Raw genomic sequence first — 57,671 nt, 5'->3', positions numbered from 1 at the left:
TTCGCCGCCCGTTGGTTTCCCTTGCATACCCGGCGGCAGCGCGTAGCGCTGTGCCGAAGCTCTTTCGTGCTGAACCAGTGTCCTCAGCGTTTTCGGGCGGCGGACCGTGCGCGAGCCAAGCCCGATTGGTCCTTTGAGGGCACTCTTTAGGTGAGTGCCATCGAGGACGAGAGAACTACCCAAATTGCGTGTGACCGCGGGCTTGAAAAGCTGCTTTCTTTGCTTACTTTCTTTGCAGCAGCAAAGAAAGTGAGTGCCGCCCCGCACAGGGGCAACGCTAATAGACCGACACGAATACGGGATCCGGCGACTACAGCAAAGAAAGTAGGTGCCGCCCCGCAAAGGGGCAACGCTAACAAACCGACACGTAATCGGGATCCGGCGCCAACACCCCGGCCATGGCAAGCAGCCCGCCGTCCAAAGCAGGAAACAGACTCCGCTGAAAATTATTCCAGCGCAGTTCGAGAATGGAATCTAAAGGATCGATGCTAGTGCCAAGCACATCAAAGATGACTTCACCAGAATCGATCCCGTTATCGACGTAATGAAACGAAGCGCCTGTCCGGTCGATCACCGGCGCCGGTTCAACGCGCATCGCGTTCCAATCGACTACGCGCTCGCCACGCGCCCCATGCAAGGCATCGAGCGTCGCATAAGCCCCCCGCCGTTCAAACGGCGAACCAAGCCGCGTAATCCCAGGATGAATATTCGCAATACGCCGGCAAAATTCCGCACCGGGCCGAACGAGTTCATCGAGAATCACGAGCACCCCGTCGAGCACGACGAAGTCCGCATCGAGCGCACGCAGCTTCTCCAGCAAACGCTTCTCGAACGCGCTCTTCTGCGCCGCCCGCTCGCTCACCGCATCCAAAGCCAACCGCCGATAAGAAGAAGGAATCGCATGAAGAAGACTCGTCACCGGCACGCCCCGCACCGCGAGCTCCGGCGGATGAATCCACTGCCCTCCCGGCGCATAACGAAAACCATATCCAGCCAGTTTTTCGCGATCCCGCGGCGAGCCTTCGTCATCGTCGTAGATCACGCCTTCGAGCGAATAGAGATCGCCCAACGGCGATCCATTGAGTTGCTCGACGAGATACTCCAGCGGCGACTTCATATACCGCGTGCCGCCCTTGTATTCGATATGCTGTCCCGCGCGATCCGCCGCCGCGTTGCGCAAGGACATGATGTAGACCAGTTTTAGCTTCGTCATTGATTGCCGCTCGTTTCAAACATCGCCAGTAATAGTTTTCAAAGCGCCACGGCCATGCGGCTGCCGCTCGTCTCCGCCGCTTGCTTCACGGCGTGTTCCTGTCCGGCATCGGCAAGCGATGCCGCGATCTCATCCGAGCGCACGGCCAACACCGAAAGCAAGGTATCGGAAAGACCGTGGCTGTCTTCGCAGCAGCCTTGCAAATAGATGCGCGGCCTGAAGTTCGAAGGCGTGACAAGCCGATAATCGCGGCCCACATTGCGCTGCGCGAGCGCGTCGCCCAGATGCGGCGCAAGGCCGTCGAGCAGCGCGAGATGCGTGTCGCGCCGATAACCCGTCGCGAGCACGAGCGCATCGAAGCGCTCGGCGCGCGCGTGACCTGTCAGCACGTCGCGCATCGTCAACTCGATCTCGCCATTCGCGCGACGCGCCGCATTTTCGATGAGCGTATTCGCCAGCAAACGATGTCGCGCTTCATCGGAAACCTTCTGCAAATAGAGCATTTCGTAGATCTGCTCGATCAACGGACGATCGACGACCGCGTAATTCGTATCGCGGAAACGCTCGATCAGCGAGCGCCGCCCATCTTCCGATTGCGCAAAGACGATATCGGTGAACTCCGGACTGAAGATCTCGTTGACGAAGGGCGTATCGTCGGCCGGTTTGAGCGCGCTCGCGCGAATCACGAGCGTCGCATCGACATGCGGAAAACGCCGCGTGAGATCGGCGAAAACTTCGGCCGCGCTCTGCCCCGCACCGATGATCGCGATGCGCTTCTTGCCGTTGCGACCATCGCCCGCGACGCGCTCGATCGAACTCAGATACGCCGACGAATGAATCACGTTATGCGGTCCGAGCGATGCGAACGGCTCAGGCACACGCGCCGCGCCGCCGACGCCGACCGACAAAGCCTTCGTCACGCGACGCCATTCGCGCCCATCCGCTTCCTGCGATACGACGCGCAGCGCGCTCACATCGCCATTCGCTTCGAGCACGGGTTCGATCGCCGTCACGCTCTGCCCGTAATGCACGCGATCATCAAAGGCTTGCGCGACCCAGCTCAGATAGTCGTGAAACTCGACGCGCGTCGGATAGAAGTTCTTCAGGTTCACGAATTCGTTCAGACGCCCGCGCTCGAACAGATAGTTGATGAACGTAAAGCGGCTCGTCGGATCGCGCTGCGTGACGAGATCCTTCAGGAAGGAAATCTGCATACGGCAATCGTCGAGCAGCATGTCGCGATGCCAGCCGAATTCCGCTTGCCGTTCGATATAGCAATGCGTCATGTTCGACGCGCCGCGCTCTTCGGCAAGACGCACGGCAAGCGACAGGTTCGACGGCCCAAAGCCCACGCCGATCAGATCGAATACGGTTTCTTTTTTCATTTCCCTGTGTCTCTCAGATGTCATTGATCGATGCAAGCGAGACGCGGCGTGCGAGCGTCGCGCCGAGGCCTGCGAAATGCGGCGTGGCGAAAACGTCATGAATAACGATGTCGAAGCCCGCTTTGCGCGCCGCATCGACGAAACGCACGACCGCGAACGACGTCGCGCCCGCCGCGAAGAGATCGTCGTGCAGCGCGGGCGTCTGGCCGTCGAAGAGTTCGCTCCATAGGCTCGCGAGCGCTCGCGCTTCATCGGTCTCTTCATCCGATGCCATCGATGCCGCGAGTCCTTCAGTCCCTTCGAACGCGGCGTCGCATGAGTCGAATACCTCATGCGGCGCGTGCGCAAACAGCTCTACAGTCGCGAGAAAACGAGTAACGAGCGTTTCGACGAACGCCCCAGCCACGCGCTCGTTCGCATAAGAGAACGCGCAACTCACGCGGCCATCCGGATACTCCGTCACGTCCAGTTCGAGGTCGAACACGACGCGATGACGCACATCGTCGAAACCTTCGATCGCGAGGCCGGCCCAGTCGCGCGTCGCCATCGCGGCGGGGCGCAGATAGTTGAACATCACCTGGAATAGCGGATTGCCCGCGCCGGAACGCTGCGCGTTCAACGCGGACACGACATCGGCAAACGGCACGTCGGCGTGTGCGTAGGCGGCGAGCGCCGCATCGCGCACGGTCGCGAGTAAAGTCGCGGGCGTATCGTCATGCGTCATGCGGGTGCGCACGACGACTGCGTTGATGAAGAGTCCGAGTGCATCGCGCGCGCTGTCGCCCGTCGATTCGCGTGTCGATGCGAGCACGCCGACCGGCTGATCGCGCACGCCGGTCACGCGATGCAACGCCGCGTTGAGTGCGGCGTGCAGCAGCATCGGCAGCGTGGCATGGCATTCCACGGCGAGCGCGCGGGCGCGTTCGATGAGCGCATCATCGAGATCGAATCCGATGCGGCTCGCGAGCCATTGCGGATTCTCGATACGGCCCGCTGACGGCGCGGGCAATGCAATCGCCGTCAGATCCTTCAGCGCATCGCGCCAGTACGCGAGCCGCGCGCCCGTCGCCGATGAAGGCAACACCAGCGCATTCGATGCGCGCTTTGCAACCGATGCGCCCTTGCGCAAAGCGACATACGTTGCGCGGATATCGTCGAGCCAGAGATCGATCGAAGTGCCATCGGAGACGATGTGATGCACGACGAGCGAGAGCACATGATCGTCATCGGCGAGACGCACGAGACGCGCGCGCCAGAGTTGCTTCGCACTGGCGAGATCGAACGGCGTGAGCGCGTCTTCATCGGTGATGCGCTTCGCTTCGTCGATGCTGCCGGCAACATCGATCACAGGCAACTCGAAGCGCCACATCGGCACGATGCGCTGACCCGGCAACGCGCCATCGCGTTCGACCAGTCGTGTGCGCAACGCCGGATGACGCGCGGCAGCTTGCGCAAGCGCTTCGCGCAACGCATCGGAATCGAGCGATCCGTGCAGCCGCAACGCGACCGGAATGTTGTATGCGGCGCTTTTCGGCTGCGCGCGCCATAAGAACCAGAGGCCGAGTTGCGCCGCGGAAAGCGGCCACACGCCGTGTTCGTCGGCCTCGAATACGCTTTGGCCTGCATCGGATGCGCCCTCGCACAGCCCCGCCTGCAACACGCGTTTTGCGTACTGCGACAACACCGGCGTTTCGAACAATGCGCGCACGGGCACATCGCGCCCGAGCATTTCGGCGATGCGCGTCACCACACGCACGGCCGCGAGCGAATGCCCGCCCAGTTCGAAGAAGTGATCGCCGCGGCCCACGCGTTCGACATCGAGCACGTCGCGCCAGATCTTGGCGAGCGCGGCTTCCGTGCCCGCAGCGGGCGCTTCGTGGATGCGCTCCTTCTTCGGCGGTTCGGGAAGCACCGCACGATCGACCTTGCTGTTTGCGTTGCGCGGCAACGCATCGAGCACGACAATATGCGCCGGCACCATGTAATCGGGCAGCGTGCGGCGCAGATGCGCATCGAGTTCGGCGGCATCGGCGGCGCGGCCCAGCGCGGCGCGTTCGCGTGCATCGGCTTTCAATTCGACATAGGCAACGAGCGCGGCGTGCGCGCCCTTGCCACGCACGACCGCGCACGCTTCGCGCACATCGTCGTGTGCGGCGAGTTGCGCTTCGATCTCGCCGAGTTCGATACGCAAGCCGCGCAGCTTCACCTGATGATCGACGCGGCCGATGAAATCGAACACGCCATCGGCGCGACGCCGCACGAGATCGCCGGTGCGATACAGACGCGCGCCCGGCTCGCCATACGGATCGGGCACGAAGCGCTCGGCAGTCAATGCAGGACGATCGAGATAGCCGCGCGCGACGCCCACGCCGTCGCCGCCGAGATACAGTTCGCCGATCACGCCGACGGGCAGCCGATTCAAGCGCTCATCGAGCACATGCGCGGTGCGCGCGCCGACAAGCGTGCCGATCGGAAGATAGGCGCAATCCGCGAGCTTCGCGGGATCGTCGCCGGGATTGAACATCCACAGCATCGGCGTGATGACGGTCTCCGTCGGACCATATCCGTTGACGATGCGCGCATTCGGAAACGCGCGGCGCATCAACGCGAAGGCTTCACGCGATGTCGCTTCGCCGCCCACCGTGATCGACTTCAACGTCGGTGGCGCGCCGTGCACGAGCGCCCATTCCGCAAGCTGCGTCGCGCAACCGGGCGGCACGTAGGTCATCGTCACGCCCTCTTTGCGCATGAGCTTGCAGATCAGCGCGGGTGGCCATAGCGTATCGGTGGTGATCGCGACCCCCGCGCCGCTGATGTACTGCGAGAACCAGCCTTCGTGCGCGCCGTCGAAATTAACCGACTGGAACAGCATGAACGTGTCGCGCTCGGTCGCGCCATAACGTTGCGCGATGGCGACGCAATGGCGCGCGAACGATCCGTGATCGACGATCACGCCCTTGGGCTTGCCCGTCGAACCCGATGTGTAGATCGCATACGCCGCTTGCTCCGCGACGACATCGGGCAGTGCGATGCGCGATGTTGCATCGTCGGCGTAGAGGGTTTCATCGTCGAGAAGCAGGACGCGTGCGCTCGCTGGAAGGGGCAACGCATCGATGCTCGCGCGCTCGGTGATGATGTGCTCGATGCGCGCATCGTCGAGAATCTGCGCGAGACGTTCACGCGGATGACTTGGATCGAGCGGCACGAATGCGCCGCCCGACTTGAGCGCCGCGATCAGGCCGACGAGCAGATCGACCGAACGGCTCAACGCGACGCCCACGCGCATTTCAGCGCGCACGCCCGCATCGATGAGACGCTGCGCGATGCGCGTCGCGCGTGCATCCACTTCGCTGCGCGTGAAGGCGCGCTCCATATCCGCGACGCCGCGCGCATCCGGTCGCGCACGCGCATGGCGTGCGATACGTTCATGCACCGAGACGAATTCGGGCGCATGTTCAGGCGCATGGCGATTCCATGCGTCGAGCTGCATGCGTTCGTCTTGCGGCAACCATTGCAGATCGCCGACGAGCGTTGGCGGTGCGTCGAGTGCATTGCTCAACAACTCGACGAAGCGGCGCGCGAGGCGTTCAATGGCATCGGCTTCGAAGAGATCGAGCGCGTAGACGAAAGCGGCCGCAAGCGATCCGTCCGCGCGTTCCTCGAAGTTCGCGGTCAGATCGAACTTCGCGAACGGCGCGCCCGAAGGCAATTCGGTCACGCGCACATCGGCGAACGAAGGCAACATGCGGCGCGCGCCATATGCCGCCATGACCTGAAACAACGGATGATGACTCGCACTGCGCACGACGCCGAGCGCTTCCACGACCTGCTCGAACGGCACATCCTGATGCGACTGCGCATCGACGAGCGCGGCTTGCGTTGTATCGACGAGCATCGAGAACGACTGCGTTGCATCGACGCGCGAAGCGAGCGTCAGCGTGTTGACGAAGAAGCCGACCAGTCCTGCCGTTTCAGCACGCTCGCGGTTCGCCGCGGGCACGCCGATTTGTATATGCGCCTCGCCCGATGCGCGCGCGAAGAGCGCGCTCAACGCGGCGAGCAAAACGGCGAAAGGCGTCGCGCGATATTCGCTTGCGATGACGCGCAATCGCGCCGCAAGCGCTGCATCGAGCGTGAAAAGATGGCGCGCACCGCGCGCGCTGCGCTCGCCGGGACGCGCTGCCGCGCCGGGCAGCATCAATATGTCGCGCGATGGATCGAGCCGTGCGCGCCAGAAGTCCAGTTGACGTTCGCGCTCGCCCGCATCGAGCCAGCGACGCTGCCAAAGCGCGAAATCCGCGTATTGAATCGGCAACGGCCCGACTGACACCGCTTCGCCGCACGCATACGCGCGATAGAACGAAGCAAGCTCGGCAAGCGCGATATCGGCGGACCACCCGTCCGACACGATGTGATGCGTCGTCAGAGAAAGCCAGTGCGTGTTCGCATCGAGTCTGATCAGATGCGCGCGCACGAGCGGGGCGTGAGCGAGATCGAAGGGACGCGATTCATCCGTGAGCGCGAGCGCCGTGGCGCGTGCCTCACGCTCGGCGACCGGAAGATGCTCGAGATTCACCGAATTCCACGGACAGCGCATGGGCGCGTGCACGGTTTGCAGCACGCCGTCCGCGCCCTCGCTGAACGTCGTACGCAGCGCTTCGTGACGCGCGATCAACGCATCGCATGAAAGGCGCAGCGCATTCGCATCGAGTGCGCCATCGAGCTGAAGGCGCTCGGTGATGTGATACGCCGCGGGCTCGTCGATCATGCGCGCATGCAGCCACAGACGCGTCTGCGCGAACGATGCCGGCACGCTCGCTTCGCACGCATCGCCTCGCGTGCGCGGCGGAATCGGCAGCGTACGAAAGTCGATGCCTGCATCGGCGAGTCGCGCGACGAACACCTTGCGCTGCGCATCGGGCAACTGCGCGAAGCGCGTCGCGAGCGAAAGCAGATCGGGTTTGGCCTGCGTCATGCGTGTCCTCTTTGACTTGCGGTTTTCATTGCGTCTCCAGTTCATCGAGCAAGGCATCGATGACGCTCGCGGCGTCATGCGCGCCGCCCTTTTCATCGCGTGAAGCCAGCGCGGCGTCGATCGCGGCGGCGCAGCGCGCAAGCGTGCGTTCATCGAACAGCGTGCGCAGCGGCAACGTGAGCGACCAGTGCAGATTGGCCTGAGCGTTCGCTTGCGTCGCGAGCAGCGAGTGGCCGCCGAGCGTGAAGAAATCGTGGTCGCGGCCGATGGCCTCCACTCGCAGCACGCGCTGCCAGATTGCGGCGAGTTCGGGTTCCGTCTGCGTTCGCGCCGCCGTCACGATGCGTTGCGTTCGCGCCGGGGCCGGCAGCGCGTTGCGGTCGCATTTGCCATTCGGCGTGACCGGCAACGCGTCGAGTGCCATCACACGCGCGGGCACCATGTACGCAGGTAGTTGCGAACGCAACGAATTCAGCACGGCGCTTTCATCGAAGGTCTCGGATGCCGCGCATGAGACGTAGCCGATCAACTGCTCGTCGCGCACGATCACGACCGCATCGCGCACATCCGGCTCGGCGCGCAGCAGCGCTTCGATCTCGCCCGGCTCGATTCGTTGTCCGCGCAGCTTCACTTGCGTGTCGATGCGGCCGAGATAGTCGAGCGCGCCATCGTCGCGGCGGCGCGCAAGATCGCCCGTGCGATACAGTCGCGCGCCCGCGACGAACGGGTCGGGCACGAAGCGCTCCGCTGTCAGCGACGGCCGTCCGAGATAGCCGCGCGCGAGTCCCGCACCGCCGACATAGAGTTCGCCGATGCCGCCCGCGGCCACCGGATGAAGCGCTGCATCGAGCACATGCAGTTGCAGGTTCGCGATCGGATGACCGATAGGTACAGAAGCGGATTCGATATCGCCCGCGCTGCACGTCCAGTGCGATACGTCGATGGCGGCTTCGGTCGGACCATAGAGGTTGTAGAGCCGCGCGTTCGGCAAGAGCCTCGCGACGCGCGCGACGAGCTCGGGCGCAAGCGCTTCACCGCTCGCGACGATTCGCTCGATGCTCGCGCAGCGCTTCGCATCGCCGAACTCGTCGATATGCGCGACGAACGCCGCGAGCATCGACGGCACGAAATGCAGCGTGCTCACGCGATGCGCCTCAATGGCTGCGACGAGCCGCGCCGGATCGCGATGATCGCCGGGCGCGGCGATAGCGAGCTTCGCGCCCGTCGCGAGCGGCCATACGAACTCCCATACGGAAACGTCGAAACCGAACGGCGTCTTGTGAAGCACGACGTCGTCGCGCGTCAGGCGATAGGCGTCCTGCATCCACGCAATACGGTTCGCCAGCGCGCCATGCGTGTTGCCCGCGCCTTTGGGCTTGCCGGTCGAGCCGGACGTGTAGATGAGATACGCGAGATGCGCGTCGGTGACGTCGATGGACGCAGTGAGCGTCGCGTCGCCTTGCATGAGCGCATCGACATCGAACACGCGCGCCGTCGAAGCAACCGACTCCACGCGCGCACGCAAGTGCGTTTGCGTCAACACGACAGCGGGTTTCGCATCGTCGAGCAGATAGGCGATGCGATCCGCCGGGTAATCCGGATCGATCGGCAGATACGCCGCGCCCGCCTTCAACACGCCGAACAGTGCAACGACCATGTCGAACGAACGCTCGACGCACAGCGCGACCACCGTGTCGTGCGCGACGCCCGCTGCAAGCAACGCAGCGGCAACGCGATTCGCGCGCTCGTTCAACTGCGCATACGTGATGCGATTCACAATGCCGTCGACCGCGATCATCTCAAGCGCGATGGCATCGGGCGCGGCGTTCGCCATGCGTTCGAATTGCCGATGCAGTGGCAGGCTTTCGATATCGCTCCATGCGCGCGCTGTCGCATTGAAACGCGCGACGTCATCCGCGAGCGCGATCGTGCCGAGCGGCACATCGGGGTTCGTCGCAAATGCGTCGAGACATGTGGATAGCGCGCGATGCAGTGCCGCCACACGCGATTCATCCAGACGCGCCGCGTCGTATCCATAGTCGATGACGATAGCTTCGCCCGCCTCCACGACGAGCGTCAACGCGAAGTCGGTCGCTTCGATGTTGCGCAACGCGCGCATTTTTAGCGCGCGTTCGTCGCGGCCGGCCCATGCTTCATCGACGGGATAGTTCTCGAATACGACGAGCGTGTCGAACAACGCACCGCCGCCTTGACCTGCCCAGCGTTGAATATCCGCGAGCGGCGTGTGAGCGTGTTCGTGGGCTGCGGCGTTATCCGCTTGCAATTCGCGCAGCCATGCGGACGCGGCGCGTTGCGGCAGCGGCTCGGCGATCACCGGCAACGTGTTGATGAAGAGTCCCAGTACGCCGTCGATATCGGCGAGGGAGTCCGGGCGGCCTGCGACCGTCGCGCCGTACGCCACGCTCGCCTTATGCGTCATGCGCTGCAACACGAGCGCCCACGCGCCTTGCACGAGCGTGTTGAGCGTCACGCGCAGACGGCGCGCGGCGTCGGTGAGACGCGCGGTCATCGCAGGGTCGAGCGACGCGCGCCACGAGCGATGATCGTCGAGTGTCGGCGCCTTGCTCGCTTCGCGCTGCGCGATGCGCGTCGGTTCGCCGAGGCGTGCGAGACGGTCGGTCCAGAACGCTTGGTCGGCTTGCGCATCGCGTGTCGCGAGCCATTCGATGAAGTCGCGATAACGCGCCTTCGCGTGCGCGACGAACGGCTGCGCGCGCGGCGGCTCGATGTAGTCGCGCAGGACATCCGCAAACATGCGGGCCGTGCTCCAGCCATCGAGCAGCAGATGATGACGCGTCCACACGATGCGCCATTCATCGTCGGTGACGCGAATCAGCGTGACGCGCATCAGGGGCGGCGCGGCAAGATCGAAGCCGCGCGCGCGATCGTCGGCGAGCCACGTTTCGAAGGCGGCCGATGCATCGCTACGTTCGCGCCAGTCGATCACATCGAAAGGCAAGCGCGCCTGGCGATGCACGATCTGCATCGGTGCGGCTTCATCGGCGGTAAAGCCTGTGCGCAGGATGTCGTGACGCGGCACGGAAGCCTCGAAGGCCGCGCGCAGGCGGTCTACATCGGGAGCGATCAACGTTGCGGCAAACTGATTCACATACGTCGACTGCCCAGGCGCGAACAGCGAGTGGAACAGGATGCCCTGCTGCATCGGCGAGAGGGGATAGATATCGGCGATGCTGCGCAGATCCACAGGCAGGCGTTCGAGCGCCGCTTGCGTCAAACCGCCGTCGCGGGCGAGCGGGAAATCGCCCGGCGTCGCGCCTGCGCCTTTCATCGCGATGCGCCCGGCGCATGCAGCGACGATATCGGCGAGCGTGCCCTCGAATCGCTGCGCAAGCGCCTCGATCGTCGCGCGTTCGAATTGCGTCGCGCCGTAGACCCAATGCAGCCTGAGCGTGCGCTCCGCTCCATCGGCGACATAAGCGTGAATCGCGAGCGCGTTGCCGAGCGGACCGGAAGGATCGCGCTCGCAACCCGCGCCGCCGAAGCGCGGCGTGAACGCTGCGTCGCGCGAATCGAGCGAATCGAACTGACCGAGGTAGTTGAAGGTCACGCGCGGCCGCGGCAATGCTTCGAGCGAAGCGCGCGTCGCATCGTCGCCAAAATGGCGCAGCACGCCGAAGCCGAGACCTTTGTTCGGCACTGCGCGCAGCGTGTCTTTCGCGGCTGCGAGCGTTTCGATCGGCGATGCCTGCACCGGAATCGAAACCGGATAGTGACTCGTCAGCCATCCGAGCGTGCGGCTTGCGTCGATATCGTCGAAGAGCGGTTCGCGGCCATGTCCTTCCAGCTCCATGCGGCACGTCGCGCCGGTCGCATGAGCAAGCGCCGCGATCAGCAGTTCGATCGTCTGCGTGCGATAGGCGAGGTTGGCATCGGCGAGCACGGCACGCGTGAGATCGACTTCGAGCGTCTGTTCGATGACCGCGGCGTCTGCGTTCGTTGCCTTCGCTTGCGGATGATCGAGACGCAGGTCATCGCCCGCAGCGAGTGTGGTGATCCAGTATTTCGCCTCGTCTGCGAAGGGAGAGTGTGTGTCACGCGCGGCTGCCGCAAGGCGCGCGGCCCATTGCGACGCCGTCGCGCCGGTACGCGCAAGACTCGCGGTGCCGCGCGACTGCGCCGCTTGATATGCGCTCGACAGATCGTCGAGCAGGATGCGCCACGACACGCCATCGACGATCAGATGATGAATTGCCAGATAGAGCTTCGTGCGTCCGTCCGCAAGCGATGCAACGAGCGCGCATGCGAGCGGCCCGTGCGAAATGTCGAGCGTGCGCTGAATCGCATCGAACTGCGCAAGCGCATCCGTTTCATCGTTCGCGGCGACGGCTGCGAGCGGCAGCGTATCGAATGCCTTCGATGCCTGCACGATGCGCCATGCGTTAGTCGTGCCATCGCGCTCGAAGCGTTGCCTGAAGATAGCGTGATGCGTAAGCAGCGCATCCAACGCGCGCGCAAAGGCGTCGAGATCGAACGATGCATTCGCGTCGAATTCCACCGATTGATTCCAATGCCCGCGCTGCGGAATGTCGAGTGCGAAGAAGCGCAATTGCGCGGGCGTCAACGCTGCGCTTCCATCCGCCTGTTTCGTCGCGACGACAGGCGCTTTCGCTTCGTTCGTGTCGACAGGCTTCGCGACTAGCGCGAGTTGCGCGACTGTCGCGTTATCGAAAACCTGTTTCGGCGTGACGCGAAGGCCTCGCTTGCGCAGACGCGCGATTACTTGCAGCACGAGAATCGAATCGCCGCCAAGCTCGAAGAAGTTGTCATCGCGCCCGACGTGCTTCGCCTTCAACACGTCCTGCCATACCGAGGCGATGGCTTCCTCGGTGTCGCCGCGCGGCGTATCGCTCGTTACGACGGATTCGACCGGCTTCGATGCGATGCTGCGCAATGCTGCACGATCGATCTTGCCGTTGGCGGTCATCGGCAACGCGCGGAGCATGACGATCGTCGCGGGCACCATGTAGTCGGGCAGGCGCGCGCCGAGCGCATCGCGCAACGTCGAATCGTCTTGCGCGGAACCGGTCACGAACGAGACAAGCTGAAGACGCCCATCGCGATCGACGGGCAATGTTTCGGCCTGAGCCACGCCTTCGATCGCGCGCAATGCCGCGCTCACTTCGCCCGGCTCGACACGATAGCCGCGAATTTTCACCTGATCGTCGAGACGGCCGAGGAAGGCGATACGTCCATCCGCGAGCAGACGAACGCGATCGCCGGTCCGATAAAGGCGTTCGCCGCGCACGAACGGATGCGGCATGAAGCGCTCCGCTGTCGCCGCGGCGCGTCCGAGATAACCGCGCGCAACGCCCGGCCCGCCGATATGCAACTCGCCGATGCCGCCCGGCGGCACGCACGCGCCGGATGTATCGAGAACATAAGCCTCGGCATTGGGCATTGGGCGTCCGAGCGGCACGCTCTGCGCATTGCGTTCATCGTCGGCGAATGCAGACGCTTCGCACGCAATGGCGCCGACAGTCGCTTCCGTCGGACCATAGTGATTGATGACGCGGCACGAAGGCTTCAACGCCTTCACGCGATCGACCAGCGCCCACGGCAACGACTCGCCGCCCGTCACGAGCGCATGCGACGGCAACACATCGGCAGGATGCTGCGCTTCGAGCAGCGCGTGCAGATGACTCGGCACGATCTTCAGCACGCCCACTTCGCGCACGCGCATTTCTGCGGCAAAGCGATCCGGATCGAACGCGCATCGAGCAGGCAACAGATGCAGCGTGCGTCCCGAACACAATGCGCCGAAGAGCGTCGTATGACCGAGATCGGCGGCGACCGTCGAGACCATCGCCATCGATGCGCCAGGCGCGAACGCGAGTTCATCGAGCATGCCTTGCACGTAGTCGGCGAGCGCGCGATGCGGCACCGCTACGCCCTTCGGCGTGCCCGTCGAGCCCGACGTGAAGATGACATAAGCGGTCTGCGCAGGCGCAAGCTGCACGCGCTGCACGGCGGCATTCGCGAGCGATGCATCGTGCGCGAGCGTATCGACATCGAGCAGTTGAGCATTGCCGAGCGCGCGCGGCGCGTTGTCGTCGTTCATCGCGACGAGCGCGAAACGCGCGCCGCATGCGTCGATCGCGGCATCGATGCGCGCGTGCGGCATCGACGGATCGAGCGGCACCGCATAAGCACCCGACTTCATCGCGCCGATCAACGCAACGACGAAGCGCACCGAACGTTCGATGCACACCGCGACCGCCTGCTCCGCCTTCGCGCCTTTATGACGCAACGCGAGCGCGATGCGGTTCGATGCGTCGTCGAGTTCGGCGTAACTGATCTGCGTATGCGCGTCCGCAAGCGCGATGCGATGAGGCGTCGCGCTCGCGTGATGCGCGATCAACGCGAGGATATCGTCGGCTTCGAAGTTCAGTGCGCGGCCTCGTTGCACGTCGCGCTGGGGCATGCAATCGAGCGATGCGATCGGGCGCGACGGATCGCGCACCGCATCCGCGACGAGCGTCGCGAAGCTCGCAAGCCATGCGCGCGCGGTGGCTTCATCGATGCAATCGCACGCGTAAGCCGCGACGAGTTCGATGCCGCGAACATCGTCGGTGAGGTCGAGCGCGAAATCGAAACGCGCCGCGAGATCGGGGCCGGGCGTTGCAATCGCCGATGCGTTCGGCAACGCCGATGTCAACGCTGCATCGAACTGCTGCGCGAGCTTCACGCGCAGCCACTCGTCGCCACGCGCGACGGGCGGCTTCACTGCATCGAGCACGCGATCGAACGGCACGTCCTGATGCGCGAACGCATCGAGCGCATGAATGCGCGTCGCTTCCATCAGATCGGAAAACGTTTGAGCCGCATCGACGCGCGCACGCAACGCCAGCGTGTTCAGGCACAGGCCGATGAGCGCCGCCGTCTCGGGACGCTGCCGATGCGCGACCGGCGTCGCAACAACGAAATCGTTTGCGCCCGTAAGCCGATGAAGCCACGCGTCGAACGCGCTCAGCAACACGACGAACGGCGACGCGTGCTTCGTGCGTGCAAGCTGACGCAATGCGTTCGACGTATCGGCGGACAAGCGCAACGTTACGCGTTGCCCGCGATGATCGCGTTCGGCTGGACGCGCGCGATCCAAAGGAAGCGCGAGCGGTTCAGGCGCGGCATCGAGCGCCTTGCGCCAGAAGCGAAGCTGACGCGCGCCCTCTTCACCCGCGACGAGTTCGCGCTGCCACTGCGCGTAATCCGCGTATTGAATCGGCAACGCGGCAAGCGAAGGCGTTTGGCCTTGCGCGTACGCGCTATAAACATGCGCGAGTTCATCGAAGACGATGCGCGAGCTATAGCCATCCGTGATCGCGTGGTGCGCCGCCAGCATCAGCCGGTGCGATTCATCGCCGGACGATGCGAGCGTCGCGCGCAACAGCGGACCATTCGACAAGTCGAACGCTTCGCTCGCGTGACGTTCTTCATCAGCATTCGAACTGTGATTCACACGCTGAATCGTCACCGGCAAGGACTTGTGAATGCGCTGCATGACGACGCCGTCTTCGTTCTCGACGAGCGTCGTGCGCCATGCCTCGTGGCGTTCGATCAAATGATCCAGCGCGCGTTGCAATGCGTTTGCATCCAGCCTGCCGCTGATGTCCCAACGACCCGCGACGTGATACGCCGCGCCCGCGTCGCGCGTTTGCGCGAGCACCCAGAAGCGCTGCTGCGCGAACGATGCCGCGCGATCGACATAAGGCGCATCCGACGAAACCACGCTTCTCACGATGACCGGATCGCTCGCCTCCTTCTCGCTCGCATCGATCGATGCGGCCAGTGCTTGCAGCGGCGGATCGTCGAAGATCGTATCGAGCCGCAGATTCACGCGCCAGTCGATGCGGATCGCCGCCTGCAACTGCATCGCCGCGAGCGAATCGCCGCCGCGTTCGAAGAAGCGATCAGCACGTCCGATGGGCGCGGCATGGTCGAGAATGCGCTGCCACGTTTGCGCGAGACGGCGTTCGGTATCGGTCGCCGGCTCGATGTAATCCGCGTCGCGCGACATCGACGTTGCGCGATCCGCCTGCTTCTTCAACGCATCGCGATCGAGCTTGCCGTTCAACGTATAGGGCAGGCGCGCGAGCCTCACATACCGATGCGGCTGCCAGGCTGCGGGCAAATGTTCCGCGAGATATGCCTTCAACGCGGCATCGCTTACAGCTTCATGTGCGGGCGCGAAACAGGCGGTTAGTTGCACGCGTCCGTTCGTCGAATCGGCGAGCACGGCTGCGTCGCGAATGGATGGATGCGCGCGCAAACACGCGGCGATTTCCGCAGGCTCGACGCGCACGCCGCGAATCTGCACTTGGTCATCGATGCGGCCGAGATAGTCGTAGGCGCCATCGGCACGTTCGCGCGCGAGGTCGCCCGTGCGATAGATGCGCGCGCCCGGCTCGCCGGAAGCATCGGGCACGAAACGCTCCGCCGTGAGCGCAGCGCGACCGTGATAGCCGCGCGCGATGCACGCGCCGCCGAGCAGCAACTCGCCATCGTCGATGCGCGCGACACGCGGACCGATCACGCGTCCGATGGGCAGCGACGCATACGCATCGGCATCGTCGAGATCGGGCGTGACGTGCGGCTCGACGGGCCAGAGCATCGGCGAGATGACGGCTTCCGTCGGACCATATCCGTTGATGAGGCGCTGCGCCGCGAATACACGACGCACGCGCGCGAACGCTTCACGCGACAGCGCCTCGCCGCCGAACGCGAGCACGCGCAACGAGGCCGGCACGCCTTTGCGCTCGGCAACGGAAGCGAATTCGCGCAGATAAGCAGGCGGAAACGCGGCCACATTCACGCGTTCACGTTCGATCAACGTATGCGCTGCTTCGGGCGCGAACGGCGGCGGCGCCGTGATGACGACGCGCGCGCCCACGGCCAGCGGCGCGAGCCAGCATTCGTGCGCCGCATCGAAGTTCACCGATGCGAAGTGCAGCAAGCTGTCGCCCTCGCCGATGCCGAGCGCCGCCACAAGTGCATCGCAATGCGCGGCGAGCGGGCCATGTTCGACGACGACGGCCTTCGGCGTGCCCGTCGATCCCGACGTGTAAATCATGTACGCGGCTGCGCGCGGATGCACGGGCGCAGCGTCGTTGAGCGCGGGTGCATCGGCGATGTCTTGCTCTGCGTCGAAGCATCGCGTGAAGCGCGCGCGCATCGCATCGTCGGCGTGTCGATCGACGATGCCGTGCGCGAGGCGCGCATCGTTCGCGATCCAGTCGAGACGCGCGGCAGGATGATGCGGATCGAGCGGCACGAATACGCCGCCCGCCTTCAACACGGCAAGCAGCGCGACGAACAATTCACAAGAACGCTCGACGCATACGCCGACGCGCACTTCAGCGCCGACGCCCGCAGCGCGCAGACGCGCCGCGAGCCGCGACGCGCGGGCATCCAGTTCGCCGCGTGTGAGACGTGCGTCGTCATGTGCATTGAATGCGAGGGCGGGCGCATCCGGTTGAAGGCGCGCGAGTGCCTTGATACGAAGATGCAGCGCGGTCGGAAAACTCGTCATCGGCATGAATTCCTTCGGGTTCCGGCCGCATCGGGAAAAGCTGCGGCACGAACGTGGGCCGCTGAAAATGCGGCTTCATTCGGGATGACGATTCGCGCGAAAAAATTTTTACCGCTTTTCATGCGCTAAAGATTCGTCGTGCTGAAACGTCTCTATGTAGAGGTGCGTTCAGCGCCGCTTTCCGACTTCAGTTCAGTGATGCCCTGCCAATGACTGCTATCCACGAGCCTTTAGATTCTTCCGCCACGCAGAAGCCCGCTGCGCGCCTCATCCTCGCGCTGCTCAAGCGCTCGCGCGGCGCATTCGCGGTGGCGCTCGTCGCCTGCGTGATGAACGGCATCGCGAGCGTGATGCTCGTCGCGACGCTCAATCGCGCGCTATCGACGCCTTCATCCGCCGATGGCGCGCTCGCCTGGCGCTTTGCGTTGTGCGCGGTCATCGCGCTCTTCACGCGCGTCGTATCGGGCGTGCTGTTCGCGCGGCTCTCGCAGGACACGATGGCGCAACTGCGCGAGCATGTCGCGCGGCGCGTGGCGGCGGCGGAGTTGCGCGATGTCGAGCGCATCGGCGCGGCGCCCGTTCAGTCCGTATTGACCGACGACGCCACCAATGTCTCCATGCTCTTCTTCGCGTTGCCGAACATCGTGATGCACGGATCGATCGTGTTCGGCTGCCTCGGCTATCTCGCGTGGCTGTCGTGGCCGGTTTGCCTGCTCGCGCTCGCGGCGATCATCACGGGATCGCTCGGCTATCACCTCGGCGACAAGCGCGCGATCGCTTCGCTCGAAGCGGCCGGGCAATCGCAGGACAAGCTGTTCGGCTATCTCGGCGCGCTCTTTGCGGGCGCGAAGGAATTGAAGCTGCATCGCGCGCGCTCGCAGCAGTTCGTCGATGGACAACTCGGCGCGGCAATCGGCGAAGTGCGCGATCATCGGCGGCGCGCGTTCAGCGCCTATGCGATCGGCGTGGGCTGGATCATCTTTCTGTTCTACGGCTTTCTCGGTGCTGCGGCGTTCTGGCCATCGCTCGGCGTGCGCGCGGATGCGGGCGCGACAGCAGGCTACGTTGTCGTGTTTCTGTTCATGCTGGTGCCGCTCGATGGTCTGCTCAACAACATTCCCACGCTGAACGCGGCGCGCGTTTCGCTGGCGCGCATCGAGAAGGTGATGGCGGAGTTCGGCAGTCTGCGCGTGTCTTCTGTTTCTGTTTCCTCCGCCGATGATGCGGGCTTTCACACGCTCACCATGCGCGGCGTCGCGCACTCGTATTTCCATGAACGCGACGAGCGCATGTTCCGCATCGGTCCCGTCGATCTGACGTTCAGGCCGGGTGAACTCGTGTTCATCGTCGGCGGAAACGGCAGCGGCAAGACCACGCTTGCGAAAGTGCTTACAGGGCTTTATGAGCCTGAATCGGGCGTGATCGAAGTCGATGGCGTCGCGGTCGATGCAACGAATCGCGCTGCATATCGCGAGCGTTTCACTGCCGTGTTCAACGACTTCCATCTGTTCGATGCGCTGCTCGGCATCGTCGATCCGAACGATGCGTCGCGCGCGGCCGCGGATGCCCGCGCGAATGCGCTCGTCGCGAAGCTGTCGCTGGATCACAAGGTGAAGGTCGTCGATGGCGCGTTCTCGACGCGCTCGCTTTCCACAGGTCAGCGCAAACGGCTTGCGCTGGTGGTCGCGTATCTCGAAGACCGTCCGCTCTATCTCTTCGATGAATGGGCCGCCGATCAGGACCCGGCATTCAAAGCGGTGTTCTACGAGCAGTTGTTGCCGGAGTTGCGTGCGCGTGGCAAGACTGTCATCGTCGTGACGCATGACGACCGCTATTTCTCCATCGCGGATCGCGTGCTGAAGCTGGAGAACGGAATGGTCGTGAACGAGACGCGCGGCGGCGGCGTGAGAGCGGCAACGCTCGGCGTTCAGGCGAATGGCACATCGGGTTGAACGATGAACGGGGCGCAAGGCCCCGTTTTTTCAATGCTTCGGCAACGCAAGCAGCTTTTCGGTAATCATGTCGCCGAGCTTCAACGCCGACATCGGCCCGCCGAATCCCCAGATATTCGGTTCGACGAGCGTCACGCGCTGTGCCTTCTTCGCGGGCACGAAGCGCCATATCGGCGAATCGAGTGTGGCATCGACGGACGTCGCCGCATTCGATGTCGTCACGAACAGCACGGCCACATCCGGCCGCTTCAGGAAGTCCGCCGACGTCACATACACCGTGCCTTCGCGCGTGGGCTTTTCAGGCCACAGATGAACGCCGAGCGCACGCGCGACGCCCGCCGCCGTGCTGTTACCCGTATAAGCCCAGTATCGGTCGGGCAGGCCGAGGTCTTGCAACAGCGCGAAGCGCGTGCCCGTCAAACCCGCTTCCTTCAGACGCGCGGCATCGCGAGCCAGTCCCGCATCGAGCTTGGCATCGGCGATGCGCGCCTGCTCTTCGCGTCCTGTCATGCACGCGATCGTGTGAAAGATGCTGCGCGTCCATTCGAGCTGCGTGCGCGCGCCGTCGGCTTTGCCGTTCTGCACATCCGGGCTGAATTGAAACAGCACCGTCGGCGCGATGCGATCCAGCGCCGCGAAAATCGGCGCATGTCGATAACCCACGCCGATGATCAGATCCGGCCGCGTCGATGCGATCGCTTCCAGACTCGGTTCCTGACGCGTGCCGACCGCCGGCACGCCTTCGAAGCGCGCGCTGTCGTAGCCGATCCAGCCGTCGTAATACTCGGGATCGACGACACCGACGGGCGTCATGTCGAGCGCGGCCACGTCTTCGGCGAACATGAATTCGAGCACGACGATGCGCAACGGGCGCGCAGGCATCGTCTTGCTGAATTGCGACACGGTCGGATTGCCGGCGAGCGGCGCGCAGGCGAGCGCGCGCTGACCGGAGAACGCGATGCACAGACACGCTCCAAGCGCTATCGAGAGATGGCGTCTTGCAAAGCGAGTTCTTCGTCGCGCATCGTCAAAAGCAGCGGGCAGCTTGCGCACAGTTGCGTCTCTCCGGGAATCTCATAGCGCACGCAGCATACGCGGCGCGCGCGAAACGGGTTGGGCAGAAGCGTCGATCGCGGCGTCGCATCGCGGATCGGCGTGCGCAGCGGATTCGCATCGCCGGCGCGAAAGAGCCAGGCCGCGTCGATATCGGCATCGCTGAAAATCGACCGGCAATTCGCGAGCGAATAGTCCAGCACGTTGCCCGCGTTGCTCCACAGCACGCGCGGTGCGATCTTCGTCATGCCCGCGATCATGCCGATCACGCTGTCCAGATGCGCGACGAGACTCGCATAGCGGCGCGCGGGATCGGCATCGGGTGCGCGCAATGCATCGGCATCGAAATGAAGCGCGGCGGGCATGCCCTCTTTCAGCACGAGATGCGTGCGTTCGGGCGACATATCGAGCGGACGCCCGAGCAGCCTCGCCGCCGCCACGCCCGCGGGCGCCGCGAGGCCGAAGTAGTACTTGCTCCATTGCGACAGCAGCGCGCGCGCATGAAGCGCGGCATCGCCGCCATAGAGCGCGATCATCGCGGCGAGCAATGCATCGCGATGATCGGCGAGCGATGTCAGCGCGATGCGTTGTGCATCGTCGTCCGGCTTGCCGAGCCACACGTTCTGCAGATACGGCGCAAGCTCGGGCGGCGCGAATTCAGCGAAGGAACGCGCTTGCTCTGTCATCGCGCGCGACCCTTCTCGCGACGCGTTTCGATGACGAGCAGCGCCAGCATGTAAGGCGCGCCGATCAGCGCGGTCAGCACGCCCGCCGGAATCTCGCGCGGCGCGAGCAGGGTGCGCGCGGCGAGATCGGCGGCGGCGAGCACGAGCGCGCCCAGCAATGCCGCGAGCCAGAGCCGCGTGCCGTGCGTGCGCGCGCCGAGCATCGTCGCGAGATGCGGCGCCATCAGGCCGATGAAGCCGACCGGCCCGACCGCCGCCACCGCCGCGCACGCGGCGAGCGTCGCGACCGTGAGCACGAGCGGACGCAGGAGCGCGATCGGCAGGCCGAGCGCCAGCGCCTGTTCGTCGCCGAGCGCGAGCAGATCGAGCGGACGCGCGAGCAACGCCAGCACCGGCAGCGCGAGCGCGCACCACGGCAGAATCGTCGCGACTTCGCCCCAGCTTCGCCCATACGTGCCGCCGACGAGCCACACGACAAAACGCGCCGGCTGCACGCTCTGCTGCGTGATGAGCCATTGCGCGAGCGTCGTGCATAACGTGCCGATGACGATGCCCGTCAGCGCCACCGCGAGCGGCGCGTATCGATGCCGCCGATTGAAAAGCAGCGTGATGGCGAGCGTCGCGCCGCCGCCGGTCAACGCGGCCGCCGCGAGAAAGAGATGCCCGGCGAGCGGCCAGATCATCAGCGCGGCGAGCGTCGCGAGACCCGCGCCTTGCGTCACGCCGAGCACTTCCGGTCCGGCGAGCGGATTGCGCACGATGCTCTGCATCAGCACGCCGCTCGATGCGAGCAGCGCGCCCGCGAGCAACGCGCACAAAAGACGCGGCACGCGCAGTTCGAGCAGCATGCGGGCGATGTCGTCGCGGTGCGCGAGCGCATCGATCCAGCGCGCGGGGCCGAGCATCGTCGGGCCGACGGATGCGCCGATCGCGAGCACCGCGCATCCGATGGCGAGGAGCAAAGCGGCGAGCGCAGGCGACGGCCACGCGGACAACGCCCGCACCGCGCCCATGCCGCGCCGCGCCGATTCGCGCGCCTGGCCCGCGTGCAGCGCGCCGGACCACGCCGCGCCGCTCCTGATCATCGCGAGCATCAGCGGCGTGCCGACGAATGCGATCGCGACGCCCGTCGACAAGGTCGAATCGAGATCGAGCGCGAGCACGGCGCTGTCGGTCGCGAGCACGAGCGCGCCGCCCGCGAGCGCGGAGAGCGGCACGAGCGCCGCGAGCTTCGACGCTTTGGCGCCGCGCAGGTGACGCAGCAGATTCGGCGCGATCAGCCCGACGTACGACAGCGGGCCCGCGATCGCCACCGCGACGCTCGCGAAGCCGACCGCGACCGTCATCGCGAAGAGGCGCGTCGCATCGACGTTCACGCCGGCGGAGGCAGCGGCATCGTCGCCGAGCGCGAGCGGATCGAGCGGGCGCATCACGAACGGCAGCGCGAGAAGCGGCAACACGAGCCAGCGCAGCGCCGACATCAATCCCGTCGCGCCGGGCTGATACAGACTGCCGCTCGCCCACAGCGACGCGCCGACGACCGTCTGCTCGAAGAACGCGAGCAAGAGCGTCGAGATCGCGGAAAAAAGCAGCATGCACACGCTGCCCGCGAGCACGAGGCGCAAGGGCGTCGCGCGCCAGCCGCCCGCCGCGGCCGCGACGCAACCCGCCGCCGCGAGCCCGCAGACGAACAGCAACGGCACCGACGCCGCGCCGACCACCTCCGGCGCGATCATCGCCGCGAGCAGCCCGAGCTGCGCGCCGCCGGTGATGCCGAGCAGATCGGGCGCGGCGAGCGGGTTGCGCGTCAGCGCCTGAAAGAGCGTGCCCGCGACCGCGAGACAGCCGCCCGCGACGAGCGCGGCGGCCACGCGCGGCGCGCCCAGATCGAAGAGAAAGACATGCGCGAGACGCGCGGCATCCGTGCCCGATGGCGCATCGAGCCACGCGCGCAGTTCGGGATAGAGACGCAGCGCGGCCAGCGCGAGAATCAGCGCGATCAACGCACACGCGATCGCGCCCGCGCGATTCGGCGCGGCCACGCGATCCCGCGATGCGTTTGCCGTGGCGAGCGTCGTCATGTCGTTCGGCGTCCGGCGATCAGATCGATGGCGAGCGACACGCGCGCCCAGAACGAATGCGCGCGATGCAGGCGGCGGCGAGTCGCGAGCGTCGTCATGCGGCGATGCTCCGTTCTTCGACGCCATCGTAAGCGGGCACGCACATCGGCGCGCCCGTCTGCGGATGCGTGACGCGCAGCATGCGAACGCCGAAAGTCTCCAGCAAATGACGCGGATCGATCATCGCTTCGGGCGAGCCTTGCGCGACGATACGCCCCGCGCGCATCAGCACGATTTCGTCGGAGAACGCCGCCGCCTGATTCAGGTCGTGCAGCACCCAGACGATCGTGAGTCCGCGCTCGCGATTGAGCCGCCGCAATTCCCGCAGGATGTCGAGCTGATGATGGATGTCGAGGTACGTCGTCGGCTCGTCGAGCAGCACGATCGGCGCTTCCTGCGCGAGCGCCATCGCGATCCACGCACGCTGACGCTCGCCGCCGGAAAGCGCGGCGACATCGCGCGCGGCATCGTCGACGAGTCCGCTCGCGTCGAGCGCCGCATCGATCGCCGCGTGGTCCGCGCGCGTGAGACCGCGCATCCAGCCGCCGTGCGCGTAGCGTCCGTAGGCGACGAGTTCGCGCACCGTGAGTCCCGCCGGAATCTGATTGAACTGCGCGAGCATGGTGAGCGTGCGGGCGAGCGCGCGGCGGCGCATCGATGCGAGCGGCTTGCCGTTCACGTCGACCGATCCCGCGCGCGCCGCCTGCAAACCGGCGAGCGTGCGCAACAACGTGCTCTTGCCGCAGCCGTTCGGTCCGCATAACGCGGTGACGCGCCCTTCGGCGATATCGATGTCGAGGTTTTCCAGCACGACGTCGTCGCGATAGGCGACCGTCAACGAACGCGCGCGCAGCGCCACGGACAATGTCATCGCGCCTCGCGGTAACTCTGCGCCATCGCCACGACGACGCGGCGCGGTCCTTCGAACGGATCGCGCGCGTGCGCGGTCAGCATGTTGTCGAGCATCAGCACGTCGCCGGTGAGCCACGGAAATGCGATGCGCTTTTCGTCGAGCACCGCGCGGATCTCGGCGAGCGCATCGGCTTCGAGCGGCGCGCCGTCGCCGTAAAAGACGTTGCGCGGCACGTTTTCCAATCCGACGGCATCGACGAGCGCTTCCTGCATGTCGTCGTCGAGCGCGGAAAGATGAAAGAGATTCGCCTGATTGAACCAGACCATGTCGCCCGTGCGCGGATGCCGCGCGACCGCCTGACAACGCTCTTCCGTGCGCAGCAGCAGTTCGCCGTCGTCGCTGTCGCGCCACGCGCAGGCAATCCCGCGCGCCGCGCAGATGCGCTCGACCTCGCGCGGATCGTCCGTGCCGAACGCGTTCTGCCACGGCAGATCGAGTCCTTGCCCGAAGTTGCGCACGTACAGCAGCTCGCGCTTCGCGAAGCGTTCGACGAGCGCCGGACCGAGCGCGCGATACACCGCGCGGCTGTCGGCGATCGGCGTCGCGCCGCCCGCACGCGCCGCGAGCGCGCAGTGGAACCAGATGCGCATCGGCCATTCGCGCGTGTACGACTGCTCGTTGTGCAGCGGAATCGAGCGATGCGGCGGATATTCCGTCGACGTGTACACCGCGCCCTCGACCTGGCTGCGCGGCGTCGAGGCGAATTCGTAGCCGATCAGCGGATCGCCGAACGACGCGGCGAATTGCTGGAACGCCTCGATCGACTCGACGCGAAAGCCGGTGAAGCGCACGCCGCCCGCGCGTTCGAGCGATTCCGCGACGATCGAATGCAGCAGCGGCGCGGCATCGGCGAGCGACAGATCGACGCCCGCGCGCGGCGATACGACGACCGGCAAGCCCGGCTCGATCCGCAGATCGGCGAGCGCGGGCGCGGTCACGGAGAGCGCGCTCATCAGTTCAGGCTCGCGCGGGCTTGTGTGGCGATGGCGTCCATGTGACGGCGCAGGCTCGCGGGGCGCATGTCGGTCCAGACCTGTTCGATGTACGCGAGGCAATCGGCCTTCGCGCCGCGCTTGCCGGCTTCGCGCCAGCCCGCGGGCACGTCGCGGAACGTCGGCCAGATCGAATACTGCTCTTCGTCGTTGATGACGACCGTGTAGACGAGATCGTCGGCTGCGTGGTTCTGCTGTTGCGACATGGTGATGTCTCTCTCTGCGAGTTGGCCTATATCGACTAGACGGATGAGCGGCGCGCTTTTTTACCGCCGACGAACGCCGGACACGCGACATTGCGTTCGCGCGCGTCGAGGCAAGCGGCGCAATGCTGCTGGGCGTCGCGCACCATGAAGTGCACGAGCGTCTGCGAGACGTTCAGCGCGCGCGCCGCGCTTTGCAGCGTCTCGTCGCGCAGCCGCACCATTTCGAAGGCGGCGCGATTGCGCTCGGGCAACTGCGCGAGCGCATCGCAGACGCGGTGCAGCGTGTCGCGGGCCTGCGCGCGCGCTTCGGGCGAGAGTTCGTGCGAGGGCACGTCGAGGCCGTCCTCCTCGTCCGCGCGATAGATGTTTTCGAGGCTTTGCCGCCTGCACGCGTCGATCGACGCATTGCGCACCATGCGCGCGATGTAGCCCATCGGCTGACGCACGGCGTCCTGCTGCGGCAAGTCGATGAGACTGACGAAGACGTCATGCACCACGTCCTCGGCACGGCTCGCGCAACCGACGACGCCGCGCGCCATGTTCACGAGCATCTGCCGGTTGGCGATGGCGAGATCGAGCAGGCTGCGCCCGGTGGCTTCGCGCTCGGGCGGCGCCGGACGCGCGACGGCGGGTTCGCGCCGATGCCAGTAAGCATCGAGAGGCAGATTCGAAGGCGGCGGCGAGGTCGAAGAACGCTTCGACGATGCCGGCTGTATGTGCATGTAAGCCATAAATCGTGCTCCACTTCCGTAGGAGTCGCGAAGCTAACGTAAACGCGAATCGTTCTCAATAAAGCCCTACATGACAGCAGGTCGTAAGGTTTCGCGCGATTCGGACGGATTCCCTGAGCGGATATGGACGCGCGCGAAGCGGACAAAAAGTCAAGAACACGCCGCGTATAACTATTTTTTATCGCCTATTCCCAACCGATTGCACGACGTTGTTAAGCGGCGGCCTACTAAAGTTTCGATGCGAACGACCGTTATCCGCAGTGTGGTCCGGCCCGACCGTGACGCGAAAAGCCCGATATGGAACAACAAACTGAGGTGTTCACCCTGCCGCGCGGACGTGCGGCGACGTGGTTGCTGCACGCGGGAGCCGACATTCCCCGCGCGATCCGCGTCGCCCTCGTCGGAAGCCTGTTCGGCACGCTGCCGATATTCGCGGGCGGCGTGCTGAACACGGTCGCCGTCGCGTGGGTGCTGGACGGCCGCCATCCGACGCCCGCATTCCACATCTGGCTCGCGCTCGAAATCGCCGTGTGTCTCGTGCGGCTCGTCGTGCTCGTCGTCGCGCGACGCCGCGCGCGCGAGCGCGAATCGACGCTGACGGATACCTACGTGCTTCTCGCGCCGCTTTGGGGCGCAACCGTCGGCTACGGCGCGCTGGTCTCCGTGCTGTCGGGCGACTGGGTCGCCGCGACACTGTCGTTTCTGTCCGCCGCCGCGATGGTCGGCGGCATCTGCTTCCGCAATTTCGGCGCGCCGCGTCTCGTCGCGGTGATGATCTTTTTGTCGCTCGGGCCGTGCTGCATCGGCGCGGTGCTCTCGGGCGAGCCGACGCTCTGGCTCACGCTTTTGCAAATCCCGTTTTATCTTTTTGCGATGAGCGCCGCCGCGTGGCGTCTGAACGGCATGCTCGTCTCCACGATGAAAGCCGAACAGGAAAACGATCGCCGCGCGCGCCACGACGAACTGACCGGGCTCCTCAACCGCGCGGGTCTTTTCCGGGCGGTCCGGTCGAGCGCGCCGGAGCACACCGCCCTGCTCTATCTCGATCTCGACGGCTTCAAGGCCATCAACGACGCCCACGGCCACGAAATCGGCGATACGCTGCTCGCGCTGGTCGCGCGCCGTTTGCGGCATCTGTCGGGCGAAGGATCGCTGGTCGCGCGGCTCGGCGGCGACGAGTTCGTGATCGTCACGCCGCCGCAGGCCGATCCGCTCGCGCTCGCGGATGTCATCGTGCGCGAGTTGTCGAAGCCCTTCGTCACCGATGCCGGCGCGATGCTGGAGATCGGCGTGAGCATCGGCGTCGCGATGTTCGATCATCATCACGACGAACTCGACGGCGTGCTGCGCGACGCCGACAACGCGCTCTACGAAGCCAAGCGCGCAGGCAAGAGCCGCCGCGTTCTGGCGGGCGTGCGGGAATCGGCCGGTCTCGCCGTCTGAACGTCAGCCGTTGAGCTCGGCGCTCAGCGCTTCCGCTTCCCTCGCGAATCGCTGGCGTTCTTCGCCGTGCAGACGATCGTCGCCGGGAAGATCGACGGTGAGCGGATCCATCGCGACGTCATCGACGTGCACTTCGTAGTGCAGATGCGGTCCGGTCGCCCAACCCGTTTCGCCGACATAGCCGATCACCTGCCCGCGCTGCACCGTTCCGCCAGTCCTGATGCCTTTCGCGAAACGCGAAAGATGCGCGTAGACGGTCGAATACGGCGGCGGATTTTCCAGCATGACGACCTTGCCGTAACCCGTCTGCCTGCCGACAAACGTCACCTTGCCCTGCGCCGTCGCGTGCACCGGCGTCCCGATGGGCGCGGCGAGATCGACGCCGTCGTGACTTTGCCAGCGATGCACGACCGGATCGAACCTTCGCAGCGAGAAATCCGACGATACCCGCGTGAACGCAACCGGATAGCGCGAGAACGCGGGTTTTGTGCTCTTGCCGTCCTTCGCGTAATAGCGCGTTTCGCCGTTCGGATCGCGATAAAGGAACACGTCGTGCGATGACGATCCGGTCGTCAGACGCACGGCGAGCGGCGGGTCATCGGCGGTTGCGCTGCCTTGCGGACGGTCATAGACCACGCTGAGCGTGTCGCCTTTTCTGAGATCGCGCCGCATGTCGACGTTGCTCGCGAACGCTTCGGTGAGCGTCGCGATCGTCCCTTGGTCGATGCCGAGGCTTTGCGCGGCATCGGAGAACGTCTCGTCGACGGTCGCGCTTTCAGTGGTGCGTGTCGGCGCGGGCGGCGTTTTCGGCGCGGCGCGTTGGGGCAGCGATACGGCGGGCGTGTAGTCCTTATCGGCCGAAGGCGCGGTCGGACGATGCAGCGCGTTGCAGATCACGACCGTACAGATGGAACCGATCGCGCAAGTGAAAAGCAGTCGGCCTGCCTTGCCGGGCAAGGCGTTGGAAGAAGATAAAGGCATTGGCGGGAGGCGGATCGAGCGACGCGCGCTTAGGGCGCATCGGTCGAAGGATCAGAAGGCGCGGCGCGGGCCGCGAGTGTCGGGAAAACGCGCGTGTCATTCGATCTGCCGCGAAAGCGGGCAAATCGTCGGGGAACTTCGGACAAAAAGGCGCGCTGACATGGAAAGGCGAGACGGCGGAGGCGTGTCGAGCGAGACTATGAGACTTTTCTTAAACGAAGCTTAAGCTGCCCCTTTTTACGCTTTTGTACGAAGTTTCGCTGCAGTTGCACGAGGATGCCGCCACTTCACCGCTTTTCGATCTCGATCGTCTTTGCGTATCCCGTCAGTTCGAGATATCCGCGTCCTTTTCCGCCGTCGCCGTCGAGCGTGACCGCGCCTTCCCAGTACAGCGCGCCGGTCGAATCGCGCGAGTCGAGTTCCTGATCGTCCATGAGCGGAGTCAGCCGCCAACGCATTCCGCCGACGCGCAGGTTCATCGCCACCGGATACGTCGTGTTCGTGCGTGGCGAGCGCCACTCGCGCTCGGGCGTGAATTCCACATCGCCGGGGCCGAATTGTCGGGTGCGGCCGTCGCGATCGCGCAATGCGGCGTGCGCCCAGACCGAATGGCCGTCGCGGGCGCGGACCTTGAAGGCCATCAGCGCGGAGCCGTCGTCGAGATTCGCGCCGAGCCAGTCCCAGCCGGCCGCATCGGATGGCAGCAACGTGCTCGACCATTCGTGATCGAGCCAGGCACGGCCCGTCACGGCGACGCCCGCATTCGCCTTTGCCGATGCCGATGGCCGCACGACGCTGCCCGTCACCTTGAGCTGCGGCTCGCTGTAGTAATAGCTCGCCTGCTCCGGCGACGGCCCTTTGCGCGAGTAGCCGCCTTCGCCCTGGAACATCGGCGGCTGCGTCGGCGTGAAGGTGAGATGGAGCGCGAATCCGGCGGCATCGGCGATGACCGTGTAGCTGCCGTCCGCCGCGCGCGACATGCGCCATGCGTCGAGCTTGACGTCGGTGTTGCCTTCCTTCGCGTACGCCAGACCGAAGCCCTGCCGCGCGATGTTCTGATCGTGCGCGAGCCGCCCGTACGCGGGATCGGACAACGCCGCATGCGCGATGACGAGTTGCGACGGATCGAACGCGCTCTTGCCGTGCTTCTTGCCGGTGTTCGAGCGAAAGAACGTGATCTGAAACCCGAGCGGCTGGTGCTCCGCCGTCTCGAGCCAGCCGGTCGCGTACCACCATTCCGTGCGATACGGCGGATGCGCGCCGCTGTCCTTCGGCCAGTCGATGACGTGGCCGGGCGCGACGGGCGCGAACTTCGGCTCGCCGGCGAATGCGGTCATCGACATGAGCATCAACGCGAAAAGCAGCGCGCGCATCACCAGTCCTCCCGCACGGCGCGCACCGCATCGACCGACACGGCGCGCCGGCCCGACAGCACCGCCGTCGCGCACGACGACACCATCATCACGCACGCGATCGCCGCGATCATCGTCGACGGAATGTGCAGCGACATGCTCCAGTGAAACGACTGCGGATTCACGACGAACACGAGAATCAGGCTGATCGCGAAGCCGAGCACGCAGCCCATCGCGATGCCGAGCAGCGTGAGCCAGCCCGCTTCCGAAGCGAGCAGCCCGAGAATCTGCGCGCGCGTCACGCCGACGTGCCGCAGCATGCCGAATTCGCGCGAGCGCGCGAGCGTCTGCATCGAAAACGTCGCGCCGACGCCGAACAGCCCGATGACGATCGCGACCGCTTCGAGCAGATACGTCATGGCGAAACTGCGGTCGAAAATGGTCAGCGTGCGCGCGCGGATCTCGCCCGGTTGCGAGAATTCGAGCGCGCCGCCGAAGGGCAGCTTTTTGATCGCGTCGATGACCTGCGCCGCGCCCGAACCCGCGCGCAACGTAATGGCGATGTCGGTGGCGGCCGTGTCGCCGGTCAGCCGCCGATAGTCCGCGATACGCATTTGCAGCGCGCCCGTCTGCCGCACGTAGTCGCGCCATATGCCCGCGACGACGAAACGCTCGCCCGCGCCGCCGACGGGCAAGCTCACGCGCTCGCCCACGCGATAGCCATACAGATCGGCCATCGCTTCCGAGGCCCAGACGGGCGTTTCGCCCGCGCGCCACGCGGATGGCGGCAACGCATCGCCGGTCATCTGCAACGTCGCGCCGGGATCGGCGGCGTCGAGCTCGCGCGCGATCAGCGCGACCGGCGGCTTCGCGGGATCGAGCGTCAGCTTCGTCGCGCGCGTGAACGCCGCGTGCGCGACGCCATCGACTGCTGCGATCTGCGTTTGCTGATCGGGCTGCAAGCCGCCCGTGTCGCCGCTCGATGCGATCCGCACATAAAGATCCGCCGACAGCAGATGCGCGAGCCAGTCTTCGACGGACACGCGAAAGCTCGTCACCATGATCGCCATCGCGACGATCAGCGTGAAGCTCGACAGCACGCCGCCCATCGCGATCGATGCCTGCCCGGGCGCATTCGCGAGACGCGCGAGCGCGAGCGTCGCGACGGCGTTGCGCGGTTTCATCGCGCGGCGGAACACGATTGCCGTGACACGCGGCATCAGCGCGATGCCGCCGACGAGCAGCAGCGCGACGGCGAGATAACCGCCGATGGGCGCATCGAAAACGGGCGGCGCCTGCGTCAGCGCCGCGCCTGCCGCGAGGCACGCGAGCGCGGGCCACGGCGTGCCGAGCGGTGCGAGCGCGGCTTCTTCGCTGCCCGCCTTCAACGCGGGCGCGGGCCGGGCGCGCGCCGCTTCGAGCGCGGGAACGAGCGTGCCCGCGAGCGCGACGCCGATGCCCAGCGCGAGAAAGATCGCGCTCGCTAGCGGATCGAAGACGACGCGCGGCTCGACGCCCGGAAAATATCCGCCGCCGAGATCGCTGCCGAAAAAGCGCAACGCGAGCGCCGCGACCGTGAAGCCGAGCGCGATGCCGAGCACGCCGCCCACCACGCCGAGCAGCGCGCCTTCGAGCATGATCTGCCGCACGAGCGATGCGCGCGTCATGCCGAGCACGCGCAGCATCGCGAATTGCGCGCGACGGCGCACGACGCCCGCGGCTTGCGTCGAGAACACGAGAAACGCGCCGGTAAACAGCGCGACGAGCGCGAGCACGTTCATATTGATGCGATACGCGCGCGACAGCCGGTCCGTCCGGCTCTCGATATCCTGCGTGCCGGTCACGACGAGCCGCGCGCCGAGTTCGCGTTGCAGCGTCTCGCGGAACGCATCGCGATCGACGCCGCGCGCGAGTTGCACATCCACGCGCGATAGCTTGCCCGCCATGCCGAAGCGGTTCTGCACGGCGGCGATATCCATCACCGCGATGCGCTGGCCGGGACGCGTTCGCGCGATGCCGCCCGCGACGCGCAACGTCACGGGCGACGTGCCGCTTTGCAATTCGATGCGTCCGCCATCGCGCGCGCCGAGCCAGGCGAGCGCGGCGGGCGAAAGAAAGATCGCGTCATCGGCGAGAACATCGAACGATGCTTCCGGCGAGGGCACGCCGGTCAGGTCCGGCGCGATGCGCTTCGCGCGGAACACGTCGATGCCGAGCACCTTGAGCGGCGCGTTCTTGCCGGGCACGGCGACATCGAGTTCGAGCACCGGACTCGCGGCGGCCACGCCCGCGCGCGTCGCGAGCCGCGGATAAACGTTCTCGTCGATGAAAGGCTGCGCGCCGCGCACTTGCAAGTCGGCTTGACCGGAAAGGCTGCGCGCGGCGGCGGAAAACTCGTTGAACGCCGCGCCGTTGATGAGCTGCACCGCATAACCGAGCCCGACGCCGAGCGCGATCGTCAGCATGGCGACGAGCGCGCGTCCGCGATGGCTGCGCCATTGCGCGCCGAGCAGCCAGCGCGTGAGCGTGTCGAAGAATCCGCATCCGGCGGCGATATCGCTCATCGGGCGAGCGTCGCGGCGTGCAAGGCGCCGTCGCGCAGAATCACGACGCGATCCGCGAACGCGGCCGCCGCTTCGGAATGCGTGACCATCACCGTCGCGGCGCGCGTCGCCTTGGTTTCGGCGCGCAGCAATTCGAGCACTTCGTGCGCGGTCTGCGGATCGAGATTGCCGGTGGGTTCATCGGCGAGAATGAGGCGCGGCCGATGCACCAGCGCGCGCGCAATCGCCACGCGCTGCAACTCGCCGCCGGAAAGCTGGCGCGGCATGTCGTCGCCGCGTCCGTCGAGGCCGACCGCCGCGAGCATGGCGCGCGCGGGCGCGGGCGGCATGCCGTTCAGCAGCAGCGGCACCGCGACGTTCTGATACAGCGTCAGATGCGGCAGGACGTGAAACGCCTGGAACACGAAGCCGAGCTTTTGCCGGCGCAGGCGCGTGGCGGCGTCGTCGGGAAGCGTCGAGATCGATGCGCCGTCGATCAGCACGTCGCCGCTATCGGCGGTGTCGAGGCCCGCGATCAGATTGAGCAGCGTCGATTTGCCGACGCCCGAGTCGCCCATGATCGCGACGAACTCGCCCGCGCCGAGCGCGAAGTCGAGCGCGTCGAGCACGATGCGGCCGCTGCCGTAGGTTTTCGTCAGGCGGCGGCATTCGAGGGCGGGAGAAACGTTCGGGTCGGCGGGTCGCATGGCGCAAGGTCGTAGTTCGTGTCTGCGCAAGCATTGTGCCGAAGTCGCGCGGATTCAGCCCGATTGGGGCAGCGTGCCGGGCCGGATATACGAGAACATGTGCGCCACGTAATCCGGCTTGCCGAGCGGCACGCCGTGGTTGCGCAGGATCGCGTAAGCGGTCATCGCGTGGAAATAGAACTGCGGCAGCGACCAGTCGCGCGCGTATTGCTCGCCGGTCATGTCGAAGACGATGCCGTTCGGCAGATCGAGCGCGATCGGCTCGCCGGTTCCGGCGTCGAGCGCATCGGAAGTGAGGTTCGAGAGCAATGCGATCGCATCGGCGATGCAGGCTTGCGCATCGGCGAACGTGCCCGGCGCTTCGTTCGAATGCGCGCCTTCTTTCCGCACGCGCAGCACTGTCTGCGGCAGGTCTTCGCCGCGCAGCCGGTACACCGGTTCCTGTGCCTGAAAGCACACGAAGCGCACTTGCGCGGCGAGCGGAAACATGTCGGGCGCGAGACGCAAGGTCATCAGCGCGTCGGGATTCGCGCCTTTCTCGTGCTGAAATGCAGCGGCTTTATCGAGCCACGCCGACAGGTTCTTCAACGTCTGCACGAACGTCGGAACAAGAAGACGGGTCAGTTGCATCGGAAGCTCCATGGGTCGAGGTAACGCGATCTTATATCGATGCGGCCCCGACCCGCGCCAGTCATCCGCCGAGCAGACCGAACACCATCACGCCCGTCTCCGTGCCGACGTAGACCTTGCCGTTCGCGACCGTCGGCGAGATGAACTTGTTGTTGCCGAACTGATCGCGCGTGCCCGCCTGATTGCTGTTGTAAAGCTCGATCGCGAGATTGCTCGCGTCGTAGGCATGCAGCACGGCGGTCGGCGTGGTGTTCTCGACGCCCCATACGATGCCGTCGGTATTGCCATTCGCGGAAATGACCGGCGCGAGGCCCGGAAAATTCCAGTTGCCCGCGGGACTCGTCGTCTGGCTCGATGCGCTTGTCGCGACCATCGCGTTGACGACGGGCAGCGCCTTCAGATGATCGCCCGCCGGGCCGACGTAGATCGTGTTGTTGTAGAACGCCGGCGCGGTGAACATCGGACCGGTGATCGTCGAGTAAAGCGGCTGATAGATGTGATCCGCGTTCGAATCGAACTTGCCCATCGAATCGCGGTTCACGACGTAGAGGACGCGCGTCTTGCCGCCGCCTATCGCGAGATGCTGCACGTTGCCGTTGATGTCGGTGACATCGGGCAGCACGAGCACGCCGCCCGAGCCGAGATCCAGATCCTGGTTCGATTCCACCACGGTGTTCGACGGCTCGAAGTAATCGTTGACCTGAAGCGCGAACGTCGCGCTCGGCGTGACCTTGAGGAAGCCGTTGCCGAAGTTGTTCCTGATGGGCATGTCCTGCGCGTTGATGGTCGCGTCGAACGTGCCGTTGCCGTCGAGGAAATAGATCGACGTGCCGTCCGATGCCAGGCCCGCGCCGCCCATCCAGATGCCGCCCATCTCGCCGTTCGGCGTGACGTTGAGGATGCCCGTCTGCTTGAGCGTGTCCGCGCTGTAGCCGATGAGCCAGCCGGTATACGGCAGCGTGTCGCAATGCGAGCTCCACGCCGTATAGACGACGCCGTTCAGCAGCAGCAGCGACGCGCGCTCGATGTACTGGCCCGGCGTGAACGGCACGACGCCGTTCACGCTGCCCGATCCGGTGCCGGGATACGAGCCGGTGATTTCGGTCGGGCCGCCGAACAGTTCGCCGCCCGTTGCGATGTCGATGGCGTGGATGCGCTGGTGATACGCGCCGCCGCTGTCCTTCGACATGCCGACGACATAGATCACGCCGTTGGGCCCGCGCGAGCGGTCGATGACCGGCGTCGCCGTGATGCCGATTTTCGGCGTGGTCTGGTCGCAGCCGTGATCGTCGCTCGGCACTTCGCCCGCGCCGAGCGTCGAGACTTGCCAGAGCACGGCGCCGGTGTCGGCATCGAACGCGTAGAGGGTCGCGTTCTCGGTCGCGACGTACAGCACGTTATGCGTGCCGCCCGCGATCGGCACGTTGGCGAGAAAGAGCGGTTGCGCATCGACGGCGCCATCGACGGCATAGAAGCCGAGCTTGCCGAACGTGGACGACTTCACGCTGGCGAGCGTGAGCCGGGTCTCGGCGAGCTGCTGCGCGGTGCGGCGGATGTCGTTGTGATACGTGGTGACATCCATCGGAGTCGATGCGGACGGCGAGTTCGTCGCGGGAGCGCTTGCGCTCGCGGGCGCGCTCGCGCCGTTTGCCGACGATGCGGCCGAAGGACTGGATGCCGACGCTGGGCTCGACGCCGACGCGGGACCGGATGCCGACGCGGAGCCGCCGGATGTCGAGGACGGATCGGAGGAGCTTCCTCCGCTGCATCCACCGATGATTGCTGCGATAGCGACTGCGATCACGCCAACCGATAAATGCCCTTTCATCTGCGATCTCCGTTCAGGAGGGGCCGGCCCCGGTGCAGTCGCGATTATTGTCTGCAACGGCTTAAAAAAGTGGACGACGGTCGGCTGAACGCTAGGCTTTGGCGGAACGGTCGGCGGGCTGTATGTATGCGTCTCACGAATTCGCAGACAGCGGAAAAAAACCCGGACGATCGGGCAGCCAGCGCGGACGTGCGGGCAGGACTGCAAGCGGACGTTAAAGGCACAGTAAGGCTCAGGACGGGACCCGGTTCGTATCGCTATCGCAGCACTGTGCGGTCTTGCCCGATTTCGACAGATGTTTTCGAGGTGAGACGCAGATGAAACGCTTGACCGCTCAGGTGATGTGCCACCCGCTCGTCGCGATCGCGGCGCTTTTCGCAGCCGATCTGCTGATGCGCTCCGATTCGGGGCTCTCCGGCGCGATGTACGTCGTCGCGGCGAAGTCGGTATCGAGACTGTTCAACGCGATGCGCAGAGGCGCGACCCGATGCCCGCCCGATTGGTCGGACTTAAGCATTTGCATGGGAAAAGTAAAAAAGCTTAAATCGGATTAAGCGACAAAAATTGAACGGTTAGGCTTACTGCTTACGGAATGTAGGCAAACGTCAGAATTGCCACGCCGGCAAAACATTAGAACCTGAGAGAGCAATGAATCGACCCGACGACGTGATCTACAAAGGGCACGTACTGAGCGCGACCGCCGTCCCGGAGCAGGACAGATACGCGGCGATGCTCATCGTGCGAGAACCGGACGGCACGCGCCGTTCGAGCGGAATGCTCGGCGAATTCGCCAGCGAAACGGGCGCGGTGCGCTACGCGTTCGCTTACGGCATGGCCGAGATCGACTATCGACAGTCAGTGCAGAACCCGCGCTGATCCGCGCTGATCCGCGCGCATTCGCTCTCACGCCGCGGCATGCCTGCCGCATAAGCCTTTCGATCATCTCCACCGGTCAAATCTATGATCATCTATCATCGGGGAGCGGCTTTTAAGCCCTCCGCCACTCGTGTAGGCAACGCGTTCGTCGCGACCGCGTCGATTCTCGAAGAGGACGGCCATGCCACCTCGCTCGGCAATCTCGGCGCATTCGCAAGCAAGGACGGCGCGCTCGGCTTCGCGGTGCGCTGCGCGACCGCGTTTCTCGACGGCGACGAGCTGCCCTTGCCGCCCTTTCAGATGATGAAGCAATAGCGCCGCAACGCGTCGACGTTGCAAGCGCATCCGCCCGTTGCAACGATGATCGACTGCTCCGCGACCGAACCCGGCAACACGCCTTCGCTGCTGACGGACGCACCTTTCCGTCTGCTGGTCGAAGCGGTCGAGGACTACGCGATCTTCCTGCTCGACGCGCACGGCCACGTCGCGACCTGGAACAACGGCGCGCGGCGGATCAAGGGCTATGACGCGAGCGATATCGTCGGCCGTCATTTTTCCGTCTTCTATCCGGGCGACGATATCGCCGCGCGCAAGCCGCACAACGCCCTCTCGACGGCGGCGCGCGTGGGCCGCGTCGAGGACGAAGGCTGGCGCATCCGCAAAGACGGCAGCCGCTTCTGGGCGAACGTCGTCATCACCGCGTTGCACGATCCGTCGGGTAGTCTGATCGGCTTCGCCAAAGTCACGCGCGACATGACCGACCGCTTGCGGCTCACGGAACTGCAGCATGCGCGCGAGCTCTCCGCGCACGTACAGACGGCGCTGGAAAACGAGCGCGCGTCGATTGCCCGCGAGTTGCACGACGATCTCGGCCAGCAGCTTGCCGCGCTCAAAATGCAGTTGTCGATTCTCGACAGCACCGCGCCGAACGCGCGCTTCAAACAGCAGGCGCTCACGCAAATCGACACGATCATCGGTTCGCTGCGACGCATCGCGGCGGGCCTGCGTCCGCCCGTGCTCGACGATCTCGGCCTTTTCGCCGCAATCGACTGGCTCGTTTGCGATTACCGCCGCCGCTACGATCTGACGATCCATCTGGATATCGAAGGCGACGAGGACGGCTTCGAGGCGACTGCGTCCACGTCGCTCTTCCGGCTCGTGCAGGAAGCGCTGACGAACGTCGTGCGCCACGCGCGGGCATCGGAAGTTCGCATCGCGATCGGCTGCGCGTATGCGCGCTGCACGCTGACGATCGAGGATGACGGCCGCGGCGCGGATATCGAACGGCCGCGCGCGGCGGGCACGTTCGGCCTGCTCGGCATGGGCGAGCGCGTGCGGCAACTGGGCGGCGTCATCGAGTTTCGCAGCGCGCCGGGCGAAGGCTTTCGCGTCGTCGTGGACATTCCGCTTCATCGCCCCCGCCGATGACGATTCCGTTCCTTGACTTGCGTCAACCGTTTTGCATACGCCGTCCGTAGACTCGATCGCACACCCGCGACGCGCCAACACACCGGATCAGGAGATCGTCATGTACAACCGCATTCTCGTGCCCATCGACGGCAGCCCGACTTCCCTCCACGCCCTCGATGAGGCGATCAGGATCGCAAGCGCGAGCGCGGCGCAAATTCAGCCGCTCTTCGTCGTCGACATGCAGCCCGTTTCCTACGACGCCACGAGCGCGTTCTATCCTGGCCTGCGCGACGCATTGCTGGAGGAAGGCCGGCGGCTCGCTGCGACGGCCACGGAGCGCATGACGCAAGCGGGCGTCAAGGGCACGCCGCGCGTGTGCGAAGTCGAGTATCTCGGCGATGACATCCCGCAGCGCATCCGTCATTGCGCCGACGATTTCCGCGCCGATCTCGTCGTCATGGGCACGCACGGGCGGCGCGGCTTGCGGCGGATCGTGCTCGGCAGCGTCGCGGAAGGTTTCGCGCGGCTGTCGCGGTGTCCCGTTCTGCTGGTGCCGGGCCGCGAAACGGAAGAACCGAATCCATGACGACGAAAGTCCTGATCGCCGATGACCACGCGCTCGTGCGCGACGGCCTGCGCCATATCCTCGCGAACGCGCACGGCTTCGAGGTCGCCGGCGAAGCGAGCGACGGGCCGGGCACGCTCGCGCTCGTGCGCGCAACGGAGGCGGACGTGCTCGTGCTCGATCTGTCGATGCCCGGCCGCAGCGGCCTCGACCTGCTCAAGCAGATCAAGGACGAAAAGCCCGCGCTGCGCATTCTCGTGCTCACGATGCACGCCGAGCAGCAATACGCCGCGCGTGCGTTCAAGGCCGGCGCGTCGGGCTATCTGACGAAGGAAAGCGCGAGCGCGGAGCTGGTCGCGGCGGTCGCCAAGGTCGCGTCGGGCGGCGCGTACGTGAGCCTCGCGATGGCCGAACGCTTCGCGCAAAGCCTCACCGAACCTGACGATGCGCTACCGCATCAGCGATTGTCGAACCGCGAGTTCGAAGTGTTCCGGCGGCTGTGCGCGGGCGAATCCATCAGCGATATCGGCGAGGCGTTGTGCGTGAGCGCGAAGACCATCAGCACCTACAAGGCGCGCATCCTCGAAAAAATGCAGATTCCCCACGAAGCCGCGCTCGTGCGCTACGCGGTGCGCCATCAGCTTTTCGACGACGACAGCGCCTGAATCGAAGCGGCGCGTGTCGGCATTTCCCTACACGTCTTCCCGAATGCCTACGGCACGATCAGCCAGCACCGACATTTTTTCGAGACAGCGCACTCCATAATTGGACACGTGACATGCGGGATCGCGCGTCGATGCGCGATCCGGTTCGACAGGAGGCGCAGCATGATTTCCGCGAGCGCAGACAGTCCCGGCATGCACGTCGACGCGAAGCCGCCGAGCACGCGTTGCTCGACGTGTTCGATGAAGCGCATCTGCATGCCGTCCGGCTTGTCGCCGGTCGATTATCAGCGTCTCGACGCGATGATCAGCTCGACGCGCTTCGTGCGGCGCGGCGAAACGCTTTTCCGCAGCGGCGATCCCTTCCAGAGTCTCTATGCGCTGCGCAGCGGCTGCTTCAAGACCGTCGTCATGCATCGCGAAGGACACGAGCAGGTCACGGGCTTTCATCTGGCGGCCGAGCCCCTCGGGTTCGACGGCGTGAGCACCGACCGCCACGCGTGCGACGCCATCGCGCTGGAAGACAGCGTCGTCTGCATCGTTCCGTTCGATCTGCTCGAATTGCTGTGCCGCGAAGTGAAGGCGGTGCAGCATCACGTTCATCGCATGATGTGCGGCGAGATCGTGCGCGAATCCAATCTGATGATGCTGCTCGGCACGATGACGGCGGAGCAGCGCGTCGCGGCCTTCCTGCTCAATCTGTCGACGCGCATGAAGGCGCGCGGCTATTCGCCCGCGCAATTCGTGCTGCGCATGACGCGCGAGGAAATCGGCAGCTATCTCGGGCTGAAGATCGAAACGGTCAGCCGCATGTTCTCGCGGCTGCAAAAGGCCGGCGTGATCGACGCGCGCGGCAAGGACGTGCGGATCCTCGATCAGGCGCGGCTCGAAGCAGTCTGAGCGCGCGCTTCGCGAAAGCGGAAAAATCCGCTGCGCAGCATCACCGACGTGCCGCCGACGCGGCTCAGCACATGTTCGGCGGCGCCTTCTATCGACGAGCGATGGCTCTCGAACGCCTGCTGCAGATCTTCCTCACGCCACGACGCCGCGCCGAAGTGATCCTCCAGCGCTTCGGCCGAAATGGTGCACTCGATCGGCTCACCGTCCGCGAAGGCGGCGAAAGTGAGCGAAGGGACATCGCCCTGATAGACGGGCGGCTGACTCGGAAACGTAACGATCATGCCGATACCTCGTGGAACGTTGATGCGACGCGAGCCGGCGCAGCGCATATCCACTTAGTCTTGGCCACGGTTTCGGAGCGCGTATTGATCTGGATCAAATCGCATCCGGCGCGCCGCGCTGAAGCAGCAGCTGAACGGCGTCATCGAATGTATGACGCAGCGCCGCGTTCACGTCGGCGTGTGTGCAGCGTTGCACCGTGACCTGCTCGGAATCGCGCGTGAGCAGAACCAGTTGCGCGTCGAAGACGGTGCGTCCCGCGCGATCGAGCGACGCCTTGATCGTGAGCCTGCAATCGACGATGTCTTTCGCGACGCCCGCAAGCCGCACGAGTTCGACGCCCGCTTCGCGTTCGATCGCGCTCGAGCCCGCGAAGCCGAGGCAGGCGATCTGCATTCCGAGGCCCATGTCATTGTTCTCCGGTCAGGCCATCGCGCGGGCGCGCCTCACTCGTCGTGGCTCACGCGTCTTTCGCGACATGCTTCGGTGCGCGCGTGAGCAGCACCGGACACGTCGAGCGTCTGACGAACGCTTCCGCGACGCTGCCGAGCGCGAGCCTGCGCAACCCGGTCCGGCCATGCGTGCCCATCACGACGAGATCCGCGGGCATGTGCACCGCGCGGCGCTGCAGGCACTTCGCGATCGTATCGGTGACATTGCGCGTCTCCGCGAGTTCCGTTTCGCATTCGATGCCCGCATCGATCACGCGCGCATACGCGATATCGAGCGCGTGCCCGCCTTCCTCGCGCACGTTCACGCGATACTGCGCCGGATACGACGAAAGCGCGGCCACGTCGATCACGTACACGACATTCACTCGCGCACGCGCGCCGATGCGGATCGCTTCGTCGAGCGCGCGTTGCGAGCACTCGCTGCCATCGAGCGCAACCAGGATTTTGCGGTACATCGTTTTTCGGCCCGCACGGCTTCCCGCTGAAGGCCGCCCACTTCAAATTTCGATGATGACCTTCAGCGCGTTCGTTTCCGCCGCGCGGCCAAAGGTGTCGTAAGCGTCGAGCGCGCGCGCGAGCGTGAAGCGGTGCGTGATGAGCTGCTTCGGCTGCAGCCGCCCCGCGCGCACGGTCTTGAGCAGCATCGGCGTGCTGACCGTATCGACGAGACGCGTCGTGATGCTGATGTTGCGATCCCAGAGCGATTCGAGATGCAGATCGGCCTTCACGCCATGCACGCCGACATTCGCGATGGTGCCGCCCGCCGCGACGATCTGCTGGCACAGCTCGAAGGTCGCCGGCACGCCGACCGCTTCGACGGCGCAATCGACGCCCGCGCCATCGGTCAGACGCATGATCTCGGCGACGGCCTCCGTGCGCGCGATGTCGATGCACGCGCTCGCGCCGAACGTGCGCGCGATTTCGAGCCGATGCGCGTCGCGATCGATCATGACGATCTGCGCCGGCGCGTAGAACTGCGCGGTGAGCAAGGCGGCGAGACCGACCGGCCCCGCGCCGACTATCGCGACCGTGCTGCCCGGCTGCACGCGCCCGTTGAGCACGCCGCATTCGAAGCCCGTCGGAAGAATGTCGGAGAGCATGACGAGCGCCTCTTCCTCGACATCTGCCGGAATCGGATAGAGGCTCGTATCCGCGTGGGGGATGCGCACGTATTCGGCCTGCGTGCCGTCGATCTTGTGGCCGAGAATCCAGCCGCCCGTCGCGCAATGCGAATACATGCCGCGCCGGCACGCCTCGCACTTTCCGCACGACGAAATGCACGAGATCAGCACGCGATCGCCCGGCTTGAACGTCGACACCGCCGCGCCGACGTCCTCGACGACGCCCACGCCTTCGTGACCCAACACGCGGCCGGGCTCGCAGGTGGGAACATCGCCCTTGAGAATGTGCAGATCGGTTCCGCAGATGGTCGTGCGCGTCACGCGAACGATCGCATCGGTGGCGGCGGCGAGCGCGGGTTTCGGCCGCTCGTCGAGCGACTTGATGCCGGGGCCGTGATAGACGAGTGCTTTCATCTGCGAACTCCGTTGCGTGGCGCGTGACGTGAATCGACGCTCTCACTCTATCGGGACGCTCACGGCTCCGATTGACTTGAATCAAGCGCACGCGCATATCGCGAGTAACATGAAACCACCTGATTGACTGCGTTTTCATTTTCAGGAGGCTGCATGAAAGCGGTGTGTCCGTTGCATGGACCGACGACCATCGTCCGCACGAACGCGTACGGCTTTCCGGTCTATGCGTGCTGCTGCCACGACGTCCCTTATGTCACGCCGCCCGATGCCTGCACGCGCGCGCCGACGCAGCGCGGCGCTCCATCCGAGCCGCAGAAGGCCCGGCAACCGAAGCCCGCGAAGGAGTGATTGCCGGGCGCACGCGTCGTTACGCCGGATCGGCGGCGGCCACGGCGATGGCGTCATTGCGCGAACGACGCGCATCGATCAGACAAACGGCAAGCATCGCGATGACGCCGGGCACCGCGATGGCGACGAAGTTCTGCTGCAGCGGCAACGCCTTGCTCACGAGAAAGCCGATCACGATAGGCGCGAGAATCGCCCCGCTGCGCCCGATGCCAGACGCCCAGCCGATGCCCGTCGAGCGGATCGCGGTCGGATAGAACTGACCGGCGAACGCATACGTGACGATCTGCGTGCCGATCGTCGATGCGCCCGCGAGACCCACCAGGAAAAACAGCACGCCGACCGGCACCTTCACGCCCAACAGGCTGATGGAAATCGCGGCGAGCGCGTACATGGCGATCAGCACGTACTTGATGTTGAAGCGGTCCGCGAGCCATCCGCCGCCGATCGCGCCGATCATCGCGCCGAAGTTCAGAACGAGCACGAATGTGAGCGCCGAGCCGAGGCTGTGCCCCGCGCCAGCCATCAGTTTCGTCAGCCACGAACTCAGCGCGTAGACCATGAAGAGGCACATGAAGAACGCGATCCACAACATGACGGTGCTCATGCCGCGTCCTTCGGCGAAGAGTCGCGCGATCGGCGAACCGGGCGCGGCTTCGCGATCGGAAAGCGCGAAGCGGTCGGCCTCTTGCGGCACATAGCGCGGATCGACGCGCGAAAGAATGTCCTTCAGGCGCGCCGCGCGTTCGTTTCGCACGAGGAATGCGAGCGACTCGGGCATGTACTTGAGGATCACAGGCGCGAGCAGCGCCGGAAGGCCCGCCGCGATGAAGACGGATTGCCAGCCGTAGCGCTCGATCATCCCCTTGCCGACGAGCGCCGCGAGCATGCCGCCGACGGAATATCCGCTGAACATCAGCGTCACCATCGTGCTGCGGATCTTGCGCGGCGAATACTCGGTCATTTGCGCGACGACATTCGGCATGACGCCGCCGATGCCCAGTCCCGCGAGAAAGCGCGCGATGCCGAACGTCACGGGATCGCGCGTCAATCCGGCCGCGGCCGTGAATACGCTGAACAGCAGCAGACAAATGACGATGGCGGGCACGCGGCCGATCCTGTCGGCAATCGTGCCGAGAAACACCGCGCCGATCATCATGCCGAGCAGCGCGGAACTCACCATGAATCCGGCGCTCGTCGGCTGAATGCCCATGTCGCTCATGATCGACGGAAGCGCGATCCCGACGACCGCGAGATCGTATCCGTCGAAGATGATGATGAGCGCGCACCAGAACAGAAGCAGCAAATGAAACTTGCTGAACCGGGCATCGTCGCATAGCTTTTGCACGTCTATTTGCCGCATGGGTGTCTCCAAGGATGTAGGACTTGCTTTGATTCCGCGATTTTTAATGTATTGATCAGGCGGAACGATGAACGCGCGCGCGTTCTCCTTGCTGCGTGCATGGCGCAGCAAGGTCGGTTCTTTTTACGTTGACGTTTCTTGCGTGTTACGACGCGCTCGCCGTCACTACGGCGACCGCCTTGATTTCGACGATATAACCCGCGGAACCACCGAGCATATGCGCGCCGATCGCGGTCCACGCCGGCAGCGGATGCGTGTTCAGATAACGCTCGCGCACCTGCATGAACAACGGCAGATCGCGCATGTCGGTATGAAAGCTCGTCACGTCGACGACATCGCTCAACGAAGCACCCGCCGCTTCGAGCACGAGCTCGAGATTGTCGAAAGCCTGCACGATCTGCGCTTCGCGGTCTTCGACCAGTTGCATGTTCGCATCGCGTCCAATCTGCCCGGACACGTAGATCGTATTGCCGGCCTTGATCGCGGGCGCATAGCGGATCTTTTCGTAGACCGCTTCCATTCCCGCGGGAACGATTGCCTTGCGTTCACTCATGATTGCGTCTCCCGTGAGATCAGCCGTTATCGCCGCCGGCGACGGGCAATACCGCGCCGGTGATATAGCTCGCTTCGTCCGATGCGAGGAAGAGAATCGGCGCGATCTGTTCGTCCAGCGTGCCGTAGCGTTTGAAGAACGTCGATTCGGTGACCTGCTTCACCGCTTCGCCCATCCAGACTTTTTCCTGCTCGCTGTCGCCGCTCGCATTGCGCGGCACGCGTCGCGCGGGCGCTTCCGTGCCGCCCGGCGCGGCTGCGACCACGCGGATGTTGCGCTCGCCGTATTCCATCGCGAGCGCCTGCGTCATTGCGTTGACGCCGCCTTTCGCCGCCGAATACGGCACGCGACGAATCCCGCGCGTCGCGTTCGAAGACACGTTCACGATGGTTCCGCGCCCGCGTTCGAGCATATGCGGCAACACGGCATGGCACGCGTAGAGCGTCGGCATGAGCGAGCGCCGGATTTCGGCGTCGATCTGCGCGGGTTCGAACTCGGCAAACGGACGCATGCGAATCGCGCCGCCGACGCCGTTGATCAGGATATCGATGCCGCCGAACGTGCGCGCTGCGAACGCCATCGCGGATGCCGCGCCTTCATACGTTTCCATGTCGGCGACGAAGCCGGCCGTATCCGCGCCCTGCGCTTCGGCGGCCACTTCCCCGATGAAGTCCGCGCGATCGACGAGCACCACCTTCGCGCCTTCCGCCGCCGCACGCAGCGCCACGCCGCGCCCGATGCCCTGCGCCGCGCCGGTCACGACCATCACCTTGCCGGCAAATCGTTGCGTGCTCATGCTGTCACCGGCGCGGCGTTGGGCGTGAACTTCTCGTAGTGGAAGCTGTTGGGCTTCACGCCGCTATCGTCGAAGTGCTTGCGCACGGCATCGACCATCGGTGGCGGGCCGCAGAGATACACATCGACATCGCCGTCATTCAGCTGTTCGGCGGGCATGTGCTGCGTCACCCAGCCTTTGCGCGGATGGTTCGAATCCGCATCCGCGACGACGGTGCTGAACGTGAAGTTCGGCAACCGCGCCGTATAGGCTTCGATCGCTTCGACTTGCACGAGATCGAGATCGCGCGTCACGCCATAGATGAGGTGAATCTTCTGCTGCGAGTTCGCGCGTGCGAGCACTTCGAGCATCGAGAGGAATGGCGCGAGACCCGTGCCGCCCGCGAGGAACAGCAGCGGACGCTCCACCCCGCGCAGATAGAAACTGCCGAGCGGACCGGTCAGCTCGACCGTGTGACCGGCCTGCGCGGATTCGAGCCATGTGCTCATCACGCCGCCGGGAATCTTCTTGATGAGAAAGCTGATCTTCGTCGCGCCCGGCGCCGACGAGAACGAATACGAACGATGCTGTCCGCTGCCCGGGACATCGATATTCACGTACTGGCCCGGCAGAAAAACCGGCGCGGGCGTAGCGGCATCCACATCCAGTTCGAGCACGACGGCGGCGTCGTTGTGCGGCTCGATCTTCGTGACCGTCGCGGCGAACTTGCTCTGCGCGGTCTTGCATGCCGTCGACGATGCCGGGACCGCGATCACGCAATCGCTCGATGGCACCATCTGGCAGGTGAGCACGAGACCGCTTTCCTTTTCGTCGTCGGAAAGCGCGTCTTCGATGTAGTCGTCGCCGAGATCATAGTTGCCGCTTTCGGCGCGGCATTTGCAGGTGCCGCACACGCCGTCGGAGCAATCCATCGGCAGATTGATCTTGGCGCGGAATGCGGCGTCGAGAACTTTCTCGCCCGCCTTGCATTCGACAAAACGCGTCACGCCGTCTTCGAAATTCAGTGCAATGTTGTAGCTGGACATGTTGCCTCCTACTTCCTGTCTCGTCACCGCGAGTGTCAGACGTGATAGACGTCGAGCACCTGGCGGATATAGTCGTTCTTCAGCACAATCTTCTTGTGCGCAATCACCAGAATGTCGTCGACCTTGCGCAGCGTCACGAAGATCGTGCCGAAGAAATGATCGGTGATCTTGTAGCGGTGATTGAGCGTGTCGAAGTTGTAGCGCACATCCACTTCGTTCTCGCGCTCGGCCAGCACTTCCACGTTGGTGACGTTGTGGCTCGTGCGCGGCTCGGGCATCGAAGCGCCACTGCGCTCGGTCTTGATGCGGAACACGCGATCTTCGAGGCCGCCGCGATCCGGGTAATACATCAACGAGATCTGACTTTCGTGGTCATCGGTGATCTGATCGTCGTCGTCCCATGCGGGCATCCAGTACGTGACGTCTTCCGCATAGCAGCCGAGCCATTCGTCCCATTGACGATCGTCGAGCAGACGCGCTTCGCGATACAGCGTCGCGCAGATTTTCAGGTAGTCGAAGCTCATGCCAGTGCCTCCCCTTGTTCCTTCTTCAACGCGTCGCGCATCACGTTGACCCAGTATTCGTGCTGCACGACGAAGAGTCCTTCGTCTTCGCTGCGCTCGCCCGAAATGAGCGGCTTGATACCCATGTTCTGCGCGTTCTCGTCAGGACCGTGGACCCAAAGCGGCGCGCCGCGCGAGAGGTCGTTCCACATCGCCGTGATGCCCGCATAACCCGACTGGCACGCGCGGAATTCCTCGAGGTCGTCGCTCGTGCCCATGCCGGTCACGTTGAAGAAGTCTTCGTACTGACGGATGCGCGTCGCGCGATCTTCGGCGCTCTCGCCCTTCGGCGCGAAGCAGAAGATGCTGACTTCGGTCTTGTCGACGCCAAGCGGGCGCACCACGCGAATCTGCGTGCTGAACTGATCCATCAGAAAGACGTTCGGATAGAGGCACAGATTGCGCGTCTGATTGACGATGTAATCCGCCTGCACTTCGCCCACGCGCGCCTTGATCTCTTCGCGATGCTGATACACCGGCCGCACTTCCGGATTCATCGTCTTCGTCCACAACAGGATGTGGCCATGATCGAATCCGTACACGCCCGCGACCGACTTGCTCCAGCTATTCGCATCGACGGCCTTGGTGCCTTCGATCTTGCGGCGGCCCATCGTCGCGGCGTAATTCCAATGCACGGTGCTGACGTGATAACCGTCGCAGCCGTTTTCCATCTGCATCTTCCAGTTGCCGTCGTAGATGTACGAGGAATTGCCGCGCAAGACTTCGAGGCCGTTCGGCGCCTGATCGACGATCTGATCGATGATGACCTTCGTCTCGCCGAGATAGTCTTCGAGCGGCATCGAATCCGCATTCAGGCTGCCGAAGAGAAAGCCGCGATAGTTCTGGAAACGCGGCACGCGGCGCAGATCGTGCGAGCCGTGCGTGTTGAACTGGATCGGGTATTCGGTCGTCTTCTCGTCCTTCACCTTCAGCAGCTTGCCGGTGTTGGAGAACGTCCAGCCATGGAACGGACAGGTGAAGCTGCCCTTGTTGCCGTGCTTGCGGCGGCAGAGCATCGCCCCCTTGTGCGCGCATGCATTGATGACCGCGTGCAACTCGCCGGTCTTGTCGCGCGTCACCACGATGGGCTGACGGCCGATCCACGTCGTGTAGTAATCGTTGTTGTTCGGGATCTGGCTTTCGTGCGCGAGATACACCCAGTTGCTCTCGAAGATGTGTTTCATCTCGAGATCGAACAGATCGGCGTTCGTGAAGATGTCGCGGCGGCAACGGAAGATGCCACTCTCCTTGTCGTCCTGGACGGCGTTTTGCAGCAGTTCATCGAGCTGCGTGGCTTTGTCGGTGATGGCGGACATATGAGTTCTCCCTATGCGCGTTCCGGCGACGGAGCGCATGCATCGGTATCGAAGGGGTCGTACGGAGATTCGGGCGGCGGCGGGCTGACCGCCGCTGTTGCGTAATTACGCGGTGACGGATGCGCGCGGGCGCTGGACGAGCTGGTTGTCCTTGCCCTGCACGAGCGGCGTCAACTGGATGTCGAACACGATTTCGTTGTACGCGTCGGCCTTCAGCCCCAGCGCCGTGCCGCCCGTCTTTTCGACGACATGCGGAACGAGTTCTTCGCGAGTCGCATAAGCGAAGTCATCCCAGATCAGCGGATCGCCTTCGATGTTGATCTGCGTCGTCAGCTTGCGATGCTTCTCGCTCGTCGCGAAGAAGTGCACGTGCGCCGGACGATTGCCATGACGCGCGAGCGAGTTCAGCAGTTGCTGCGTCGCGCCGTGCGGCGGGCAGCCGTATCCGACCGGCATCAGCGTGCGGAATTCGTACTTGCCGTCCGCGCCCGTTTTCACTGCGCCGCGCAGATTGAAATCGCTTTGCGCGCCGGTCGGGTCGAAGTGCGAGTAGAAGCCGTTCGAGTTGGCGTGCCAGCATTCGACGACCGCATTCGCAACCGGCTTGCCATCGTGACCCGTGACCGTGCCGCGAATGACGAGCGGGCCGGCGTTCGCATCGGGATCGAGATCGATCTTCGACACGCCCTCGCGCACCGGCGCACCGGCCACATACAGCGGGCCTTCGATGGTGCGCGGCGTGCCGCCGTGGATATCGGCTTCGCGGTCTGCGGCATCCATGCGGATGTCGAGATACTTCTCCAGACCCAGGCCGGCGGCGAGCAACGCCGCTTCGCCATCCTGACCGAGCTTGTTGAAGTAATTGACGCCGGCCCAGATTTCATCGGGCGTCATGTCGAGGTCGTCGATCGCCTTGAAGAGGTCGCTCAACAGGCGATGCGTGATCTCTTTGGCGCGAGCATTGCCGTCCTGACTCCCGATGTTCGCAGCGGCCTTCAGCAGGTCCTGCACTTCCTTCGTATCGAACACTTTGATGCTCATGTCTTCTCCTGAATCTCGCAATTTTCTGGTGGGGGTTAACCCTCGCTTCATCACCTGTGCAGATATGCTCGGAAGGTATAGTCGGGTGTTGAAACAGAGCGTGAAGGCAGGATAATGGACGTAAAGAAGCCCAGTCCAACACTGATTTAGTATCGGGCCATATCCAGGAGGTATTGAATGGAGTTGCGACACCTGCGTTACTTCGTGGCGGTGGCGGAAGAAAGAAACTTCACGCGCGCGGCCGAAAGGCTGCATATCGCACAACCGCCTTTGAGCCGTCAAATACAGCAACTCGAAGAAACGCTCGGCGTGCAACTCTTCGAACGCAACTCGCGGCCGCTCAAGCTCACGGAGACCGGCAAGTTCTTTTATTCGCATGCGGTGCAGTTGCTCGCGCAGACCGCCGAACTCGAATCGATGACGCGCCGCGTAGGCAATATCGAGCGCAGTCTTTCGGTGGGATTCGTCGGCTCGACGCTCTACGGCATGCTGCCGAAGATCATCCGGCGCTTTCGCGACGAGAACGCGACCGTCGAACTGAGCCTGCACGAAATGTCGACGATGGACCAGATCCGCGCGCTCAAGGATGGCCGCATCGATGTGGGCTTCGGGCGCATTCGTCATGAGGATGCCAACATCCGTCGCGTGATCTTGCGCGAAGAGCAACTGATCGTCGCGCTTCCGCTCGGGCACCCGCTCTCGCTCGCGAAGCCCATTCTCTCGCTGCGCGATCTCGTCAACGAGACGCTCATCATCTTTCCGAAGTCGCCGCGCCCGAGTTATGCGGATCAGGTGCTCGCGGCGTTTCAGGATCGCGGGCTCGCGCCGCGCAAGATCTACGAAGTGCGCGAATTGCAGATCGCGCTGGGGCTCGTCGCGGCGGGCGAAGGCATTTCCGTCGTGCCGAGCAGCGTCCACGGCCTGAAGCGCGACGACGTGAGCTACAAGGAACTCGACGATCCCACGCTCGTTTCGCCGGTCATCATGAGCATGCGCGCGCTCGACGAATCGCGCGACATCAAGGAAATGCTCGAACTCATTTACCGGCTGTATGACGAGGAGAAGATTCCTTACACGGCGCGCACGGATCGGGGGCGATGACGCGCGTCATACCTGGGGGGTATCGCACTAGACGCGAATGGTCTTGGACAGGCGGCAAACGGGCGCGCAATACTGCATCAACCTCTCCATTCCGACATTTCAGGCATGAACGCCCAAATCACCTCCGTCGAAGCGATTCTGGTTGATCTCCCGACCATTCGCGCGCATCAACTCGCGATGGCGACGATGCAGCAGCAAACCCTCGTCATCGTCCGTCTGCGCACGAGCGACGGCATCGAGGGCATTGGCGAAGCCACGACCATCGGCGGCCTGTCTTACGGCGATGAAAGCCCCGAAGGCATCAAGCTGACGATCGATACCTATCTCGCGCCCGCGCTCATCGGACAGGATGCGAGCAACATCAACGCGGCGATGCTGAAGCTCAACAAGGTCGCGCGCGGCAATCGCTTCGCGAAGTGCGCGCTCGAAACGGCGCTGCTCGACGCGCAAGGCAAGCGGTTGAACGTGCCGGTGTCGGAGTTGCTCGGCGGCGCGGTGCGCAAGACGCTTCCGGTACTCTGGACGCTCGCGAGCGGCGACACGCAGCGCGATATCGAAGAAGCGGAAATGCTGCTGGCCGAACGCCGTCACAACACATTCAAGCTGAAGATCGGCCGGCGCGGCGTGCGCGATGACGTCGCGCATGTATCGAAGATCAAGGCCGCGCTCGGCGATCGCGCGAAAGTCACCGTCGACGTGAATCAGGCATGGAGCGAGACCGATGCGTCGCTCGGCATCGAAGCGCTTCAGGCAGCGGGCATCGATCTCATCGAACAGCCGACTCCGCGCGAGCAGCGCGGCACGCTCGCGCGGCTCGCGGCGCGCTTCATCGTGCCGATCATGGCCGACGAAGCGGTGACGGGCCCCGAGGACGCGCTCGAACTCGTGCGTCACGCATGCGCCGATGTGTTCGCGCTGAAGATCGCGAAGTCCGGCGGCATCTACGGAATGATGCGCACGGCCGCCATCGCCGATGCGGCGGGCGTCTCGCTCTACGGCGGCACGATGCTCGAAGGCAGCATCGGCTCGATTGCATCGGCGCATGGTTTCAGCGCGTTGCCGCAGCTCGCGTGGGGCACGGAACTGTTCGGGCCGCTGCTGTTGAAGGACGACATCGTCACGGCGCGTCCGCAGTATCGCGACTTCGATCTGCACTTGCCGGAAGGACCGGGCCTCGGGCTTCAGATCGATGAAGCGAAGCTCGCGTTTTATCGTCGCGACAAGCGCGCTTGAATCATCGAATCAACGCATCAACAACGATTGGGGACATCATGCTTTATCTCGTCAGAATGGACGTTCATCTGCCGCACGACATGCCCGCCGCCAAAGCCGATGAAATCAAGGCGCGCGAGAAGGAATACTCGCAGGAACTGCAGCGGCAAGGCAAATGGCAGCAGTTGCATCGCGTGGTCGGCGAATATGCGAACTACAGCGTCTTCGATGTCGATTCGCACGATGAACTGCACACGATCTTGTCCGGCCTGCCGCTCTTCCCGTACATGACGATGCAAGTGACGGCGCTCGCGCATCATCCGTCGTCGATTCGCTGAAGCCGCGCATGTCGATTCCGGTATCGCGGGAAGGAAGCGGGTCGGTATCGGCGGTGAGCGCCGGGTTGCTTGCCGTCATCATCTCGTATGCCGGACCGCTCGCGATTCTCTTCCAGGCCGCGCACGCGGCACATGTCGGCAACGACGTGATCGCGTCGTGGGTCTGGTCCATCTCGATGGGCGCGGCCGTTTCGGGCATCGCGCTGAGTGTGTGGCTGAAGCAGCCGATCATCACCGCGTGGTCGGCGCCCGGTTCGGCGCTGCTCGTCACGCTGTTTCCGGGCATGCCGGTGAGCGAGGCGATCGGCGCGTATATCGTCGCGGGCGCGTGCATCTTCGTGCTCGGCTTGTCGGGATGGTTCGATGAGATCGTCAAGCGCATACCGAAGGGCATCGCCTGCGCGATGATGGCCGGCATTCTCTTTCAGTTCGGCACGAACGTATTCAAGTCGATTGCCGTTACGCCGTGGCTCGCGTTGGGCATGATCGCGAGCTTCCTCGTTTTTCGCCGATGGGCGCCGCGCTACTGCCTCATTCTGGTTCTCGCGTCCGGCTGCGCGCTGGCGATGGCACTCGGCCTGACGCATTTCGAGTCGGTCAGCCTTCATCTCACGCGCCCCGTATTCACGATGCCGACTTGGTCCTGGCAATCGACCGTGAGTCTTGCGTTGCCGCTCGTCATCGTCAGTCTGACGGGGCAATTCCTGCCTGGCTTTTCGATCTTGCGCGTGTCGGGTTATCAGACGCCGACGCGTCCCGTGCTCATGACGACGGGCCTCGCATCGATGCTCGTCGCGTTTTCGGGCGGCATCACGATCGTCATCGCAGCGATTACGGCGGCGCTATGCACCGGGCCCGATGCGCATCGCGACCCGGCGAATCGTTATGTTGCGGGCATCGCCAATGGCGTCTTCTATCTGATCGGCGGATGCTTTGCGGGGACGGTCGTCATGCTGTTCGCCGCGCTGCCGAATGCGTTCGTTGCGGTGCTCGCCGGTCTCGCGCTGCTCGGCGCGATCGCGGCGAACGTCGTGGGGCTGGTGCAGGATGAGGCGCATCGGGAAGCTTCGTTTATCGCGTTTATCGCGACGGCTTCGAATATGAGTTTTCTCGGGTTGGGGTCGGCGTTTTGGGGGATCGTGCTGGGGACGATGGCGCATTTGGTGCTGGGGCGGGCGAGGCACAGGGGCTAATTCGGACTTTGCGTGTATGCCTTCAAAACGCACGGTTATCCCGAGAGCCATCCTCACGATGCGCAAGTCAGGCGGGACGCCGCTCGACTTCCAGAAGTTCACGCTTGAAGACGTGCGTATTAGCGGCGTCGATCCTATTGGATCGGGTGGCTACCATGCCGAGAATGTTTAACTCCCGTTTGCGAGCGTTAAACAGGAATACACCACTCAAAATGCGCAGGGCGGTAGCAATGGTGTCATTACGGCTGCGTTCGATCTTCGGGCACGCTCAATTCGGCAAATGCGTTGATCGTGCTCCGGAGCATGAGTGAGGGACTTGTCGATGGCGGTAGCTTTACGTCGTCGATCGGCGTGCTTACTTACCAAGGACAATATTTCAACTGACTGCAGCCGGCATCGCACGCGCTTGGCCGAATGTACACCTGGTACTTAAGGCCTCCCGACACCAGAACCCAATCGCCGCCCGATTCACCTTCCCTTGCTCGGTAAGCGGCACGCGCTGCACGGCAGCCATCCGCACAACCTTCGCCACTGCGACCCCACACGCCGATTCAAGCGCCCGCATGCAACGCGCGACATCCACACGCCTTCCTGTCCACGGCACCACTACGACATCCCACACATAACCGCGCGCAGCATCGGCCGATGCAACAGCGCGCGCATAGCGCACATCGGGCAACGCACAAAGCGGCGTTTCGATCTGCGCCGGACCGACGACGGCACCATCGATTTCGGCGACATCCCCTCCACGTCCGATCACATGCAGATAACCCCTCCCGTCGATGAAGCCGATATCGCCCGTCATGCACCAGCCATCGCGAAACTTCTGCGCCGCTTCGATCGGCTGCCGGTAATAGCTCTGCGCCACCGCCTTCGATTTCACCTCGATCGCGCCGTGCTCGCCATGACGCGCGAACGTGCCGTCGGCGCGGCGAATCCGCACCTCGACGCCCGGCCGGATGCGCCCGGCGCTCTCGAGCAGACTCGCATCGACGAGATAGTCCGACGGCGTCAACACGCTCACGAGCCCCGCTTCGCTCGCGCCGTACATGTGCGTGAGCACCGGGCCGAGGCGCTCGATCGCGCGCCGCCGCAAAATCGCGGGCGCCGATCCGCCGATATGCGCGACCGAGCGCAACGAAGACAGATTGCGCCGATGAACGTCCGGATGATCCATCGTTTCGAACAGTTGCGGTTCGACGAGCAAGACGTCCGTAATGCGCTCGGCTTCGATCGTCGCGAGCGTTTCGGCGGGATCGTAGCCAGGCTTCAGCACGACGATGCCGCCGCCCATCAACGTGTTATCGACGAGCACTTGCGACAGATACGCAAGCGCGCCGTTGACGAGCTGCCGCCGATCCTCGGGGCTCGGCGCGCTCACCATCGTCGAATATGCGGCGAAGCTGCGGCGGCTCGCTTTCGGCACGCCGGTGGAGCCGCCCGATGACACCACCACCGCGAGATCGTCGGGTCTTGCACGGCTCTCAACCGGCAGATCGTGCTGCACGCGCGCCCGGATATCCAGCCGCAAACGCGCCGGCCCCGTTCCGACATACGCGAGACGCGCGCCGCTATGCGCCGGCACGAGATGCTTCGTCTGTTCGAAGGCGATGAGCAACGTCGGCTGCATGCGCGTGACGAACGCGGCGCGCTGTTCCGCGCGCGTGATCGCGGGCAGGAACATCGTCGTCGCGCCGAGCAGGCCGGTCGCGTAGCGGATCGCGAGCGCATCGGGGCAGTTCGGCGCGAACATCGCGACGAACCCGCCGCGCGTGACGCCGAACGACGCAAGCGCCCGCGCATATCGATAGATCGATGCGCGAAACGCCGCGCCGGTCACGTCGTCGTCGAGATAGCGCAGCACCGTGCGATCGGCGTGCGCGTCGAGTTGGTCGAGCAGCCCATCGACATAAGAGCGAAACGTTTCCATGACTGCATCCCTCCTTCATCAGCGATGGATGCAGTGTGCCCGCGCACAATGAGGCGAAAATGAGCGGCTACGCGATCGCTTTCGACAGCACTTCGCCGATGGCGCGCGCGGTCGCATCGACGTTGCGCTCGTTCAGCGCCGCGACGCACATGCGGCCCGAGCGGATCAGATAGACGCCGTGCCGTTCGCGCAGCACGTCGACCTGCGCGGCGGAAAGCCCCGTGTACGTGAACATGCCGCGCTGCTCGACGTAACGCGCAAGCATCGCATCGGGCACGTTGCCGGAAAGACGCGCGTGAATCGCGCTACGCATGCGCGCGATGCGCGTGCACATCGACGCCAGTTCTTCCTGCCACGATTGCCGCAACGCGGGCGTCGTCAAGACGCGCGCGACGATCCTCGCGCCATGCGTCGGCGGATTGCTGTAGTTCGCGCGCACGGCGCTCGTCAGTTGACCGAGCACGCGCGCCGCTATCTCCGCCGATTCGCAGATCACCGACAACGCGCCGCAACGCTCGCCGTAGAGCGAAAAGTTCTTCGAGAACGAATTGGCGATCAGCGCGGGCACGTTGCGGCGAACCAGCTCGCGAATCGCGAACGCATCCGCATCGAGTCCCGCGCCGAAGCCCTGATACGCCATGTCGATGAACGGAAGCAAGTCGCGCGCTTTGATGGCATCGATGAGCATCGCCCATTGCGCATCGTTCAGATCGACGCCCGTGGGGTTATGACAGCACGCGTGCAGCAGCACGACGCTCTTCGCAGGCAGATCGCGGATCGCCGAGAGCATCGCGTCGAACTTCAGGCCGCCGCTCGCTTCGTCGTAGTACGGATACGTGCCGACCGTGAAGCCCGCGCGCTCGAAGATGAAGCGATGGTTATCCCACGTCGGATCGCTCACCCAGACGTGCGACGCCGGGAAATAGCGCTTGATGAAGTCCGCGCCGACCTTGAGCGCGCCGGAGCCGCCGAGCGTCTGCACGGTCGCGATGCGGCCTTCGATGCGCGCGGGCGAATCGTCGCCGAATACGAGCGACTGCACGGCATCGCGATACGCGGCGAAGCCCGCCATCGGCAGATACGGTTTCGCAGCGGGTTCCGCGAGCAACTGCGCTTCCGCGTCGCGCACGGCGCGCATCACCGGCAGACGGCCTTCGTCGTCGTAGTAGATGCCGATGCTCAGATTGACCTTGTCCGCGCGCGGATCCTTCGCGAAGTCTTCGTTGAGCGAAAGGATCGGATCGCCGGGATAGGCATCGATGTGTTCGAACATGACCGTCTCCTTCAGACGCGCGACAAGGCCGCACTCGCGCGACGGCGATTGCGAATCGCATAGCCGACGCCGAGCACCGCGAGCCACACGGGAATCAGATAGACCGAGATGCGCAGATCGGGGATCAGGCACATCACCACGAGAATGCCCGCGAGGAACGCGAGGCACAGATAGTTGGTGAGCGGATAGCCGAGGCTCTTGAACACGGTCGTTTCGCCGTTGCGCGCCTTCACGCGTCGGAATTGCAGATGGATGAGCGAGATCATCGCCCAGTTGATGATGAGCGCCGACACGACGAGCCCCATCAGCAACTCGAATGCCTTGCCCGGCATCAGATAGTTGATGAGCACGCAGACGGCCGTCGCGAGCGCGGAGACGCCGAGCGCGGCGAGCGGAATGCCGCGCCGGTTGACCTTGAGCAGCGCGCGCGGCGCATTGCCCTGCTGCGCGAGACCATAGAGCATGCGGCTGTTGCAATACACGCCGCTGTTATAGACCGAGAGCGCCGCCGTGAGCACCACGGCATTGAGCACATGCGCGACGAAGTTGCTGTTCATCGCATGGAAGATGAGCACGAACGGGCTGCCGCCGGTCACGACCTTCTGCCACGGATACAGCGAAAGGAGCACGCCGAGCGCGCCTACGTAGAAAATCAGAATGCGATAGATCACCTGATTGGTCGCGCGCGGAATCGTGTGCGAGGGATCGTCCGCTTCGGCCGCGGTGATGCCGACCAGCTCCAGCCCGCCGAACGAGAACATGATGACGGCCATCGCCATGACGAGACCGGAGACGCCGTTCGGGAAGAAGCCGCCGTGACGCCAGAGATTGGTCACGCTCGCGTCCGGCCCGGCGCTGCCCGAGAACAGCAGCCAGCCGCCGAAGCCGATCATGCCGACGATCGCGACGACCTTCACGATCGCGAACCAGAACTCCAGCTCGCCATACGATTTCACGCTCGTCAGATTGATCGCGTTGATGATGCAGAAGCAGACGAGCGCGGAGATCCACGTCGGGATGCCCGGCCACCAGTACTGCACGTAGATGCCGACGGCGGACAGCTCGGCCATCGACACGAGAATGTAGAGCACCCAGTAATTCCAGCCCGACAGAAAGCCCGCGTACTGTCCGCAGTATTTGTCCGCGAAGTGGCTGAACGAACCCGCGACCGGCTCGTCGACGACCATCTCGCCCAGTTGCCGCATGATGAAAAAGGCGACGATGCCCGCGATCGCGTAGCCGAGCAGCACCGATGGTCCCGCCGACTTGATCGTCTGCGCGATGCCGAGAAAAAGCCCGGTGCCGATCGCCCCGCCGAGCGCGATCAGCTGAATGTGACGGTTCTTCAGGCCGCGCTTGAGCGTGCCGTGTCCCTCATGTGTCACGTGTCTCTCTCCTTGTGCTCGATTTAGGGGAATCAGTGTAAATTTGTTACGGCACAATATGATTTCCTAACGCGCGCAGACAAACCCTAGTTTGCGCGTCCGGATTTCATCGATTGGTTCATCGGAGAAAGAAAATTGCAGACTATCGAGATCGATCGTATCGACCTGCGTTTGCTCGGGATACTGCAGTCGCGCGGACGCATCTCCAATCTCGAACTGGCGGAAGCGATCAACCTGTCGCCGGCGCAGACGTTGCGGCGGCATCGGCGGCTGGAAGAGA

47 protein-coding genes (1 of these 47 cut by a window edge) are annotated in these 57,671 nt (G+C 64.5%); 15 read left to right on the top strand and 32 right to left on the bottom strand.

The genetic code is table 11. The features are described 5' to 3' along the window. Positions 1–352: 352 nt before the first annotated feature. The 4 genes from LDZ23_RS25550 to LDZ23_RS25535 are packed head-to-tail and all read right to left on the bottom strand — an operon-like array spanning position 353 to position 17,141. Positions 353–1,213, bottom strand: a complete 861-nt coding sequence (locus tag LDZ23_RS25550) for a formyl transferase (protein WP_244808258.1) — start codon at positions 1,211–1,213, stop codon at positions 353–355. Positions 1,214–1,251: 38 nt separating this feature from the next. Next, positions 1,252–2,598, bottom strand: a complete 1,347-nt coding sequence (locus tag LDZ23_RS25545; protein WP_008347646.1) for a lysine N(6)-hydroxylase/L-ornithine N(5)-oxygenase family protein — start codon at positions 2,596–2,598, stop codon at positions 1,252–1,254. Between the two features lie 13 nt (positions 2,599–2,611). Further along, a complete protein-coding gene (locus LDZ23_RS25540; protein ID WP_008347644.1) occupies positions 2,612–7,573 on the bottom strand; it encodes a non-ribosomal peptide synthetase in 4,962 nt (1,653 codons plus the stop codon). A gap of 25 nt (positions 7,574–7,598) precedes the next feature. Continuing rightward, entirely contained in the window at positions 7,599–17,141 is a 9,543-nt protein-coding gene (locus tag LDZ23_RS25535) for a non-ribosomal peptide synthetase (protein ID WP_244808257.1), read from the bottom strand. Positions 17,142–17,350: 209 nt separating this feature from the next. On the opposite strand from LDZ23_RS25535, the gene LDZ23_RS25530 reads away from it, so the two are divergent. Further along, positions 17,351–19,093, top strand: coding sequence for a cyclic peptide export ABC transporter (locus LDZ23_RS25530; protein WP_008347640.1), 1,743 nt, complete (start codon positions 17,351–17,353; stop codon positions 19,091–19,093). A gap of 30 nt (positions 19,094–19,123) precedes the next feature. Here LDZ23_RS25530 and LDZ23_RS25525 read toward each other — a convergent pair whose 3' ends face one another. The 7 genes from LDZ23_RS25525 to LDZ23_RS25495 all read right to left on the bottom strand — a co-directional run bounded on the left by LDZ23_RS25525 (position 19,124) and on the right by LDZ23_RS25495 (position 25,794). Continuing rightward, positions 19,124–20,077 carry an ABC transporter substrate-binding protein gene (locus LDZ23_RS25525; protein WP_051996440.1) on the bottom strand — a complete coding sequence of 318 codons (954 nt, stop codon included), beginning with the start codon at positions 20,075–20,077 and terminating at the stop codon, positions 19,124–19,126. Continuing rightward, on the bottom strand, positions 20,074–20,832 hold the full coding sequence (gene fhuF / locus LDZ23_RS25520; RefSeq protein ID WP_008347638.1) for a siderophore-iron reductase FhuF: 759 nt from the start codon (positions 20,830–20,832) through the stop codon (positions 20,074–20,076). Before fhuF ends, LDZ23_RS25525 begins: the two co-directional genes overlap by 4 nt. Continuing rightward, positions 20,829–22,913 (bottom strand): Fe(3+)-hydroxamate ABC transporter permease FhuB, encoded by a 2,085-nt coding sequence (gene fhuB / locus LDZ23_RS25515; RefSeq protein ID WP_008347637.1) that lies wholly within the window; start codon positions 22,911–22,913, stop codon positions 20,829–20,831. The genes fhuF and fhuB overlap by 4 nt, the downstream gene beginning before the upstream one ends. Before the next feature lie 94 nt (positions 22,914–23,007). Then, entirely contained in the window at positions 23,008–23,823 is an 816-nt protein-coding gene (locus tag LDZ23_RS25510) for an ABC transporter ATP-binding protein (RefSeq protein ID WP_008347635.1), read from the bottom strand. After that, positions 23,820–24,818: a TauD/TfdA family dioxygenase gene (locus LDZ23_RS25505; RefSeq protein ID WP_008347633.1), complete on the bottom strand. Its 999-nt coding sequence runs from the start codon at positions 24,816–24,818 to the stop codon at positions 23,820–23,822. Before LDZ23_RS25505 ends, LDZ23_RS25510 begins: the two co-directional genes overlap by 4 nt. Next, complete coding sequence (locus LDZ23_RS25500) at positions 24,818–25,063, bottom strand: MbtH family protein (RefSeq protein WP_008347630.1); 246 nt, start codon at positions 25,061–25,063, stop codon at positions 24,818–24,820. Before LDZ23_RS25500 ends, LDZ23_RS25505 begins: the two co-directional genes overlap by 1 nt. Positions 25,064–25,098: 35 nt before the next feature. After that, complete coding sequence (locus LDZ23_RS25495; protein WP_008347629.1) at positions 25,099–25,794, bottom strand: RNA polymerase factor sigma-70; 696 nt, start codon at positions 25,792–25,794, stop codon at positions 25,099–25,101. 297 nt (positions 25,795–26,091) lie between these two features. On the opposite strand from LDZ23_RS25495, the gene LDZ23_RS25490 reads away from it, so the two are divergent. Further along, complete coding sequence (locus LDZ23_RS25490; RefSeq protein WP_033536406.1) at positions 26,092–27,237, top strand: GGDEF domain-containing protein; 1,146 nt, start codon at positions 26,092–26,094, stop codon at positions 27,235–27,237. A gap of 3 nt (positions 27,238–27,240) precedes the next feature. On the opposite strand, the gene LDZ23_RS25485 is transcribed toward LDZ23_RS25490, so the two are convergent. From LDZ23_RS25485 to LDZ23_RS25460, 6 genes are all read right to left on the bottom strand, one after another. Then, positions 27,241–28,218: a M23 family metallopeptidase gene (locus tag LDZ23_RS25485; protein ID WP_081851927.1), complete on the bottom strand. Its 978-nt coding sequence runs from the start codon at positions 28,216–28,218 to the stop codon at positions 27,241–27,243. 287 nt (positions 28,219–28,505) lie between these two features. After that, complete coding sequence (locus tag LDZ23_RS25480; RefSeq protein WP_008347624.1) at positions 28,506–29,591, bottom strand: lipocalin-like domain-containing protein; 1,086 nt, start codon at positions 29,589–29,591, stop codon at positions 28,506–28,508. Further along, positions 29,591–32,134, bottom strand: coding sequence for an FtsX-like permease family protein (locus tag LDZ23_RS25475; protein ID WP_051996824.1), 2,544 nt, complete (start codon positions 32,132–32,134; stop codon positions 29,591–29,593). The genes LDZ23_RS25480 and LDZ23_RS25475 overlap by 1 nt, the downstream gene beginning before the upstream one ends. Next, positions 32,131–32,820: an ABC transporter ATP-binding protein gene (locus LDZ23_RS25470; RefSeq protein WP_008347621.1), complete on the bottom strand. Its 690-nt coding sequence runs from the start codon at positions 32,818–32,820 to the stop codon at positions 32,131–32,133. Before LDZ23_RS25470 ends, LDZ23_RS25475 begins: the two co-directional genes overlap by 4 nt. A 54-nt stretch (positions 32,821–32,874) precedes the next feature. Next, positions 32,875–33,450, bottom strand: a complete 576-nt coding sequence (locus LDZ23_RS25465; protein ID WP_008347619.1) for a DUF1993 domain-containing protein — start codon at positions 33,448–33,450, stop codon at positions 32,875–32,877. Between the two features lie 61 nt (positions 33,451–33,511). Beyond that, positions 33,512–35,032: a BamB-related PQQ repeat family beta-propellar protein gene (locus tag LDZ23_RS25460; RefSeq protein ID WP_244808256.1), complete on the bottom strand. Its 1,521-nt coding sequence runs from the start codon at positions 35,030–35,032 to the stop codon at positions 33,512–33,514. Here LDZ23_RS25460 and LDZ23_RS25455 point away from each other — a divergent pair. Next, positions 35,019–35,366, top strand: a complete 348-nt coding sequence (locus tag LDZ23_RS25455) for a hypothetical protein (protein ID WP_235366246.1) — start codon at positions 35,019–35,021, stop codon at positions 35,364–35,366. The genes LDZ23_RS25460 and LDZ23_RS25455 overlap by 14 nt on opposite strands. Before the next feature lie 246 nt (positions 35,367–35,612). Here LDZ23_RS25455 and LDZ23_RS25450 read toward each other — a convergent pair whose 3' ends face one another. After that, positions 35,613–35,795, bottom strand: a complete 183-nt coding sequence (locus LDZ23_RS25450) for a hypothetical protein (RefSeq protein ID WP_144403708.1) — start codon at positions 35,793–35,795, stop codon at positions 35,613–35,615. Positions 35,796–35,926: 131 nt separating this feature from the next. Between LDZ23_RS25450 and LDZ23_RS25445 the strand changes: the two genes are divergently transcribed. From LDZ23_RS25445 to fnr, 6 genes are all read left to right on the top strand, one after another. Continuing rightward, complete coding sequence (locus tag LDZ23_RS25445) at positions 35,927–36,154, top strand: hypothetical protein (RefSeq protein WP_008347615.1); 228 nt, start codon at positions 35,927–35,929, stop codon at positions 36,152–36,154. An 84-nt stretch (positions 36,155–36,238) separates the two neighbouring features. After that, positions 36,239–36,469, top strand: coding sequence for a hypothetical protein (locus LDZ23_RS25440; RefSeq protein ID WP_008347614.1), 231 nt, complete (start codon positions 36,239–36,241; stop codon positions 36,467–36,469). 18 nt (positions 36,470–36,487) lie between these two features. Continuing rightward, the gene (locus tag LDZ23_RS25435; RefSeq protein WP_034474259.1) at positions 36,488–37,582 is read left to right on the top strand and encodes a PAS domain-containing sensor histidine kinase; all 1,095 of its coding nucleotides are present in this window, start codon (positions 36,488–36,490) and stop codon (positions 37,580–37,582) included. Between the two features lie 100 nt (positions 37,583–37,682). Then, the gene (locus LDZ23_RS25430) at positions 37,683–38,150 is read left to right on the top strand and encodes a universal stress protein (RefSeq protein ID WP_008347612.1); all 468 of its coding nucleotides are present in this window, start codon (positions 37,683–37,685) and stop codon (positions 38,148–38,150) included. After that, positions 38,147–38,794 (top strand): response regulator, encoded by a 648-nt coding sequence (locus tag LDZ23_RS25425; protein ID WP_008347611.1) that lies wholly within the window; start codon positions 38,147–38,149, stop codon positions 38,792–38,794. The genes LDZ23_RS25430 and LDZ23_RS25425 overlap by 4 nt, the downstream gene beginning before the upstream one ends. Positions 38,795–38,956: 162 nt before the next feature. Then, positions 38,957–39,691, top strand: coding sequence for a fumarate/nitrate reduction transcriptional regulator Fnr (gene fnr / locus LDZ23_RS25420; protein ID WP_051078981.1), 735 nt, complete (start codon positions 38,957–38,959; stop codon positions 39,689–39,691). Here the strand turns inward: fnr and LDZ23_RS25415 are convergent. The 4 genes from LDZ23_RS25415 to LDZ23_RS25400 form a co-directional block, all read right to left on the bottom strand. Beyond that, the gene (locus LDZ23_RS25415; RefSeq protein ID WP_008347608.1) at positions 39,667–39,972 is read right to left on the bottom strand and encodes a DUF1488 family protein; all 306 of its coding nucleotides are present in this window, start codon (positions 39,970–39,972) and stop codon (positions 39,667–39,669) included. The two genes, fnr and LDZ23_RS25415, sit on opposite strands and share 25 nt — an antisense overlap. Before the next feature lie 94 nt (positions 39,973–40,066). Next, on the bottom strand, positions 40,067–40,378 hold the full coding sequence (locus LDZ23_RS25410) for a hypothetical protein (protein ID WP_008347607.1): 312 nt from the start codon (positions 40,376–40,378) through the stop codon (positions 40,067–40,069). Positions 40,379–40,430: 52 nt separating this feature from the next. Beyond that, positions 40,431–40,877, bottom strand: coding sequence for a universal stress protein (locus LDZ23_RS25405; RefSeq protein WP_008347606.1), 447 nt, complete (start codon positions 40,875–40,877; stop codon positions 40,431–40,433). Positions 40,878–40,919: 42 nt separating this feature from the next. Beyond that, positions 40,920–41,957: a zinc-dependent alcohol dehydrogenase family protein gene (locus LDZ23_RS25400; RefSeq protein WP_008347604.1), complete on the bottom strand. Its 1,038-nt coding sequence runs from the start codon at positions 41,955–41,957 to the stop codon at positions 40,920–40,922. Between the two features lie 153 nt (positions 41,958–42,110). On the opposite strand from LDZ23_RS25400, the gene LDZ23_RS25395 reads away from it, so the two are divergent. Continuing rightward, positions 42,111–42,305, top strand: coding sequence for a hypothetical protein (locus LDZ23_RS25395; protein ID WP_008347602.1), 195 nt, complete (start codon positions 42,111–42,113; stop codon positions 42,303–42,305). 19 nt (positions 42,306–42,324) lie between these two features. Here the strand turns inward: LDZ23_RS25395 and LDZ23_RS25390 are convergent, their stop codons facing one another. From LDZ23_RS25390 to catA, 7 genes are all read right to left on the bottom strand, one after another. Next, on the bottom strand, positions 42,325–43,665 hold the full coding sequence (locus tag LDZ23_RS25390; RefSeq protein WP_008347599.1) for an MFS transporter: 1,341 nt from the start codon (positions 43,663–43,665) through the stop codon (positions 42,325–42,327). 145 nt (positions 43,666–43,810) lie between these two features. Next, positions 43,811–44,218 carry a RidA family protein gene (locus LDZ23_RS25385; protein ID WP_033536407.1) on the bottom strand — a complete coding sequence of 136 codons (408 nt, stop codon included), beginning with the start codon at positions 44,216–44,218 and terminating at the stop codon, positions 43,811–43,813. Positions 44,219–44,237: 19 nt separating this feature from the next. Further along, positions 44,238–45,014: a benzoate diol dehydrogenase BenD gene (gene benD / locus LDZ23_RS25380; RefSeq protein ID WP_008347595.1), complete on the bottom strand. Its 777-nt coding sequence runs from the start codon at positions 45,012–45,014 to the stop codon at positions 44,238–44,240. Next, positions 45,011–46,039, bottom strand: coding sequence for a benzoate 1,2-dioxygenase electron transfer component BenC (gene benC / locus LDZ23_RS25375; protein ID WP_244808255.1), 1,029 nt, complete (start codon positions 46,037–46,039; stop codon positions 45,011–45,013). The genes benD and benC overlap by 4 nt, the downstream gene beginning before the upstream one ends. A 35-nt stretch (positions 46,040–46,074) precedes the next feature. Then, the gene (benB, locus tag LDZ23_RS25370) at positions 46,075–46,563 is read right to left on the bottom strand and encodes a benzoate 1,2-dioxygenase small subunit (RefSeq protein ID WP_008347590.1); all 489 of its coding nucleotides are present in this window, start codon (positions 46,561–46,563) and stop codon (positions 46,075–46,077) included. Beyond that, complete coding sequence (locus tag LDZ23_RS25365; protein WP_033536408.1) at positions 46,560–47,918, bottom strand: Rieske 2Fe-2S domain-containing protein; 1,359 nt, start codon at positions 47,916–47,918, stop codon at positions 46,560–46,562. The genes benB and LDZ23_RS25365 overlap by 4 nt, the downstream gene beginning before the upstream one ends. Before the next feature lie 105 nt (positions 47,919–48,023). Then, on the bottom strand, positions 48,024–48,959 hold the full coding sequence (gene catA / locus LDZ23_RS25360) for a catechol 1,2-dioxygenase (protein ID WP_008347586.1): 936 nt from the start codon (positions 48,957–48,959) through the stop codon (positions 48,024–48,026). A gap of 177 nt (positions 48,960–49,136) precedes the next feature. Here catA and LDZ23_RS25355 point away from each other — a divergent pair, with 177 nt between their 5' ends. From LDZ23_RS25355 to LDZ23_RS25340, 4 genes are all read left to right on the top strand, one after another. Next, positions 49,137–50,060, top strand: coding sequence for a LysR family transcriptional regulator (locus LDZ23_RS25355; protein WP_008347585.1), 924 nt, complete (start codon positions 49,137–49,139; stop codon positions 50,058–50,060). Between the two features lie 105 nt (positions 50,061–50,165). Further along, a complete protein-coding gene (locus LDZ23_RS25350) occupies positions 50,166–51,293 on the top strand; it encodes a muconate/chloromuconate family cycloisomerase (protein ID WP_008347583.1) in 1,128 nt (375 codons plus the stop codon). 38 nt (positions 51,294–51,331) lie between these two features. Then, positions 51,332–51,610: a muconolactone Delta-isomerase gene (catC, locus tag LDZ23_RS25345; protein ID WP_008347582.1), complete on the top strand. Its 279-nt coding sequence runs from the start codon at positions 51,332–51,334 to the stop codon at positions 51,608–51,610. An 8-nt stretch (positions 51,611–51,618) separates the two neighbouring features. Then, positions 51,619–52,803: a benzoate/H(+) symporter BenE family transporter gene (locus tag LDZ23_RS25340; RefSeq protein WP_008347580.1), complete on the top strand. Its 1,185-nt coding sequence runs from the start codon at positions 51,619–51,621 to the stop codon at positions 52,801–52,803. A 376-nt stretch (positions 52,804–53,179) separates the two neighbouring features. On the opposite strand, the gene LDZ23_RS25335 is transcribed toward LDZ23_RS25340, so the two are convergent. The 3 genes from LDZ23_RS25335 to LDZ23_RS25325 form a co-directional block, all read right to left on the bottom strand. Beyond that, a complete protein-coding gene (locus LDZ23_RS25335) occupies positions 53,180–54,733 on the bottom strand; it encodes a class I adenylate-forming enzyme family protein (RefSeq protein WP_008347578.1) in 1,554 nt (517 codons plus the stop codon). Positions 54,734–54,800: 67 nt separating this feature from the next. Beyond that, on the bottom strand, positions 54,801–56,006 hold the full coding sequence (locus LDZ23_RS25330) for an amino acid aminotransferase (RefSeq protein WP_008347577.1): 1,206 nt from the start codon (positions 56,004–56,006) through the stop codon (positions 54,801–54,803). Between the two features lie 11 nt (positions 56,007–56,017). Next, on the bottom strand, positions 56,018–57,391 hold the full coding sequence (locus tag LDZ23_RS25325; protein ID WP_008347574.1) for an amino acid permease: 1,374 nt from the start codon (positions 57,389–57,391) through the stop codon (positions 56,018–56,020). A 135-nt stretch (positions 57,392–57,526) separates the two neighbouring features. Here LDZ23_RS25325 and LDZ23_RS25320 point away from each other — a divergent pair, with 135 nt between their 5' ends. Further along, positions 57,527–57,671: the 5' portion of an Lrp/AsnC family transcriptional regulator gene (locus LDZ23_RS25320; RefSeq protein ID WP_008347573.1), read on the top strand. 329 nt of this gene lie beyond the right edge of the window; only the first 145 of its 474 coding nucleotides appear in the window; its start codon is at positions 57,527–57,529; its stop codon lies beyond the right edge, outside the window.

It is taken from the genome of Caballeronia zhejiangensis, from assembly GCF_022879815.1.
Classification (GTDB): domain Bacteria; phylum Pseudomonadota; class Gammaproteobacteria; order Burkholderiales; family Burkholderiaceae; genus Caballeronia; species Caballeronia zhejiangensis.
Note: the sequence above shows the minus strand (reverse complement) of the source record. Positions and strands in the feature narration are given on the sequence as shown.

What these genes read in the sequence shown, in the direction of transcription:
- LDZ23_RS25550 (WP_244808258.1), bottom strand. Translation starts at nt 1,213, where the DNA reads ATGACGAAGCTAAAACTGGTCTACATCATGTCCTTGCGCAACGCGGCG.
- LDZ23_RS25545 (WP_008347646.1), bottom strand. Translation starts at nt 2,598, where the DNA reads ATGAAAAAAGAAACCGTATTCGATCTGATCGGCGTGGGCTTTGGGCCG.
- LDZ23_RS25540 (WP_008347644.1), bottom strand. Translation starts at nt 7,573, where the DNA reads ATGACGCAGGCCAAACCCGATCTGCTTTCGCTCGCGACGCGCTTCGCG.
- LDZ23_RS25535 (WP_244808257.1), bottom strand. Translation starts at nt 17,141, where the DNA reads ATGACGAGTTTTCCGACCGCGCTGCATCTTCGTATCAAGGCACTCGCG.
- LDZ23_RS25530 (WP_008347640.1), top strand. Translation starts at nt 17,351, where the DNA reads ATGACTGCTATCCACGAGCCTTTAGATTCTTCCGCCACGCAGAAGCCC.
- fhuF (WP_008347638.1), bottom strand. Translation starts at nt 20,832, where the DNA reads ATGACAGAGCAAGCGCGTTCCTTCGCTGAATTCGCGCCGCCCGAGCTT.
- fhuB (WP_008347637.1), bottom strand. Translation starts at nt 22,913, where the DNA reads ATGACGACGCTCGCCACGGCAAACGCATCGCGGGATCGCGTGGCCGCG.
- LDZ23_RS25510 (WP_008347635.1), bottom strand. Translation starts at nt 23,823, where the DNA reads ATGACATTGTCCGTGGCGCTGCGCGCGCGTTCGTTGACGGTCGCCTAT.
- LDZ23_RS25505 (WP_008347633.1), bottom strand. Translation starts at nt 24,818, where the DNA reads ATGAGCGCGCTCTCCGTGACCGCGCCCGCGCTCGCCGATCTGCGGATC.
- LDZ23_RS25500 (WP_008347630.1), bottom strand. Translation starts at nt 25,063, where the DNA reads ATGTCGCAACAGCAGAACCACGCAGCCGACGATCTCGTCTACACGGTC.
- LDZ23_RS25495 (WP_008347629.1), bottom strand. Translation starts at nt 25,794, where the DNA reads ATGGCTTACATGCACATACAGCCGGCATCGTCGAAGCGTTCTTCGACC.
- LDZ23_RS25490 (WP_033536406.1), top strand. Translation starts at nt 26,092, where the DNA reads ATGGAACAACAAACTGAGGTGTTCACCCTGCCGCGCGGACGTGCGGCG.
- LDZ23_RS25485 (WP_081851927.1), bottom strand. Translation starts at nt 28,218, where the DNA reads ATGCCTTTATCTTCTTCCAACGCCTTGCCCGGCAAGGCAGGCCGACTG.
- LDZ23_RS25480 (WP_008347624.1), bottom strand. Translation starts at nt 29,591, where the DNA reads ATGCGCGCGCTGCTTTTCGCGTTGATGCTCATGTCGATGACCGCATTC.
- LDZ23_RS25475 (WP_051996824.1), bottom strand. Translation starts at nt 32,134, where the DNA reads ATGAGCGATATCGCCGCCGGATGCGGATTCTTCGACACGCTCACGCGC.
- LDZ23_RS25470 (WP_008347621.1), bottom strand. Translation starts at nt 32,820, where the DNA reads ATGCGACCCGCCGACCCGAACGTTTCTCCCGCCCTCGAATGCCGCCGC.
- LDZ23_RS25465 (WP_008347619.1), bottom strand. Translation starts at nt 33,450, where the DNA reads ATGCAACTGACCCGTCTTCTTGTTCCGACGTTCGTGCAGACGTTGAAG.
- LDZ23_RS25460 (WP_244808256.1), bottom strand. Translation starts at nt 35,032, where the DNA reads ATGGATGTCACCACGTATCACAACGACATCCGCCGCACCGCGCAGCAG.
- LDZ23_RS25450 (WP_144403708.1), bottom strand. Translation starts at nt 35,795, where the DNA reads ATGCTTAAGTCCGACCAATCGGGCGGGCATCGGGTCGCGCCTCTGCGC.
- LDZ23_RS25445 (WP_008347615.1), top strand. Translation starts at nt 35,927, where the DNA reads ATGAATCGACCCGACGACGTGATCTACAAAGGGCACGTACTGAGCGCG.
- LDZ23_RS25440 (WP_008347614.1), top strand. Translation starts at nt 36,239, where the DNA reads ATGATCATCTATCATCGGGGAGCGGCTTTTAAGCCCTCCGCCACTCGT.
- LDZ23_RS25430 (WP_008347612.1), top strand. Translation starts at nt 37,683, where the DNA reads ATGTACAACCGCATTCTCGTGCCCATCGACGGCAGCCCGACTTCCCTC.
- LDZ23_RS25425 (WP_008347611.1), top strand. Translation starts at nt 38,147, where the DNA reads ATGACGACGAAAGTCCTGATCGCCGATGACCACGCGCTCGTGCGCGAC.
- fnr (WP_051078981.1), top strand. Translation starts at nt 38,957, where the DNA reads ATGATTTCCGCGAGCGCAGACAGTCCCGGCATGCACGTCGACGCGAAG.
- LDZ23_RS25415 (WP_008347608.1), bottom strand. Translation starts at nt 39,972, where the DNA reads ATGATCGTTACGTTTCCGAGTCAGCCGCCCGTCTATCAGGGCGATGTC.
- LDZ23_RS25410 (WP_008347607.1), bottom strand. Translation starts at nt 40,378, where the DNA reads ATGGGCCTCGGAATGCAGATCGCCTGCCTCGGCTTCGCGGGCTCGAGC.
- LDZ23_RS25405 (WP_008347606.1), bottom strand. Translation starts at nt 40,877, where the DNA reads ATGTACCGCAAAATCCTGGTTGCGCTCGATGGCAGCGAGTGCTCGCAA.
- LDZ23_RS25400 (WP_008347604.1), bottom strand. Translation starts at nt 41,957, where the DNA reads ATGAAAGCACTCGTCTATCACGGCCCCGGCATCAAGTCGCTCGACGAG.
- LDZ23_RS25395 (WP_008347602.1), top strand. Translation starts at nt 42,111, where the DNA reads ATGAAAGCGGTGTGTCCGTTGCATGGACCGACGACCATCGTCCGCACG.
- LDZ23_RS25390 (WP_008347599.1), bottom strand. Translation starts at nt 43,665, where the DNA reads ATGCGGCAAATAGACGTGCAAAAGCTATGCGACGATGCCCGGTTCAGC.
- LDZ23_RS25385 (WP_033536407.1), bottom strand. Translation starts at nt 44,218, where the DNA reads ATGAGTGAACGCAAGGCAATCGTTCCCGCGGGAATGGAAGCGGTCTAC.
- benD (WP_008347595.1), bottom strand. Translation starts at nt 45,014, where the DNA reads ATGAGCACGCAACGATTTGCCGGCAAGGTGATGGTCGTGACCGGCGCG.
- benC (WP_244808255.1), bottom strand. Translation starts at nt 46,039, where the DNA reads ATGTCCAGCTACAACATTGCACTGAATTTCGAAGACGGCGTGACGCGT.
- benB (WP_008347590.1), bottom strand. Translation starts at nt 46,563, where the DNA reads ATGAGCTTCGACTACCTGAAAATCTGCGCGACGCTGTATCGCGAAGCG.
- LDZ23_RS25365 (WP_033536408.1), bottom strand. Translation starts at nt 47,918, where the DNA reads ATGTCCGCCATCACCGACAAAGCCACGCAGCTCGATGAACTGCTGCAA.
- catA (WP_008347586.1), bottom strand. Translation starts at nt 48,959, where the DNA reads ATGAGCATCAAAGTGTTCGATACGAAGGAAGTGCAGGACCTGCTGAAG.
- LDZ23_RS25355 (WP_008347585.1), top strand. Translation starts at nt 49,137, where the DNA reads ATGGAGTTGCGACACCTGCGTTACTTCGTGGCGGTGGCGGAAGAAAGA.
- LDZ23_RS25350 (WP_008347583.1), top strand. Translation starts at nt 50,166, where the DNA reads ATGAACGCCCAAATCACCTCCGTCGAAGCGATTCTGGTTGATCTCCCG.
- catC (WP_008347582.1), top strand. Translation starts at nt 51,332, where the DNA reads ATGCTTTATCTCGTCAGAATGGACGTTCATCTGCCGCACGACATGCCC.
- LDZ23_RS25340 (WP_008347580.1), top strand. Translation starts at nt 51,619, where the DNA reads ATGTCGATTCCGGTATCGCGGGAAGGAAGCGGGTCGGTATCGGCGGTG.
- LDZ23_RS25335 (WP_008347578.1), bottom strand. Translation starts at nt 54,733, where the DNA reads ATGGAAACGTTTCGCTCTTATGTCGATGGGCTGCTCGACCAACTCGAC.
- LDZ23_RS25330 (WP_008347577.1), bottom strand. Translation starts at nt 56,006, where the DNA reads ATGTTCGAACACATCGATGCCTATCCCGGCGATCCGATCCTTTCGCTC.